Origin of the sequence: Tenacibaculum sp. TC6 (assembly GCF_050606265.1) — a bacterium.
In the GTDB taxonomy this organism is placed as follows: Bacteria; Bacteroidota; Bacteroidia; order Flavobacteriales; family Flavobacteriaceae; genus Polaribacter.
On sequence record NZ_JBOCUK010000007.1, the window covers coordinates 1 to 57,671 of the forward strand.

Annotated in this window: 50 protein-coding genes (1 of these 50 running past the window's edge); 25 read left to right on the forward strand and 25 right to left on the reverse strand. The window is 31.7% G+C overall.

From position 1 onward, the window contains the following. Positions 1-2,003 (reverse strand): GEVED domain-containing protein (locus tag ACQY1Q_RS05505; RefSeq protein ID WP_431004288.1); only part of this gene is annotated, 2,003 nt, incomplete at its 3' end. A gap of 169 nt (positions 2,004-2,172) precedes the next feature. Here ACQY1Q_RS05505 and ACQY1Q_RS05510 point away from each other — a divergent pair. From ACQY1Q_RS05510 to ACQY1Q_RS05535, 6 genes are read left to right on the forward strand one after another with little or no spacing between them, the layout of a single operon-like run. Beyond that, positions 2,173-3,834, forward strand: a complete 1,662-nt coding sequence (locus ACQY1Q_RS05510) for an ABC transporter ATP-binding protein (protein ID WP_431004289.1) — start codon at positions 2,173-2,175, stop codon at positions 3,832-3,834. A gap of 51 nt (positions 3,835-3,885) precedes the next feature. Further along, positions 3,886-4,902 (forward strand): sugar phosphate nucleotidyltransferase, encoded by a 1,017-nt coding sequence (locus ACQY1Q_RS05515; RefSeq protein ID WP_431004290.1) that lies wholly within the window; start codon positions 3,886-3,888, stop codon positions 4,900-4,902. 16 nt (positions 4,903-4,918) lie between these two features. Beyond that, the gene (locus tag ACQY1Q_RS05520) at positions 4,919-5,878 is read left to right on the forward strand and encodes a tetratricopeptide repeat protein (protein ID WP_431004291.1); all 960 of its coding nucleotides are present in this window, start codon (positions 4,919-4,921) and stop codon (positions 5,876-5,878) included. Between the two features lie 12 nt (positions 5,879-5,890). Continuing rightward, positions 5,891-6,658 (forward strand): DUF4292 domain-containing protein, encoded by a 768-nt coding sequence (locus ACQY1Q_RS05525; protein ID WP_431004292.1) that lies wholly within the window; start codon positions 5,891-5,893, stop codon positions 6,656-6,658. A gap of 3 nt (positions 6,659-6,661) precedes the next feature. After that, positions 6,662-7,864, forward strand: coding sequence for a murein hydrolase activator EnvC family protein (locus ACQY1Q_RS05530; protein WP_431004293.1), 1,203 nt, complete (start codon positions 6,662-6,664; stop codon positions 7,862-7,864). Between the two features lie 12 nt (positions 7,865-7,876). After that, the gene (locus tag ACQY1Q_RS05535; protein ID WP_431004294.1) at positions 7,877-8,911 is read left to right on the forward strand and encodes an AI-2E family transporter; all 1,035 of its coding nucleotides are present in this window, start codon (positions 7,877-7,879) and stop codon (positions 8,909-8,911) included. Positions 8,912-8,916: 5 nt separating this feature from the next. Here ACQY1Q_RS05535 and ACQY1Q_RS05540 read toward each other — a convergent pair whose 3' ends face one another. Both ACQY1Q_RS05540 and ACQY1Q_RS05545 read right to left on the reverse strand, forming a co-directional pair. Beyond that, on the reverse strand, positions 8,917-9,429 hold the full coding sequence (locus ACQY1Q_RS05540) for an acyl-CoA thioesterase (protein ID WP_431004295.1): 513 nt from the start codon (positions 9,427-9,429) through the stop codon (positions 8,917-8,919). A gap of 60 nt (positions 9,430-9,489) precedes the next feature. Beyond that, positions 9,490-10,422, reverse strand: coding sequence for an SPOR domain-containing protein (locus ACQY1Q_RS05545; RefSeq protein WP_431004296.1), 933 nt, complete (start codon positions 10,420-10,422; stop codon positions 9,490-9,492). 69 nt (positions 10,423-10,491) lie between these two features. On the opposite strand from ACQY1Q_RS05545, the gene dprA reads away from it, so the two are divergent. Continuing rightward, complete coding sequence (dprA, locus tag ACQY1Q_RS05550; protein WP_431004297.1) at positions 10,492-11,589, forward strand: DNA-processing protein DprA; 1,098 nt, start codon at positions 10,492-10,494, stop codon at positions 11,587-11,589. A gap of 37 nt (positions 11,590-11,626) precedes the next feature. Further along, on the forward strand, positions 11,627-12,685 hold the full coding sequence (locus tag ACQY1Q_RS05555; RefSeq protein ID WP_431004298.1) for a hypothetical protein: 1,059 nt from the start codon (positions 11,627-11,629) through the stop codon (positions 12,683-12,685). Between the two features lie 33 nt (positions 12,686-12,718). Here ACQY1Q_RS05555 and ACQY1Q_RS05560 read toward each other — a convergent pair whose 3' ends face one another. Both ACQY1Q_RS05560 and ACQY1Q_RS05565 read right to left on the reverse strand, forming a co-directional pair. Continuing rightward, positions 12,719-13,618 carry a transporter gene (locus ACQY1Q_RS05560; protein ID WP_431004299.1) on the reverse strand — a complete coding sequence of 300 codons (900 nt, stop codon included), beginning with the start codon at positions 13,616-13,618 and terminating at the stop codon, positions 12,719-12,721. A 64-nt stretch (positions 13,619-13,682) separates the two neighbouring features. Then, the gene (locus ACQY1Q_RS05565) at positions 13,683-14,543 is read right to left on the reverse strand and encodes a DMT family transporter (protein WP_431004300.1); all 861 of its coding nucleotides are present in this window, start codon (positions 14,541-14,543) and stop codon (positions 13,683-13,685) included. Between the two features lie 262 nt (positions 14,544-14,805). On the opposite strand from ACQY1Q_RS05565, the gene ACQY1Q_RS05570 reads away from it, so the two are divergent. After that, complete coding sequence (locus tag ACQY1Q_RS05570; RefSeq protein ID WP_431004301.1) at positions 14,806-17,538, forward strand: AAA domain-containing protein; 2,733 nt, start codon at positions 14,806-14,808, stop codon at positions 17,536-17,538. Positions 17,539-18,830: 1,292 nt separating this feature from the next. Continuing rightward, entirely contained in the window at positions 18,831-20,324 is a 1,494-nt protein-coding gene (locus ACQY1Q_RS05575) for a P-loop ATPase, Sll1717 family (RefSeq protein ID WP_431004302.1), read from the forward strand. Positions 20,325-20,629: 305 nt separating this feature from the next. Here ACQY1Q_RS05575 and ACQY1Q_RS05580 read toward each other — a convergent pair whose 3' ends face one another. After that, positions 20,630-20,845 (reverse strand): helix-turn-helix domain-containing protein, encoded by a 216-nt coding sequence (locus tag ACQY1Q_RS05580; protein ID WP_431004303.1) that lies wholly within the window; start codon positions 20,843-20,845, stop codon positions 20,630-20,632. Between the two features lie 95 nt (positions 20,846-20,940). Between ACQY1Q_RS05580 and ACQY1Q_RS05585 the strand changes: the two genes are divergently transcribed. Continuing rightward, positions 20,941-21,135 carry a SymE family type I addiction module toxin gene (locus ACQY1Q_RS05585; RefSeq protein WP_431004304.1) on the forward strand — a complete coding sequence of 65 codons (195 nt, stop codon included), beginning with the start codon at positions 20,941-20,943 and terminating at the stop codon, positions 21,133-21,135. 79 nt (positions 21,136-21,214) lie between these two features. On the opposite strand, the gene ACQY1Q_RS05590 is transcribed toward ACQY1Q_RS05585, so the two are convergent. The 11 genes from ACQY1Q_RS05590 to ACQY1Q_RS05640 form a co-directional block, all read right to left on the reverse strand. After that, on the reverse strand, positions 21,215-21,991 hold the full coding sequence (locus tag ACQY1Q_RS05590) for a DUF6261 family protein (protein ID WP_431004305.1): 777 nt from the start codon (positions 21,989-21,991) through the stop codon (positions 21,215-21,217). Between the two features lie 323 nt (positions 21,992-22,314). Beyond that, on the reverse strand, positions 22,315-22,956 hold the full coding sequence (locus ACQY1Q_RS05595) for a metal-dependent hydrolase (protein ID WP_431004306.1): 642 nt from the start codon (positions 22,954-22,956) through the stop codon (positions 22,315-22,317). Between the two features lie 48 nt (positions 22,957-23,004). Beyond that, the gene (gene mfd, locus ACQY1Q_RS05600; protein ID WP_431004307.1) at positions 23,005-26,349 is read right to left on the reverse strand and encodes a transcription-repair coupling factor; all 3,345 of its coding nucleotides are present in this window, start codon (positions 26,347-26,349) and stop codon (positions 23,005-23,007) included. Between the two features lie 105 nt (positions 26,350-26,454). Beyond that, on the reverse strand, positions 26,455-27,102 hold the full coding sequence (locus ACQY1Q_RS05605) for a nucleotidyl transferase AbiEii/AbiGii toxin family protein (protein ID WP_431004308.1): 648 nt from the start codon (positions 27,100-27,102) through the stop codon (positions 26,455-26,457). A 6-nt stretch (positions 27,103-27,108) separates the two neighbouring features. Then, positions 27,109-27,630, reverse strand: coding sequence for a HigA family addiction module antitoxin (locus ACQY1Q_RS05610; protein WP_431004309.1), 522 nt, complete (start codon positions 27,628-27,630; stop codon positions 27,109-27,111). Between the two features lie 175 nt (positions 27,631-27,805). Beyond that, complete coding sequence (locus ACQY1Q_RS05615) at positions 27,806-29,032, reverse strand: RNA methylase (protein WP_431004310.1); 1,227 nt, start codon at positions 29,030-29,032, stop codon at positions 27,806-27,808. Positions 29,033-29,223: 191 nt separating this feature from the next. After that, complete coding sequence (locus ACQY1Q_RS05620; protein WP_431004311.1) at positions 29,224-29,925, reverse strand: DNA alkylation repair protein; 702 nt, start codon at positions 29,923-29,925, stop codon at positions 29,224-29,226. Positions 29,926-29,936: 11 nt separating this feature from the next. After that, complete coding sequence (locus tag ACQY1Q_RS05625) at positions 29,937-30,728, reverse strand: SDR family oxidoreductase (protein ID WP_431004312.1); 792 nt, start codon at positions 30,726-30,728, stop codon at positions 29,937-29,939. A 64-nt stretch (positions 30,729-30,792) separates the two neighbouring features. Beyond that, the gene (locus ACQY1Q_RS05630; RefSeq protein ID WP_431004313.1) at positions 30,793-31,299 is read right to left on the reverse strand and encodes a YybH family protein; all 507 of its coding nucleotides are present in this window, start codon (positions 31,297-31,299) and stop codon (positions 30,793-30,795) included. Positions 31,300-31,364: 65 nt separating this feature from the next. After that, positions 31,365-31,964: a hypothetical protein gene (locus ACQY1Q_RS05635; protein ID WP_431004314.1), complete on the reverse strand. Its 600-nt coding sequence runs from the start codon at positions 31,962-31,964 to the stop codon at positions 31,365-31,367. Between the two features lie 19 nt (positions 31,965-31,983). Beyond that, positions 31,984-32,550: a YceI family protein gene (locus ACQY1Q_RS05640; protein ID WP_431004315.1), complete on the reverse strand. Its 567-nt coding sequence runs from the start codon at positions 32,548-32,550 to the stop codon at positions 31,984-31,986. Between the two features lie 116 nt (positions 32,551-32,666). On the opposite strand from ACQY1Q_RS05640, the gene ACQY1Q_RS05645 reads away from it, so the two are divergent. The 3 genes from ACQY1Q_RS05645 to ACQY1Q_RS05655 all read left to right on the forward strand — a co-directional run bounded on the left by ACQY1Q_RS05645 (position 32,667) and on the right by ACQY1Q_RS05655 (position 35,041). Beyond that, complete coding sequence (locus ACQY1Q_RS05645) at positions 32,667-33,542, forward strand: winged helix-turn-helix domain-containing protein (RefSeq protein WP_431004316.1); 876 nt, start codon at positions 32,667-32,669, stop codon at positions 33,540-33,542. Positions 33,543-33,964: 422 nt separating this feature from the next. Then, positions 33,965-34,399: a TerB family tellurite resistance protein gene (locus ACQY1Q_RS05650; protein ID WP_431004317.1), complete on the forward strand. Its 435-nt coding sequence runs from the start codon at positions 33,965-33,967 to the stop codon at positions 34,397-34,399. A 54-nt stretch (positions 34,400-34,453) separates the two neighbouring features. Further along, positions 34,454-35,041 (forward strand): hypothetical protein, encoded by a 588-nt coding sequence (locus tag ACQY1Q_RS05655; RefSeq protein WP_431004318.1) that lies wholly within the window; start codon positions 34,454-34,456, stop codon positions 35,039-35,041. A 51-nt stretch (positions 35,042-35,092) separates the two neighbouring features. On the opposite strand, the gene gltX is transcribed toward ACQY1Q_RS05655, so the two are convergent. The 3 genes from gltX to ACQY1Q_RS05670 all read right to left on the reverse strand — a co-directional run bounded on the left by gltX (position 35,093) and on the right by ACQY1Q_RS05670 (position 39,648). After that, positions 35,093-36,607 (reverse strand): glutamate--tRNA ligase, encoded by a 1,515-nt coding sequence (gene gltX / locus ACQY1Q_RS05660; protein WP_431004319.1) that lies wholly within the window; start codon positions 36,605-36,607, stop codon positions 35,093-35,095. Positions 36,608-36,732: 125 nt separating this feature from the next. Beyond that, the gene (locus tag ACQY1Q_RS05665; protein ID WP_431004320.1) at positions 36,733-38,658 is read right to left on the reverse strand and encodes a T9SS type A sorting domain-containing protein; all 1,926 of its coding nucleotides are present in this window, start codon (positions 38,656-38,658) and stop codon (positions 36,733-36,735) included. A 150-nt stretch (positions 38,659-38,808) separates the two neighbouring features. Beyond that, entirely contained in the window at positions 38,809-39,648 is an 840-nt protein-coding gene (locus tag ACQY1Q_RS05670; protein WP_431004321.1) for a transporter, read from the reverse strand. 329 nt (positions 39,649-39,977) lie between these two features. Between ACQY1Q_RS05670 and ACQY1Q_RS05675 the strand changes: the two genes are divergently transcribed. The 4 genes from ACQY1Q_RS05675 (at position 39,978) to ACQY1Q_RS05690 (ending at position 47,747) form a co-directional block, all read left to right on the forward strand. After that, the gene (locus ACQY1Q_RS05675) at positions 39,978-43,289 is read left to right on the forward strand and encodes a DUF4175 family protein (protein ID WP_431004322.1); all 3,312 of its coding nucleotides are present in this window, start codon (positions 39,978-39,980) and stop codon (positions 43,287-43,289) included. Positions 43,290-43,360: 71 nt separating this feature from the next. Continuing rightward, positions 43,361-43,777: an rRNA maturation RNase YbeY gene (gene ybeY / locus ACQY1Q_RS05680; RefSeq protein ID WP_431004323.1), complete on the forward strand. Its 417-nt coding sequence runs from the start codon at positions 43,361-43,363 to the stop codon at positions 43,775-43,777. A gap of 34 nt (positions 43,778-43,811) precedes the next feature. After that, complete coding sequence (mnmG, locus tag ACQY1Q_RS05685) at positions 43,812-45,689, forward strand: tRNA uridine-5-carboxymethylaminomethyl(34) synthesis enzyme MnmG (RefSeq protein ID WP_431004324.1); 1,878 nt, start codon at positions 43,812-43,814, stop codon at positions 45,687-45,689. A 1,200-nt stretch (positions 45,690-46,889) separates the two neighbouring features. After that, positions 46,890-47,747, forward strand: coding sequence for a class I SAM-dependent methyltransferase (locus ACQY1Q_RS05690; protein WP_431004325.1), 858 nt, complete (start codon positions 46,890-46,892; stop codon positions 47,745-47,747). A 142-nt stretch (positions 47,748-47,889) separates the two neighbouring features. On the opposite strand, the gene ACQY1Q_RS05695 is transcribed toward ACQY1Q_RS05690, so the two are convergent. After that, complete coding sequence (locus ACQY1Q_RS05695) at positions 47,890-48,288, reverse strand: DoxX family protein (protein ID WP_431004326.1); 399 nt, start codon at positions 48,286-48,288, stop codon at positions 47,890-47,892. Positions 48,289-48,415: 127 nt separating this feature from the next. On the opposite strand from ACQY1Q_RS05695, the gene ACQY1Q_RS05700 reads away from it, so the two are divergent. Together ACQY1Q_RS05700 and ACQY1Q_RS05705 are read left to right on the forward strand one after the other, a co-directional pair. Further along, the gene (locus ACQY1Q_RS05700; protein ID WP_431004327.1) at positions 48,416-49,345 is read left to right on the forward strand and encodes an SPFH domain-containing protein; all 930 of its coding nucleotides are present in this window, start codon (positions 48,416-48,418) and stop codon (positions 49,343-49,345) included. 55 nt (positions 49,346-49,400) lie between these two features. Further along, a complete protein-coding gene (locus ACQY1Q_RS05705) occupies positions 49,401-49,718 on the forward strand; it encodes a YbjQ family protein (protein ID WP_431004328.1) in 318 nt (105 codons plus the stop codon). Between the two features lie 39 nt (positions 49,719-49,757). Here the strand turns inward: ACQY1Q_RS05705 and ACQY1Q_RS05710 are convergent, their stop codons facing one another. From ACQY1Q_RS05710 to rnr, 3 genes are all read right to left on the reverse strand, one after another. Beyond that, entirely contained in the window at positions 49,758-49,952 is a 195-nt protein-coding gene (locus ACQY1Q_RS05710) for a twin-arginine translocase TatA/TatE family subunit (protein ID WP_431004329.1), read from the reverse strand. A gap of 32 nt (positions 49,953-49,984) precedes the next feature. Further along, the gene (locus tag ACQY1Q_RS05715) at positions 49,985-50,662 is read right to left on the reverse strand and encodes a head GIN domain-containing protein (protein WP_431004330.1); all 678 of its coding nucleotides are present in this window, start codon (positions 50,660-50,662) and stop codon (positions 49,985-49,987) included. A gap of 122 nt (positions 50,663-50,784) precedes the next feature. Next, entirely contained in the window at positions 50,785-52,980 is a 2,196-nt protein-coding gene (rnr, locus tag ACQY1Q_RS05720) for a ribonuclease R (protein WP_431004331.1), read from the reverse strand. Positions 52,981-53,099: 119 nt separating this feature from the next. Between rnr and ACQY1Q_RS05725 the strand changes: the two genes are divergently transcribed. The 4 genes from ACQY1Q_RS05725 (at position 53,100) to ACQY1Q_RS05740 (ending at position 55,778) form a co-directional block, all read left to right on the forward strand. After that, entirely contained in the window at positions 53,100-54,014 is a 915-nt protein-coding gene (locus tag ACQY1Q_RS05725) for a diacylglycerol/lipid kinase family protein (protein ID WP_431004332.1), read from the forward strand. An 85-nt stretch (positions 54,015-54,099) separates the two neighbouring features. After that, entirely contained in the window at positions 54,100-54,258 is a 159-nt protein-coding gene (locus ACQY1Q_RS05730) for a hypothetical protein (RefSeq protein WP_431004333.1), read from the forward strand. Positions 54,259-54,900: 642 nt separating this feature from the next. Then, positions 54,901-55,335, forward strand: a complete 435-nt coding sequence (rpiB, locus tag ACQY1Q_RS05735; protein WP_431004334.1) for a ribose 5-phosphate isomerase B — start codon at positions 54,901-54,903, stop codon at positions 55,333-55,335. After that, positions 55,335-55,778 (forward strand): GNAT family N-acetyltransferase, encoded by a 444-nt coding sequence (locus ACQY1Q_RS05740; protein WP_431004335.1) that lies wholly within the window; start codon positions 55,335-55,337, stop codon positions 55,776-55,778. The genes rpiB and ACQY1Q_RS05740 overlap by 1 nt, the downstream gene beginning before the upstream one ends. 56 nt (positions 55,779-55,834) lie before the next feature. Here the strand turns inward: ACQY1Q_RS05740 and ACQY1Q_RS05745 are convergent, their stop codons facing one another. Next, positions 55,835-56,692: an N-acetylglucosamine kinase gene (locus ACQY1Q_RS05745; RefSeq protein WP_431004336.1), complete on the reverse strand. Its 858-nt coding sequence runs from the start codon at positions 56,690-56,692 to the stop codon at positions 55,835-55,837. A gap of 223 nt (positions 56,693-56,915) precedes the next feature. Between ACQY1Q_RS05745 and recA the strand changes: the two genes are divergently transcribed. Next, positions 56,916-57,671: the 5' portion of a recombinase RecA gene (gene recA, locus ACQY1Q_RS05750; protein ID WP_431004337.1), read on the forward strand. 252 nt of this gene lie beyond the right edge of the window; only the first 756 of its 1,008 coding nucleotides appear in the window; the start codon lies at positions 56,916-56,918; its stop codon lies beyond the right edge, outside the window.

Genomic DNA, 57,671 nt, shown 5'->3' on the forward strand with positions numbered 1-57,671 from the left:
TTTCCTTTTGAAGCACAATATGTTACACTATTGCTTAACGTGGTTACACTTACTACATTACTTGAGCCTGACTCATTGCCGGCTGCATCTTTTGCCTTTACTGAGAAACTATATGTAGTATTCGCTGTTAAACCACTTACATTAGATGTAGTTCCTGTTACTGTGCTTATTTTTGTTGATCCTTGGTAAACATCATAACCTGTTACTCCAACATTGTCTGTAGATGCTGTCCAACTTAACGTTAAACTTGTTTGTGCTACATTAGAAGCGGTTAAACCACTTGGCGCTGTAGGAGCTTGAGTATCCGATTGAGATCCGCCAATTACTACTGTGTAATCTTCTGTCTCTCCATAGTTATAAGACCCACATGATGTTGGGATAGTATTGTAACGTAAAATTACACGCATTCTGGTTGACCCTTCTAAAGCTCCTGATGGAACTGTAAATGATCCACTTACCGGAGTGTCTTTTGACGCTGCTTTAGTCCAAACAGTCTCTCCTGAATCTGAAAAATCTCCGTCTTGGTTATAATCTATAAACACTCCATAACCTTCGTTATAAACAGTTCCTGTCCACTTTGGTGTAATGGTAATTGTATGTGAAGTTCCTTTAGCTAAATTGGCAGATAATGATGTGTGATCTGAATATCCGTTTCCGGCTCCTGAAGCATTATCTATACTACCCAACTGAACTCTTTGAATGTACTCATCAGCTACGCTGTCTCCTTTTGAAGCACAATAAGTAATCGTTACTACCGGTGTTGTAAAACTTACTGAGCTACTATATGCTGAGTTAGTTCCACCTGAACACTTGCTACGAACTTGTACTTCATATTGAGTTGATGCTGATAAACCGCTTAATGATGTTGTTGTTCCTGATACAGCATTGGTAGTCCATGTACTGGTTCCTACTTGACGATATCTAACATCATAAGTAGCTCCTGATACTGAACTCCATGAAACAGTAGCTCCTGATGAAGTTACTCCTGATACTGAAACTCCTGTCGGAACAGTAGCTGTACAAGAAGTTCCTCCTCCTGTTTTATCAGATAATGCTAAACTACGTCTTACCCCACCAGTATCTAAAACAGCACGCATTCTGTTTTTTTGACCTAATGTAAATAAGTTCATACACGTGTCATCAGAATAATCCATATAGTTTTCAACCATATCTAATGAACCACAAGAAGAATGTGTAGATGCACAACCATAATTAGCTGCATCAGATTCCGGTGTATCAGACACAAAATCATCAACACCACAACCTCCGTCACCCCAAATGTGACGTAAATTTAAAAAGTGTCCTACCTCGTGTGTTGTTGTTCTTCCTTTATCAAAAGGAGATGATAAATAAAATCCAGAACCTTTATCTGAACTTCCGAAATATTGAGGCCCCATTACTACACCATCTGTAGCAGCACTACCTCCCGGGAATTGTGCATATCCTAAGATTCCTCCTCCGATATTACATACCCACATATTTAAATATTCAGCAGTATTCCATGGATCAACACCACCTTGAGACGATTTTTTCATCGCATCGTTTGTTCCCCATGATGTTTTTGTTGATGATTTTCTGGTAATACCGTTAGTCGGATTTCCGTTTGGATCAACTTTAGCTAAATAAAACTCTATTTCAGTATCTGCAGCCTGTGACCACTTATTCGTTTTATCTGCGTTGGTTCTTCTATAATCCTCATTTAAAACTGTTATTTGCGATTGAATTTGGGCTTCGCTAATGTTTTCTTGTGAGTTACTATAAATTACGTGAACAACTACAGGAATTTGAATGATGTTACCAACTATTTTTCCTTGATAGTTTTTCATTTTTTTTACTCTTTGCTGAGTAAATTCTTCAATTTTTTGCATTCTTAGCTTTAGTGAAGGATCTTTTGATTGTCTGTATTCAAGATTATCCATTGAATGACAATTCCTTTTTTCCTGGGCAAAAGTAGCACCCACAAAAAACAAGCACAAAAGTGCCAGAGTAATTTTTTGTTTCATTTTTAGAAGGGTTTGAGTTAAAAATTTAAAAATAAATTGGTTTTTTTATTAAAATTACAACAAATATATTAATTTATAACAATAAAACAACAAAAATCTCATTAACAACACTTTAAATATAAATTTATAATTTATCTGAAAAGAGTATTTTTACCAAAAACAACAGTAAATGCTTAAGGTTAAGAACTTATCAATCTCTTTTAATAAAAATAATTATGCTCTAAAAAATGTTTCTTTTTCTCTTAAAGAAAATAAAATTTTAGGTATTGTAGGTGAAAGTGGTAGTGGAAAATCTATTAGCTCTTTGGCTATCATGGGTTTATTAACTTCTAAAGCAAAAATTGAAGGTGAAATTATATTTAAAAATCAACCTATTTTAAACTATACAGAGAAAGAACTTCAATCAATACGAGGAAAAGAAATTGCCATGATATTTCAAGAACCTATGAGTTCGTTAAACCCAACATTAACCTGTGGCTACCAAGTTGCTGAAGTTTTAAAACAACACACCTCTCTTTCATCAAAAGAAATAAAAAACGAAGTAATTGATTTATTTAAAAAAGTAAAACTTCCCAGACCTGAGCAACTTTATAATGCTTATCCTCATGAAATTAGCGGAGGACAAAAGCAACGTGTTATGATTGCCATGGCTATCGCTTGTAAACCGGCATTGTTAATTGCTGATGAACCTACCACAGCCCTTGATGTAACCGTTCAAAAAGAAATAATTCTTCTTTTAAAAGAACTTCAAAAAGAACAAGAAATGAGTATTATTTTCATTTCTCATGATCTTTCTTTAGTTTCTGAAATAGCCGATACTATTTTGGTTATGTATAAAGGAAATGTTATTGAGCAAGGAAATGCAAAAGCTGTTTTTTTACATCCTGAACAAAATTATACGAAGGCTTTAATTAACTCAAAACCTGAGCTAAACAAACGTCTAAAAAAATTACCAACCGTTACTGACTTTATCAATGATACCGTAAATAATGCAATCTATACAGATAATGAACGAAACACTTTTCATCAAAAACTATACAATACTTCTCCTTTACTGGAAGTTGTTGATTTGAAAAAAGAGTTTATTTCTAATACATCATGGTTTTCAAAACCTTCAAAAATTACAGCAGTAAATACTGTTTCCTTTAAAATTTATGAAGGAGAAACTGTTGGATTAGTTGGTGAAAGTGGCTGTGGAAAAACCACCTTAGGGCGTACAATTTTACAGTTAGAAAAAGCGACTTCCGGTCATATTTTATATAGAGGGAAAGACCTTACCAACATTTCCTCATCTGAGCTAAAAACATTAAGAAAAGAGATTCAAATTATTTTTCAAGATCCTTTTTCTTCTTTAAACCCTCGAATTCCGGTAGGAAAGACCATAATGGAACCTATGAAAGTGCATACTATACTAGCCAACAATAAAGAACGCAAAGAGTATGTTATGCATCTTTTACAAAAGGTAGGACTAGAACCGGAACATTTTTATAGATATCCTCATGAATTTTCAGGAGGGCAACGACAAAGAATAGGTATTGCCAGAACTATTGCTTTACAACCTAAGCTTATTATTTGTGATGAATCTGTTTCTGCTTTAGATGTATCTGTTCAAGCTCAAGTTCTTAACTTATTAAATCAGTTAAAATCTGAATTTAACTTCACCTATATTTTTATTTCTCATGACTTATCCGTTGTAAAATATATGTCAGATCAACTCATTGTTATGAATCAGGGTAAAATTGAAGAAATAGGTGATGCTGATACCATTTATAAATCACCTAAAACAGCATATACAAAAACACTAATAGAAGCCATTCCTAAAGGCATATAACTTTTTTCAAACATAATTTAGTGGTATATTGCACCGTTAAAAAATAGAAAAATGAAAATTATTGTTCCAATGGCCGGGATAGGTTCAAGGTTAAGACCGCATACGTTAACTGTTCCTAAGCCATTAACTGTTATTGCAGGTAAGTCAATTGTTCATCGTTTAGTAGAAAATATTGCTTCTGTAGTGAAGCAACCTATTGAAGAAATTGCTTTTGTAATTGGTCCGGCAACTAAAGGGTTTCCTTCAAATACAAAAGATACGCTTTTAAAAATAGCTTCAGATTTAGGAGCTAAAGGTAGTGTATATGTTCAGGAAGAAGCTTTAGGTACTGCTCATGCTATCTATTGTGCCAAAGAATCATTAAGTGGTCCTTGCATTGTTGCATATGCTGATACGCTTTTTAAAGCCGATTTTACGTTAGATGTTAATGCAGATGGTGCTATATGGGTAAAACAAGTAGAAGACCCTAGTGCTTTTGGTGTTGTGAAGTTGAATGAAGGAGTAATTACTGATTTTGTTGAAAAGCCAAAAGAATTTGTTTCTGACTTAGCCATTATCGGAATTTATTATTTTAAAGACGGCGATAAATTACTTACTGAAATTCAGTATTTAATTGACAATGATTTAAGAGAAAACGGAGAGTACCAAATTACTAACGTGTTAGAGTCTTTAAAACAACAAGGAGCCAAGTTTGTTCCTGGTAAAGTAGATGCTTGGATGGATTGTGGTAAAAAGGATCCTACTGTTGATACAAATAAACAAATTCTTGTTTTTGAACAAGAAGATGGAAATAATTTAGTTTCTAACGACGTTGTATTAGAGAACTCTGAAATTATACAACCTTGTTACGTAGGTAAAAACGTGGTGTTAAAAAACACAACATTGGGCCCTTATGTTTCAATTGGAGAAAATAGTGTTGTTGAAAATTCTACGATTGTTAATTCGTTGATTCAAACCAATACGCAAATATCTGATGCTTCATTAGATATGGCTATGATTGGAAATCATGTAAAGTATAACGGTAAATATACATCAGTAAGCATAGGTGATTATACAGAACTTATATAAAAAGCGCATTCTAACATTGATAGAAAGTAAAAAGAGCCCTTTATTAGCATTGGCTTTTTTTACTTTCTTCTTGTGCTTTAATGCTACAATGGTGTATGCTCAAGATAGCATTCCTCCTTCTCAAGGGATTGAAGACAAAAAAAATATTGATTTTCAAGAACATTTTTTTAGTGCTATTACCAATAAAGCGATTAACAATTACCAAAAAGCTATTGAAAGTTTAGAAAAGTGTAATCAATTAGAGCCTAACAACAAAGCTGTTCTTTTTGAACTTTCAAAAAACTATTATAAAATTGGACGATTTGTTGAAGCTATTGAATACGGAAATAGCGCTTTACTTATAGAACCTGATAACTTATGGATAGCTGAACACTTAGTTCAGGTTTATAAAAGTAGTTATGCTTTTGATAAAGCCATTAAAACTCAAAAAAACATTGCTAAAAAATACCCGAAAAAGAAACAAAACTTAGTATTTCTATATTTACAAAGCAGTAATGTTGACTCAGCAAAAATAGTGCTTAACGAATTAGAAAACGCAAAACTATTAACTCCCAGACTCAGACAATTACAAGCCAACTTAACCAAACTCAGAAAAACACCAAAAGAAAACACAGAAGTTGCCACAAAATCAACTGAGGCTAATATTGAAGAACAATTTAAAAAAGAGAAATCATTTTTTTCTTTAAAACAATTACTTACCAAACTTGATATTGATAACGACACTAAATTATTGAGCTATAGTGAAGAAGGGCTGGCTCTTTTTCCGGCACAACCTTTAGTGTATTTAATGAATGCTAAAGCCTATAATAAAATCAAAAATTATAAAAAAGCTATAGTTAGCTTACAAAATGGTATTGATTTTGTTATAGATAATCCAATTATGCAAGCCCATTTTTATAATGAGTTTGTTATAAGTTATAAAGGATTGGGTGATGTTAAAAACACCCATAAGTATCAAAAGAAGTTAAAAGAGTAATTTTTCCAATACATGAGATTATTTACATATATTGTTGTTTTTCTGCTTGTCTTTACTTCATGTAAGTCTAACAAATCTGCAGCAACTCATACAGCATTAAAAGAAATGTCTGCCAAAAAGGTGGCAAAAAAGCACGTAGCTCATAATTTTGAGGAAAAAACAATAGACGCTAAACTAAAAGTTGATTATAAAGACAATAGTGAGGGCCTTGGTTTTTCTGTTAGAATGAAAATAAAAAAAGATGAGGTAATTTGGCTTAAAGGCACTAAAATTATTACCATTTTTAAAGCTAAAATTACTCCGGATAAAGTGAGCTTTTACTCTCCTTATAAAAGAAATTATTTTGAAGGAGATTTTTCTATGCTAAAAAAATTATTAGGTACAGATATAACTTTTCAGCAACTACAAAACTTGTTACTTGGTCAAGCTATTTTTGATGTAAAATCAAATCGTCAGAATATAGAAATAAGCCAAAATTCTTATCAGTTATCACCTAAAGAACAATCGGACTTATTTAATGCTTTCTTTTATATTAACCCTAATCATTATAAGTTAGATAAACAATCTTTAGTTAACCCGGTAAAAAATCAACGTTTAGATATTTCTTATCCGGCATATTTAAATAAGAAAAACATTGTTTTTCCAAATAAAATAAACATTTTAGCAAAAGAAAATGCTAAATTTACCAATATAGACCTTACAGTTCGTTCAGTAGATTTTAACACGAATTTAGACCTTAATTTTTCAATTCCTGAAGGATATAAAGAAATACAGTTATAGCCCATGAAAAAGTTCCATTTCTGCTCAATTATAGTATGTGCCTTTTTACTCAGCCTCTCTTCTTTCTCTCAAACCAGAAAAGAGCTTGAGAAAAAGCGTTCTGAGCTTAAAAAAGAAATTGAACAGGTAAATAGCTTATTGTTTAAAACAAAAAAACAAAAAAGTAATGCCTTAGATGATTTGAAAGATTTGAATCAGAAAATAAGCATTAGAGAACGGTTAATTGAAACCATTGAGCTAGAAGCTAAAGAACTGGACAAAGAGATTAAAAAAAACAAAAAGCAACTAGATAACTATAACAAAGAATTAAAAACTCTTAAAGAGAGTTATTCTGATATGGTTGTTAAAACTCATAAAAGTAAATCTTTACAAAGTAAAACAATGTTTTTACTTTCATCTGAAAGTTTTTACCAAGCGTATAAACGTGTAAAATACATGCAACAGTATAACGATTTCAGAAAGCAACAAGGTGAAGAAATTATAGTAAAAACAAAAGAGGTTGAAAAGCTAAACGATTCTTTACTAGATCGAAAAAAAATAAAGATTCGATTGATTAGTGAAGAAAAAAGCAATAAAGAAGAAATTGAAAGTGATAAAAAAGAGCAGGAAAAACTAATTAGCACTATAAAAAACCAAGAAAGTAAGTATAAAAAAACACTTATAGATAAACAGAAAGAAGAGAAAAAAGTTGCCGCTAAAATTGACAAATTAATTAGAGAAGCCATTGCAAAATCTAATAAAGAAAAAGGAGCTAAAAAATCGGCAGAATTCTCTTTAAATGCTGAAGAAAAAGTTTTATTAGCTAATTTTGAACAAAACAAAGGAAACTTACCTTGGCCTGTAAAAGGTATTATAACCCGTAAGTTTGGGGTGCAACCTCATCCAACGTTTCCCGGTATTAACATTAACAGTACCGGACTTCATATAGCCGCTCAAGAAAACTCTGATGCCAGAAGTATTTTTAACGGAAAAGTACTGATTATTCAAAAACATTCAGACGGAAAAAGATCTGTTTACGTACAGCATGGTAACTACATTTCGGTATACAATAGCTTAGAAAATGTATATGTTAAAAAAGGAGATGCTATTAAAACAGGAGAAAAATTAGGAAGAATATTTACCGATAAAGTTACCGGAAAAACAAAACTGAGTTTTGTTTTGTATAAAAATACAACGCGTTTAAATCCTTCTGACTGGATTCAATAAAAATCAACTAAAGTGAAAAACTCAGCTAACATTATTATAACCATTGCTGCACTTATTACCGTGCTGGTTATTGGAAAAGGAATTTTAATTCCTTTTGTTTTTGCTTTAATTTTTTGGTTTTTAACCAGAGAAATACGAAAATCTGTTTACCGTATTCCTTTCGCTAAAAAATTCATTCCAAAATGGTTAAGTAATGTAATTGTATTTAGCTTAATTATTTTGAGTTTTAGCTTTGTTTCTGAAATTATTACGAATAGTATTACCGATTTAACTTCTTCTTATTCAACTTACGAATCAAATGTTGATACCATTATTAAAAAAATAGATAATTACTTTCGTGTAGATGTGGTTAGCTCAGTAAAAGTATTGGTTGGAAAGTTTGATTATGGTTCCTTTTTAGGAGATATAGCTAATGGTATCAGTAGCTTACTTGGAGATACTTTTATGATTATAATTTATGCCTTATTTTTCTTTTTAGAAGAATCGAGTTTTAAAAAGAAACTCACTAAGATGTTTGTTAATAAAGAGCAGAATTACAACAACATACAAAGCTTATTAACAAAAATTGAAAATTCAATTTCTAACTATTTACGCTTAAAAACCTATGTAAGTTTGCTTACCGGTATTTTAAGTTATTTTGTATTGCTATTTGTTGGAGTAGATAGTGCTCCTTTTTGGGCTTTTTTAATTTTCCTGTTAAACTATATTCCAACAATAGGTTCTTTAGTTGCTACTGTTTTTCCGGCAATTTTTTGTTTGTTACAATTTGGAGAGCTTACTCCGTTTTTAATTGTTTTAATTGCCGTAGGAACCATTCAGGTGATTGTTGGTAATGTTGTTGAACCAAAAGTATTTGGAAAATCGTTAAACCTGAGCCCTTTAGTTACAATTTTATCTCTTGCCATTTGGGGAAAAATATGGGGAATCACTGGTATGGTATTGAGTGTCCCCATAACGGTTATTATGATTATTATCTTTTCTCAGTTTGAAAAAACTAAATCTGTTGCTATTCTTTTATCTGAAAATGGTGATATAGACGAAATTTAGCCTTTTTAAGACAAGAATAAAGCTTTTAACTCCGTAGCATCCTTAGGATCCATTTTGCCGGCTAAAACCAAACTTAACTGCTTTCTACGTAAAGCGCCTTCATATCTTTTTTGCTCTAACTCAGTTTCCGGTTTAATTTGAGGTATCGGTACCGGCTTTCCTGTTTCATCAACAGCAACAAACGTATAAATACCTTCATTAACTTTTGTTTTTTCACCAGACTGGCGGTCTTCAATCCAAACATCAACATATACCTCCATTGAAGAAGTAAATGTACGTGATACTTTTGCTTCAATAGTAACCACACTTCCAACAGGTACCGATTTGGTAAAAGCAACATGGTTTACAGATGCTGTTACTACAATTCTACGGGAATGACGACGTGCAGCAATACTACAAGCCCTATCCATACGTGCTAATAATTCTCCTCCAAAAAGATTGTCTAAATAATTAGTTTCTCCCGGTAAAACTAAATCTGTAAGTGTAGTTAACGATTCACTTGGCGTTTTTGCTCTCATCTTAAAAAGTTTGGTGCAAAGATACGCAATGCTTCAAAAATAACTAGGGAATAGGCAAGACTACTTTTCCAGTAACCACGCGTCTTCAGAAATATTTTCTTTAATGCTTTGTAATGCTTTACGCGCTAGCTCTTTAGTTTCATAGCTTCCGTAAACCACTTGGGTAAGTCCCCAAGAATTTTCACCAATAATACGAGCTTCGAATCCTTGATTTTTTAATTCCTTAACTTTTTTATACGCATTTTCTACTTCCTGAAAAGCTCCGGCAACAATATGAAAGTTTCTAGTTTCTTCTTTTGTTACTTTTAAATTAATAGTTGGTAAAGGATTATCTATAACAAATGTTGCAGATTGAATTTTCTTTTCTACCAATTTTTCTTGATCTGCAATAATATCTTGTTGCTTTTGATTTTGAACCGTATTCCAACCCGTATATAAAACTCCGGCTACCGCTGCAGCAACAGCTACTCTTTTTACAGCTATTGGAATTACTCTTTTGGTTGCTTCCTGTTCTTCAGCTATTGGTACAACTTTTACTTCTTCATTAGCTCTTTTTACTTCTGAAGCAGCCGCTTCCGCTAATCCGAAAGACTCTAATAAGAAATTACTTTTCTCATTAGGCTCAAAAATTAACTTATAATCTTCATTTAACGTTAAAGTACCCACTTTAGCTACCGTTAACGATGATGATTCTAACTGTTTTTTCCAGTTAGCAACTTCGTCAGCTATTTTTTCTGTGGCCTCTTCAAATGTTATTTTTTCTGCTGAAGCGATGTAGTTTGCCAACAATCCGTCATTATGCTGTAAATACGCATTAAAAGTAAGTTGTTTTTTAGGCGGATAAATAGCATTGGTGTTTTCATCAACCTTTGCCCCAATTTTATTGGTTACAAATCCCCCAAAATTAGGAACAATTACGCAGTCGTATCTATATAATAAATCGTTAATGTAGTTGGCTAATCTCATAGCAACAAAACTAACAATTTTCAGCAACCATTTCCATTTTTAGGCGCAATACTTATTAACACTTTTTTTGTATATTGAAAATCAATTTTTTGCACTATGAAACAAGAAAAACTACTGGCCATTCTTAGGCTTCAGGCTACAAAAAACATTGGTGATGTACTTGCTAAAAAGCTTATTTCTGCTACCGGAAGTCCGGAACAAATTTTTAAAGAGTCCATAACCAGCTTAACTAAAATTCCGGGAATAGGAACACATACCTTACAACATCTTTTTGATGAAAACACCTATAAAAAAGCAGCAACGGAATTACAATTTATAGAAGACAACAACTATCAATACGCTTATTTCTTAGACTCTGATTATCCTAAAAATTTAAAGCAGTGCCTGGACGCTCCTATATTGATTTTTAGTGACGGAAATATCAACTTAACTACTCCGCGTATTCTCTCAGTGGTAGGTACACGCACCATAACAAACTACGGAAAAGATTTTTGTAATCAACTTATTGAAGAGCTTGCTCCGTATAACCCTATTATTGTAAGCGGATTTGCTTATGGGGTTGATATTTACGCTCATAAAGCAGCCATAAAAAACAAGTTGCAAACAATTGCTGTTCTGGCTCATGGTCTGGAAGAAATATACCCGAAAACTCATAAAAAATATATTCATGAAGTTATGAGTAACGGAGGGTTTATGACCGAGTTTTGGCATCATGAGCAACCGATGCGGGAAAATTTTTTAAAACGAAATCGAATTGTTGCCGGACTTTCACAAGCCACCATAGTAATTGAATCTGCAGAAAAAGGAGGCTCTTTAGTTACTGCTGATATAGCAAATTCTTACAATAGAGATGTTTTTGCTTTAGCCGGAAGAGCCAACGATATTTACAGTACCGGTTGTAATAATTTAATAAAAAACAACGCGGCTCATTTACTAAGTTCTGCTAATGATATTGTGCATATGCTTAATTGGGACATTCCTCAGCCTGCCGTTGTTAAACAAACAGCACTTTTTGTTGACTTAGATGAGCAAGAACAAAACATATACAATTACCTTGTTAAAAACGGAAAACAGCTTTTTGATGTTATTGCTTTAGAATGTACAATTCCTGTATATCAACTCTCTTCAATTTTAATTCAAATGGAATTAAAAGGAGTGATTAAACCTTTACCCGGAAAAATGTTTGAGGTATAACTTTAATCATTTACTTTTGAAATAAAAGTCCCTGTATATGCCCATCGAAGAAAAATTAATGTCGCAAAAGAAGCCCGCTTTTCCTGTTACTGATCAACTAAATGATTATTTAATTGAAAACAGCAGGAATATTAAAATTCCTATATTTTATGATGATTTACTTAGGTTTCAGGGTTCTATTGTTGTCTATGACAAAAATGATGAAGATACCTTATGGGTAAGAACTTATTACTCTGAGTTTGAAAGAGCAGAAATAGATTTAAGCTTAAAAAAAGTATATACCATTTTACATTCTAATGGAAATGAAGACACAATTCCGTACCTGAATGTAGATGCTATTGACTATTGTACTTTTGGAAATTCAAAACCTTTCCGAATCAAAGTCCGTAATATTTTAAACGATAATTACACGTATTTTTATATTAAAAAAACAGATGCTTCTCGTATTTACGGATTAGAGTTAGAGCACATTTTATCTCCTTACAACCTTAACTTTTTAGTATATAAAGATACCTTAATTGAAGAGCATATTGCCGGTATTCCGGGAGATGATTTTATTCGTGATTTTTTACCAAAGTGTACCGAATCTGAAAAAGCTCAAATAGCTAAAGAGTTTGTTAAGTTTAATGAGCGTTGTATGATTCGTTTATTGGGAGACATGCGTTCTTACAATTATGTAATTGTTCCTACCCACGACTTTGATCACGTGGTATATAAAATTCGGGCTATTGATTTTGATCAGCAATCATTTGAGGGCAAGTTTAAAGTATATTATCCTCAGTTTTTCAAAGAAAATTTTCCAATGGTTACCCTTGTCGGGCAAAAGCTTCAGGAGGCTTCTATAAACCAATATAAAATTGAAGAACGCTCTATTGTTGCCAAGCGGATTTTAAGTTCGGAAAGTAGAATAAATCAACTTATTTCTTGTATGAAAAATGATGTTATTTCTACTTCAAAAAATGTTGAATTATTAAAGCATCAAATATTTGATTTTACGAAAGATATTCAATTTAAAAAATGTGCAACTATGGGAGAAATTTTAGAGTGTGCACTAGAATTCGTAAAACGCAATTATGAAAATATGAGAGTTAAATAAAAACGGGATGAAAAAATCATCCCGTTTTTATACCTAGTTTTTGTACACTAATCCTACTGAAAAACCTCTTTCATTACCAAAATTTCGTCCGTCTAAGTTAACTCCGTATCCGGCAGTAACTCCAAAATTTTGCTTATAAACAGGCACATAAACATCAAAAGATAAGTTGGTGTAATCTACTTCAGTTTGCGATAATGCTGTTGGACCTCCGTTAGCTCCAAACGCTGCAGAACCAATATCATATCCGGACGTAGAATCTTGAATTCCTAATTTTGTGTGAGCATAAAACCATTGGTTATAATACCCTAACTTAAAGCTATACAATAAAGCATTAGGGATGTCAAAATCGGCATTACTTCTAATACTGAATCCTGTTTGCGCTTCAATAAACAAATTAAAGTTAGTCGTATACTGTAAAACAGCAATTCCGTCTACCGCTGTGGCTTTGTTACCAATAGATAAAATACCGTTTCCTTCATAATCGCTCATTGGAAAGCTTATACCGGCAGCACCGCCAAGAGAAAACTTAGAACCATCAGTAAAATTTCTTTCAAATGCTCTTGCTTTTAAAAATAAAGATAAGTCCTGAAGTCCGCTTTGTTTGCTTTGTTTATGAACAGGATCTAAATTACCCTCATCACTTTTAACAGAAACATACGGAAACGATACGACAGCAGATAACCAATTGTTAATTCCATAATCTGCATAAACACCAATAATAGAAGAAGAAATTTCACCTAAATTAGCCGGGTTTCCGTCAGATAATGTTTCACCCATATAAAACTTATCGTAACTTTTAGAAACGTAATTTACGGCAACGGTAAATTTATTTTTCTCAGGATAAAAGCCTGTTATGGCTGTTTGTGCAGTTATTAAAGTTGGAAAACAAAATAACATAGCAATTCCTACAAAGGATTTTTTAAGTGTAAGCATAGTCTGTTTAGTTTTTAGTTTACCCGTTTTTAGACGAGCCCTTAACTAACCACTTACAGAAAAGTTATTTATTTTTACTTCGAATGCTTTCTATAACCACCGTTGCTAAAATTAAACTTCCGCCAATAAATGTATGCATGGTAGGTATTTCACTTAAAAATAAAAAAGCTAAAATAATACCGAATATAGGTTGAACACTGCTAAGAATACTTGCTGTTGATGCCGTAAAAAACTGTAAGGAATGTACCATTAAACTATGTCCGATAGCGGTGGTTAGTAACGCTAAAAGCAATAGGTATGGCAACTGACTTTGAAACCCTGAAATGTCCATAAAAAATAGGGTAGGAAACAGGCAAACGGCTATTACTATGGTTTGATATAGCATTAACAACACCCCGTTGTATTGTAGTACGTATTGTTTTAAAATTAAAATTCTAATGGCATAACACAAAGCAGAAAACAACCCGAATAAAATTCCTTGTACGCTTGAGCTTTCTATATTAAAATCAGGAGATAAAATATACAGCCCTAACAAAACGAGAAGTCCTAAAACAATATGAATGGGGTTGAACTTTGTTTTTAAAAAAACAGGCTCTAAAAACGCTATCAGTACAGGAAATGTGTATAACGACAACATCCCTATGGCTACATTAGAAAGTTTTAGTGCATAAAAATAAGTAACCCAATGTGCTGCCATAAAAACACCTCCGATAAAAAACGGAAAGTAATGTTTTGTCGATTTAACACGAAGGTCTATTTTTCGGTATTTACAAAAAAGGTACAGGAATACTGCAGCAAAGGCAGAGCGAAACCAAATGATTATTTCCGAAGGCATTGCAATGTATCTTCCCAAAACTCCTGATGTACTTATAAAAAGAGTGGCAAGTAATAAACCTGCAATGTTTTTTAAATGGTTTTGCTGCATTTATGTTTCTTTTACTCATCAAAAGTAACAAAGTTTTTATGGTTTTGTTATTCATCTGTACAACAAATTTCCGTCTTTAAAAACAAGTCCGTCACTGCAAAGCAAACACTTTTGCTGTGGCAGTCTCTTTTTATCGGGAGATTACTTCACTCGTTGCTACTCCTTCGTAATAACCGAAAAGAAATTTGTAGTACACTCCATTATTTATCCTGTAGTTTTGTTTTTGAAATTTTGCGTAAGTTAGCTACTCTTATAAATTACTATGATTTCAAATTATATTTCGTATTTCCATAAATGTTATCAGGCAGATAATAAGGAAGCCGGAGTTCTTAACTTTTTCTCTTCTAAATACGAGCAACAGTTAATTATTAAAAATGAAGAAGAATTAATAAACAACCTGTATCCTATACAGTTTTTACCTGAAAAACAAGCGGTTTCCTGTTTACAAACATTAGCTCTTTTTGAAAATGATAAAGAGTTATGGTACGGCAGTTTTTTTTGTTTAGGTAAACGAAATAATTTTAAAAAACAGCATGTTTCCATAGCGGCTCCTTTGTTTTTATACAAGGCTGATATTGAAAAAATAGAGGAGGATTATTTTATAAAAATAGATCATGCATCCAGACAGCTTAATATTGCCTTTTGCAAAAGCTTACTATACACAACATCTTTTGATGAATTTTACAGGGCTGTTGAACCTCTTTTAGATAACGAACCGTACACTAATTTTGAGTTTGCCAATCAATTTAAAAGAATCGTAGAGGAGCATATAGAAAATCTAAATTTCGATTCAGATTATCTACTGTACCCAAAACTTAAAAACCAATCCTATTTAAAAAAACAGCTTCAAAACATTGAGCAATCAGAAGTGTTTACACTTGTTACGGCTTCCGGTATCTTTATTTCCAGTAAAGCCAACAATAGCAATTCGGTAGTGAATGAACTGGAATTTTTAAGTGAAAAACAAGAGTATTCAAAAGGATTGCAGGCTTTTTTTTCAATAAAAACGCCCGAAAAATCAATCATAAAAAACCCGGTTAAAATTCCTTTACTACTAAATGCTTCACAAGAGCGTGTGGTACAAAATGCTTCTAAGTATGAAAAATCTGTAATTTTCGGACCACCGGGAACGGGTAAAACCTATACAATTAATGCCATTGCTCAAGACTATGTAAGCAAAGGAAAAAGTGTTTTAATTGTTACCAAAACAGAACAAGCTTTACACGTAATTTCTGATAAGCTAATGAGTTCTAAAATTGGTAATTTTGCCATAAAAGTAGGAGGGAACTACTATAAAAGAACGCTGTTAGCTAAACTTAAAAAAATTAGCAATGGTTATTATTATCGTCATAACCATAAAAATGAAGCGCGTATAGCTACCAAAGAACAAGATACTTTATTTACAATCTTAAAAACCCTTGAAAGAGAGTTTATTGAAAAAACGGAAAAAGAAATTGAGCGTATTGAAAAGCTGTTATCAGATACGTTTATACACAGAACCGTATCTAAGCTAGACATTCATTTTATTCGTGTTTTTGAACAGATTGAATGGAGAATCATAGAAAAATACTTTAAAACCCTAACGTTATTTGAAAAGAAGGCAGATGAGGCTTTGTTAAAAAACCTCATCAGTACACTTATTTCCTATACGCATACCGAGCTACAAAAACTGGTAACTCTTACCAACATTTTTCAAACAACTGAAAAATCACTTATTAATCAGCAATTACAAGCCTTAGATGCAAAACCTTTGACTCATTTTTTACCGGTTTGGTTGGTAAAAATTGATGAAATTGCTACTTGTTTACCCTTGCAAAAAGATTTGTTTGATATTGCCATTGTTGATGAAGCTACGCAATGTGATATTGCTTCTTGTTTGCCTGTTTTTCAAAGAGCTAAAAAAATTGTAGTGGCCGGTGATACCAACCAATTACGTCATATTAGCTTTTTGTCGAAAGCTCAAATGCACCGTTTTCAGCAACAACATCAAATTAAGGATGTTATCCGTTTTGATTTCCGAAAAAAGAGTTTATTAGATTTTACCCTAGAGCATACTGCCGGAGGTAATCAAATTGTGTTATTGGATGAGCATTACCGCTCTTTACCCGATATTATTCGTTTTAGTAATCAGCAATTTTACGGAGAGGCTTTACGTGTAATGACGCAAACTCCGCTTACTGTAGATAAAAAAGCCGTTTTTTTACATAAAATTGAAGGGCATCAAGATGAAAACGGAACAAATACTGAAGAAGCTATTCATATCATAAAACACGTACAACAAATTATTACTAAAGAGCAGTCTCTTCATAAAAGTTTGGCAAGCAGTATTGGTGTTTTATCTCCTTTTAGGCAGCAAACTAACTATTTAACGAAGCTTCTTAAAGAATCTTTTGATTTAGAAACCATTAAAAAACATCGAATTAAATTAGGTACTCCTTACCATTTTCAGGGAGAAGAACGAGATATTATGCTCCTGTCTATGGTTGTTAGTAAACATTCTCATTTTGCCAGTATTAACTATTTGAATAAAGAAGATGTTTTTAATGTGGCTATTACTCGTGCCAGGCATGAACAGCATATTTTTTACGCTATCGATTCTAAATCATTACAAGAAACATCTTTGTTACGAACCTATTTACGTTCTTTTGAATATACCCCGACTCCGTTAAACAATTCATTACCGGAAGAAGATACTTTTAGCAAGGAAATTCAAGCCTTTTTAAAGCCTTTTAAGCTAACTATTCACGTTGGATATACAATTGCCGGGTTAAGCATTGATTTGTTAGTAGAAAACAACCATAACTATTTGGGTATTGACTTAATAGGATATCCGGGAAGTTTTACCGCTGCTTTTGATATTGAACGGTACCGAATTTTACATCGTGTAGGCATTCAAATTGTACCCGTTTCTTTCCTATCATGGGTATATCATAAAGAGGAAGTAAAAAAGCAACTTACAAAAATGATGGCTCCTTTGTTGAAAGAGCCGAAATGACACAGTGGAAAAGCCAAAGAACAAACCCTCAAAAAACGCACAGTCATTTCGAAGGAGTGCTAACGACTGAGAAATATCATGTAGTTTAAAATATACTCTTCGTTAGATGTGAGATTTCTCCCTAAAGCCTGTCTTGAGCGACAGTCGAAAGAGTCGAAATGACTGGGAAAAGCAAAAGAACAAACCCAAAAAAAACGTACAGTCATTTCGAAGGAGTGATAACGACTGAGAAATCTGTAAAAGAGTCCCAAACATCAAAAGAGATTTCTCCCTAAAGCCTGCCTTGAGCAACAGTCGAAAGGGTTGAAATGACTGGGAAAAGCAAAAGAACAAACTCTCAAAAAACGCGCAGTCATTTCGAAGGAGTGATAACGACTGAGAAATCTGTAAAAGAGTACAAAACATCAAAAGAGATTTCTCCCTAAAGCCTGCCTTGAGCGACAGTCGAAAGGGTTGAAATGACTGGGAAAAGCAAAAGAACAAACCCTCAAAAAACGCACAGTCATTTCGAAGGTGTGATAACAACTGAGAAATCTGTAAAAGAGTACTAAATAGCATCAGAACTAACCGAAAGATTTCTCCCTTGAGCCTGTCTTGAGCGACAGTCGAAAGAGTCGAAATGACGCAGTCGAAAAGTCAAAAGAACTTGAAAAGTTTAAAACCAATAACAATAGTCCTGTTAACTAACAACTGTTTATTGATTATTGAAAACCTTCACAGCCTCGCTGGCACGACTTCCAGAAGCCCCGAAACCTTCCCAGCCTCGCTGGCACGACTTCCAGAAACCCCGAAACCTTCCCAGCCGCGCTGGCATGACTTTCAGAAACGCCGAAAGCTTCCCAACCACGCTGGCATGACTTCCAGAAGTGCCGAAACCTTCCCAGCCTCGCTGGCATGACTTCCAGAAACCCCGAAACCTTCCCAGCCTCACTGGCACAACTCCCAGAAACCCCGAAAGCTTCCCAGCCACGCTGGCATGACTTCCAGAAGTGCCGAAAGCTTCCTGACGTCTTCAGTACCATTTCAGGAACTGCCGGATGCTTCTTTATACGAGTTGCTTTAAAGATTATTCAATAAAACCGTGCTTTATATCCCAAAAAACTACCTGTTTACGGATTCCCGTAAGGAAATCTGCATTTTATTGGTTAGGTTCGTCAGCGTTTAATACACGGGAACTAAAAATTGTTAGATATTAACTTCTTTTAGTTTCCTTTTATATAAATAAACAGGTATATAAAGAGCGCAAGGCTTTTATACTGTTGTTGGATCTAAATTAATAAAAACACTGAACTATGAAGAAAATTGAAACAATAAAAACTATTGGTGGTATTGATGCTGATACTGATGATTTGTTAATGCAATGTTTTCAAAATCACACCTCTTATAATGAAATAAAGAAATTAGAAAAGTATATTGTTTTAGGTAGGAAGGGAACAGGAAAGACCGCTATTTTTAAAAGGTTTTTAAATCAAAAAGACTATGACTATTTTTGTTTCGGTCATACTTTTTCTGATTATCCCTGGCATTATCACGATAAGCAAGCTAAAATTGGAGTTCCTGATTTTGACAAGTTTACTCATAGTTGGAAATATTTGATATTATTAAGCCTTTCAAAAATCCTATTAAATCAAGATCAAAGTTTACCTTTTGATAATAATTCCCTCGAAATGTTATCCAAAATTGAAAGCTTTATTATTGACTCTTATGGTTCAAGAGACCCAGATGTAACACAAATATTTACTCCATCAAAAAAACTAAAAGTCAGTAAGAATCTTAAAGTTGATTTAGGAATACTTAAAGGAGGTATAACATCAGAAGGAGTTCCTATGGAACATTTGCCGACTATTATTCAAGAAGTTAATCTAAATCTGACTGAATATGTAATCGGTAGTTTAAATCCAAAAAATCAATATCATATCTTATTTGACCAATTGGATTTAGGATTTGACCCAACAAATTCCGAGTATTATAATCGAGTAATTGGTTTACTACTTGCGGCGAAAGATATAAATCGAATAGCAAAGGAAAAAGGAAAAAAGATGTCTGTAATTGTATTTCTGCGAGATGATATTTATAATTCATTAAAATTTGAGGATAAAAACAAATTGACCCAAGCTTCGGCAACTATCATAGAATGGGACATTCCAGGAAGCCATACCTTAAAAGAATTAATGGAAAGACGCCTAACTCAGGTTTTAAAAGAGAATGATGACGAAGAAGTTAAATGGGAAGATATTTTTGATGAAACCCAATTAATGACAGGAAAACAGTCAAAGTATAACTATATTACAGACAGGACTTTTCTTCGTCCAAGAGACGCAATTCAATTTTGTAATGAGATTATAAAGGCCCATAAATTAAATCAAGAAAAGGAAAATTTAATAAATAATAAAGACATCAATGATGCAAAGGCAGAATACAGCAAATATTTTCTTGATGAGTTAGATGATGAAATCCACAAACACATTCCTAAATATGAAAATATTCTGGAAGTTATTAAAAGCATTGGATATCACCAATTTGATATGGGAGACTTTAATACTGCAATTGAAAAAAAGAAATATCTATTTGCTGGCGATATAAACTCATATGAGTCGCTTAAGAATTTATTTGAGTTTTCAATAATTGGTTATTATAAAGCAGGTGGAAGTGGTTACGGCGGTTCAGAATATATATTTAAATATAAAAATACAAGAAGCCAATTTGAAGAGGGAGCTAAAACATATAGAGTTCATCCCGGATTGATTGATTTTCTAGGATTGAAAAGAGCTACCAAACCAAGGTAATAACTAAGACTAGTTTTTAAACAAAAAATTTAAATTTAATCCCATAACAACAGTTATACAAATACGTTGTGCGTACTTATGACAAGTGCAATTCAGGGCTACACAACGGCTATCTAAAGAAGTTCAAAAAGGAATTAAAAACTATATATCAAAATCTAATACTGCTGATAAAATAATGTTTCAAAATGTAACCTTCGCGCTTATTTAACACTAATAGAAGAATCTTATCAGGAGAATTTATCGGAAATATTATATAATAAATTAGAAAAACTAGAATTGACCAAAAGCTTGGAAACACAACTTTCTTAGAAATCTATAAGGCTTTTTAACGAAGTTTCCAAAGCCTTAGCAATTTCTAAAAGTGAATAAATAGTTGGATTAACTTTTCCGTTTTCTAATTTCTCAATCGCTTGTCTATCCTTATTACAAGCACGAGCCAAATCTGATTGATTCCAACCCTTCTGACTTCTTAATTCAACAATACGCTGACCTATTTTCTTTTTAAGTTGTTCTTTGTTCACAAAACAAATGTCAATTAATTATACGACAATTTTGTCATATTAAAATTTGACAATTGGGTTTTATTTTATAGCTTTGTCATACAACAATATGACGATTGGATAAGCCAAGGAAATTAAAAATCTACAAAAAATTCCAGCCTCGAGAATGGAAATATATTCCTGTTCCTGAAATTCGACTTGAGGGAAAGTGGTTAAAAGAACTTGGATTTGAAATCGGAAAAGAAATTGAAATCAAACAACAAAAGAATAAACTAACTATTACGCTAACCGATAAAAAAACACCACTATAAAAAGTGGTGTTTGTCTTGAAAAATGGTTAACTAAATTTTTATAACTCAGTATTTGAGTTCTTATAATGTTACTAAATAATTAATTTGTGTCTGTGTTTGTATCGGTATCAGAATCTGCGGTTGGCGTTTCTGTACTGCTATTGGTGTTTCTTAAAACTGCTGCATTGTACTGGTCTGTTAAGGTATTCCATTCATTAGCAACTGTTGTAAAAAGAGCGGCATTGGCTTGCTCATCTTCCATAGCAATGGTACCGCGAGCTATAAACAGCTCTTTTAAAACTTTAAATTCGGTTATAGCACGCAAACGCATTTCTGCTATTAAGCCTTCTTGTTCTGTAGATAGGTCTTGCGCTCGTAATACATACTTTTCATTAAAACTATTGTTAAGCTCTTTTAAATGGGCTACCCATTCGGTTAAACCCAGTAGGGCTACCTCAGCGGCTAAATCGGTTTCTAAATCATTAATAATAGCGTATAGCGTAGCGGTTTCTTCTTGATAACGCAATAGCTGAACATCTGAACCGTAGGTTGCTATTTTATCGGCAATTAAAAAGGCGGCATTTTTTAAGGCTTCGTTGTAATGATTGCTTGCCCATGCGGTTACCGTTAGTTTTAACCCTACAAAACTGGCATCGCGTTGTGCGTCTAGCTCAGCTATTTGAGGGGTTAATTCACTTCCTTTGCTTTGTTGCCAATTGGGCGTAAATCCTGCCATGGTAGTAGCTAAAGCAGCACGATGGCTTTGTACTTGTAAGGTGGTGGCTCTTTCTTCTGTGAGTACTTCAAGTACATTGTTTATGTATTGAACTAAATCTCCTTTACGGTATTTTTCAAAAATAGGTGTGGTAATTTTCATAGAATATAATTTTACTTTTTCAAGACACCGTAAAGTACTTATTATTGTTTGAATAACAGTGCTTTATTTTTTGTGATCTTTGCAAATAGGTGATAGTTGAATGTTAGATGTTAGATGTTAGATGTTAGAAAGATAAAGGCGAAAAATTCAAAGTCAAAAGAACAAACCTTCAAAAAAAAACACGGTCATTTCGAAGGAGTGATAACGACTGAGAAATCTCATGTAGTTTAAAATATACTCTTCGCTAGATGTGAGATTTCTCCCTAAGGGTCGAAATGACGCAGTGGAAAAGCCAAAAGAATAAACGTTCAAAAAACGTATAACTATTCCTGTTTTTTTGAAAAAATCTTTTTTAGTGTAAAGGTACTTAGCATGTATAAACCTGCCGGAATTCCTATCCAAATAAGCTCGCTAAAAATAACCTTAAGCCCCCAATGACTAAAAAATTTACTGGCGCCAATAGGAGAGACCTGTATAGGACGCCACGGAAAGAAATATCGTGTAGTATCAAAAGGAGCAAAAAAAGCAACTCCCAAGCCTCCGTTGGTTAACGCATCTAAAACTCCGTGAGAGATAGTACACAACGTAAAAAAGAAAATATACAACCATCCTTCACGGGTACCGAAACTTTTTCTGTAAAAGAGTAGGGTAACGGCTATTCCTAACAGTAATGCAAATACTATGGAGTGTGAAAATCCTCTATGCCCCCAAAGGCTATGGTATTTAATTCCAAACTGAAAACCAATTACATCTGCATCAGGTAACATGGCACAAATAGCACCTAAAATCCAAAACTTTTTACTCACTAAGCGAGATTTAAATGTTTTGGATTTTACTTTAATTGTTTTTAAATCGCTTTCTTTGATTACCTCATCGGTTTGCCTAGGTGATTGACCTTGCATGTTTTTTTTAAAACTGGTTCCTAAGGCTATTGCCGCCAATGCATGTCCGAATATTGATGCCATGTTTTATGCTTTATAAATTCTTAATTACCAACCGTAACTAATGGTATTTTAAACGGCTTGTAAGGTTGTTAATGCCTTATGTACACTGTCTATTTTAATAAATGTAATGAGTAAACGTAATCCGTTTTTGGTTTGTTTTTCTTTCATTACACAGCTTTTCGGGTTTTTCTGAACGTATTGTAGCATTTTGGTAAAGGCTTCTGTTTGGTAAAAATTACTTTGCTGATCCGATACAAAATAACCAATCATTCGTTTTTGTTTTAACACTACTTTTTCTAAACCTAAGGCTTTTGCTAACCACTTAATACGAACGCTATCTAACAAATCAGCTACTTGGGTAGGGTATTCACCAAAACGGTCTATAATTTCACTTTCAAAAACCTGCAATTCTTCTTCTGTAGCCACTTCTGAAAGTTTGTTATATAATACCAAACGTTCACTTACCGAGTTTACATAATCGTCCGGAAATAAGATTTCAAAATCGGTATCTATTTGTACTTCTTTTACATACTCTTTCGGTCCTTTTTCTTCTGAATTGTATAAGTCTTTAAACTCATTTTCTTTCAGTTCTTCAATGGCTTCCTGTAGTATTTTTTGGTAGGCATCAAACCCAATATCATTAATAAATCCGCTTTGTTCACCCCCTAATAAATCACCGGCTCCACGAATCTCCAAATCTTTCATGGCAATATTTAAACCGCTTCCTAAATCTGAGAACATTTCTAAAGCTTGAATTCGTTTACGGGCATCATCTGTCATGTGATGATACGGTGGTGTAATAAAATAACAGAAAGCTTTTTTGTTAGAACGTCCTACACGCCCTCGCATTTGGTGCAGGTCAGACAATCCGAAGTTATTTGCATTGTTGATAAAAATGGTATTGGCATTCGGCACATCCAATCCGCTTTCAATAATGGTAGTTGAAACTAATACGTCGAACTCATTATTCATAAAGCCTAACATAAGATCTTCTAACTTTTTTCCTTCCATTTGCCCGTGTCCGATTCCTATTTTAGCATCAGGTACCAGACGTTGTACCAATCCGGCAACTTCTTTTATATTTTCTATACGGTTATGAATAAAGAATACTTGTCCTCCTCTGGAAATTTCATACGAAATCGCATCGCGAATGGTTTCTTCATTAAAACGAATTACGTTGGTTTCTATAGGATGGCGGTTAGGTGGCGGTGTTTTAATTACCGATAGGTCTCTTGCCGCCATTAAACTGAATTGCAAAGTTCTTGGAATAGGTGTAGCAGTTAAGGTTAAGGTATCTACATTTTCTTTAATGGTTTTCAGTTTGTCTTTAGCTGCTACCCCAAACTTTTGCTCTTCATCAATAACTAGCAAGCCTAAATCTTTAAAAGAAATATTCTTATTAGTCAGCTGATGGGTTCCGATAATAATATCTACGCTTCCGTTTGCTACGCCTTCTAATATCTCTTTTCGCTGTTTTGCGCTTCTAAAACGGTTTAAATAGTCTATGGTAACCGGAAAGTCTTTTAAGCGCTTAGAAAAGGTTTTAAAGTGCTGAAACGCCAAAATAGTAGTTGGCACCAACACGGCTACTTGTTTTCCGTTATCTACTGCTTTAAATGCGGCTCTGATGGCTACCTCCGTTTTTCCGAAACCAACATCTCCACAAACCAATCGGTCCATGGGCTGTTCTTTTTCCATATCGGTTTTTACGTCTTGAGTAGCCGTAAACTGATCTGGGGTGTCTTCATATAAAAAGCTGGCTTCTAATTCATGTTGCATGTGTGTATCATGACCAAAGGCGAATCCTCTTTCCAGTTTTCTTTTAGCGTATAGCTGAATTAAGTTAAAGGCAATTTCTTTAACACGTGTTTTGGTTTTCTGCTTAATCTTTTTCCAAGCATTAGAACCCAGTTTGTATATTTTGGGTACTTTACCATCACGTCCGTTAAACTTTGATATTTTGTGTAGTGAGTGTATGCTTACATACAGTATATCTCTGTCGCCATAAATAAGTTTAATGGCTTCTTGCTTTTTTCCTTCTACATCAATCTTTTGCAATCCGCCAAACTTTCCAACTCCGTGATCTATATGGGTAACATAGTCACCTACTTCTAACTTGGTAAGTTCTTGAAGGGTAATAGATTGTTTTTTGGCATAGCCGTTTTTTAGTCGGAATTTATGATAGCGTTCAAAAATCTGATGGTCTGTATAACACACTATTTTTTCATCTTCATCAATAAATCCTTGATGTAAGGAAAATACTATGGTTTCATAATGCACCTCTGTTTCAGCATCATCAAAAATATCTTTAAAACGCTGGGCTTGCTTGTCGTTTGCACAGAATATATAGTTGGTAAAGCCTTTTTTGTGGTTTTCGTTTAGGTTTTCAATTAACAAATTGAATTGTTTGTTAAACGATGGTTGTGGTTTTACGTGAAACAATACATCTTTTTCCGGATTTTCATCTTTTAATTCAGAACGAAAGGTGAGTTCTGCAAGCGTAAATTCCTGTAATTGTTGGTGTATTTCTGCTCCGTTACAAAACAGTTGTTGAGGTTCTGAATGTTTGACTTCTTTAGATAGTTGACTAAAAGCGATTTCTGCTTTTTCGTACAGTTGATCTAATTGCGCACTTATATGAGCGGTATTAGTAGCAAATACTACTGTGTTGGACGCTATGTATTTTAAAAAACTTTCGCGGGTTTCTTGCAATGCCTTATTTTCTACATTAGGCATAATGCTTATTTTTTTCAGTTTTTCTTTTGATAACTGCGTTTCTACGTCAAAGGTTCTAATACTGTCTACCTCATCACCAAAAAACTCAATACGATAGGGTTCATCATTAGAAAAAGAAAATACGTCAATGATTCCTCCACGTACAGAAAATTCCCCTGGCTCCGTTACAAAATCTACCCGTTTAAAATGGTATTCAAACAGTACTTCATTGACAAAATCGGGCGATACTTGCTCGTTTACCGATACTTTAAGCGTGTTTTTTTCCAGCTCTTTTTTGGTTACTACTTTTTCAAAAAGGGCCGTAGGGTAGGTAACAATTACTGCCGGTTTTTTACGTGAATTAATACGGTTAAGTACTTCCGATCTTAGTAATACGTTGGCATTGTCGGTTTCTTCCAATTGGTAAGGGCGACGGTAGGAACCGGGATAAAACAACACATTTTTATCGCTTAACAGTTGTTCTAAATCGTTTAAATAATAGGCCGCTTCTTCTTTATCGTTACAGATAATCAAATAGGGCTTATGAGCCTGTTTAAAAGTTTCAGACACCACAAAAGACAACGAAGAACCCACCAAATTCGTAATTTGAAATTGGTTGCGTTCTTGTTGTAGCTGCTCAACAATCTTCGTTACCTTACCTGATTGTTGGTAATGATTTACAATGGTTTGCTTGCTCAACGTATTAAATTTTACGCAAATATAAGAGTATTGTTTTTTGTAGGAGTGTTTATCTAGAACTAGATTGTTTTCTAAAACCGAAATAGTAAAGTATACAGAAAATGACTATTTAATTTCATCAACTTTTTCTTCGATATCTAACTTAATGAGTTCCCATGTTTTTTTTCTATAGCAGTTGGGTAAAAAATCACTTTCAGCCATAGAAAAATCAATGCACTTATCTAACAATTCTTGTTTTGATGCCCCAAAAGGATTTCTGGTTTTATAAAATTCAATCATCTCTTCTAAAGTAAATCTATCAAATAACTCATGTATATCCCAAAAATCCTTTTTTCTACCACCATTAATTATCACTTCAAATTTCATTGCAGTTATTTCTTCACATGGAGCTAAACGTATATCATGAGCATTTATAAGTGGATAAGCAAATGGTTCCTGACTGTAAAAAAGATCCAACTTAATAGCATTGTCTTTATTTTCTCCTATTAGAAAAGATTTACCAAATACAACTTCATATTCATTTGAATCAACATAAGGAAATGTATTATTTAAGATTTCTTCTAATAAATTAAAATCTAAACTACCATATTCTGCATCAGTAAATAAATCAATATCTATAGATTCTCTATGCCCACATTGAAGACTTAATGAAGTTCCTCCAACCAATCTAAAACTGTTAAACTCTTTTATGGTCATTAATGTGTTTAAAGATTTCCAAAGTAAATCTGAAACAGTTTTTCTATATAGTTTCATTGTTCATTAAATAAGCTGGTAAAAATCGTATTGTTTAAGTTTTTTATGAAACCTTGAAGTATAATTTTTATTTATAAAATTCAGCGTTTCCTTTACTGTTTCTTTTCCATAAAAATTTATAATTTCTAAAATTTCTTCTTTGTTTCCTCTTTCTAATATTCTTTGAATAACAGCCCGTTTATTCTTATTCCAGTCTATTTTATCAAAAGAAGTATCCCAAAATAACCCTGCTCTTATTTTATGTAAGTCAGGAGTATTATTAATATCTATTTTTTTTCTTTCTATCTCAACTTCATAACTTGCTTGTAAAAGCATAAAATAATCTTTTTCAACATTAAAAAACTCAGCTAGTTTTATAGATATTTCTGGGTTAATACCTCTTCTTTGATTTATTATATTACTAATTGTCTGTTTATGTATTTTTAGAGTATTAGCTATTTCAGAACTTTTAATGTTGTTACGATTGATTTCTCGTTTCAAAATTAAGCCTGGATGTATTCCTTTTATTTTATCAATTGGAGGTAGCATAATTAAAAATTATTTACAAATATACATTTTTACGACAATAAGTAAACAAAAATGTTTACTATGGATTAAATATCAAATTTCATTCCATAATAAAATTATTTCTTCCTTTTACTGTTTGTGTGACAACATTGGATGCTTGTATAACTCACACCATCCTAATAGTATCAAAAACTTACTACTCAACAATATTAATAGCCTCAGCTCTCCATAATTGGCTTACAAAATCAAACATATCTATTAAATCCCAATCCGGTGCTAAATGGTTTTGTAGCTCCTGAAAACTTAAGCTTTTTCCTGTATTTAGTTTATTTAATAAACTCGTAAGTTTCGGGTTGTTTTTAACTTGTATTTCGTTTCCTCTTGCCATAACACAGGTTTTACTACTTTCTTCTGTATGTTCTAACAACGGAAAAATAGCTTTTCTACTTATTGTAAACGGGGGATTGGGTAATCCTCCTTTGTTTTGAGATACGGACGGATTTAAAACTCCGGCATTGCTTTTTAACTTAGTAATGTATTTTTCAAGTGTATTTTTATACTTGTTTTCCCACGTATCAGAGTTTAAAAGTGCGCTCCAGTTTAAGGTTTGAGTTCTTGTGTTTACAGGGGATAAATAGCTTCCTCTGATTTTGGGAGGTTCTTCACTTATAGCTATTTGTGAGGCTATCTTTTTTTCTAAATAGTCTCTTGACGGATTGATATAGTCCATAACCACGCTTAACGAAAATGCTTCCGTATTGGCTATATGGTATACGTAATGGGGGATAAACATGGCCGACTTTGCTTGTAACGGATATTTTTCAGCTTTAGGCAACATAGCATCTATTTCATGAAATACTTCAGTATTGTGTTCTATTTGGTTATATTCTTCAATATTCCAAGTATAGAAATCTTTGTTATTAGGACCTAAATGAAATAAAAATCCTTCTTCTCCCTTAGCTTCTTTATGAATTCCGAAAGGAGTGAAACCATAATTTCCCATAAAAAACAAAAACGACAATCCGCCTAAAGGCATTCCTGCTTTTTGAAGTAGGGGAGCTACTATGGTACACATGCGTTCTGTAAGTTCATTATTGAAGGTTTCCAAGCTATTCACTACCATCCCAAACTTTTGATTTCCAAACAATCGCATACTCCATTGTTCAATAGTTTCCTCACTTCCGGGTCTATCACTTGCCATTTCTTCTACTTTGGCATTGTTGAGCTCATGATTTATATATACTTTGATTCCTTTATGAAGTTCTCCTTTGTCAAGAAACTTATTAATGACCGTTTTTAATTGTTGTTGTAATTCTGTAACATCTTCATCAGAAAGTACATCATTGATTGCTGTTGGTTTGGTAAGTTGTGCCGATTTTGTATAGAATTCTTCCCAGATTTCTGTATTTCTGTAGTGATTCATTAGTCTGTTTTTTTACTGTTGGTTAGCTTGGTGCTTCTGTAAAAGAACACTTTTTTTTGACATTTCTATGTTTTTTTAACCTTTTTATAGCTGTTTTATACGGCAAGTAAAGAATGTTTGTTTGTTTTCACTACAAAAGCTTCAGGAAACTCGCAGAAAGAGTTTATATTAAATAATTATAAACTAAATATTTAAGACCTACGGTAAATTGACCGTGGATAATCTGACATTCTTTTGTTTTCCTTTTCTAATTCATTCAGTGCATTTTTAGCTATCCATTTTGCTGAAGTACTTTTAAAGTTCAATAGTTCCTTTGCTACTTCAATAGCTCTTTTATTTAAGTCAACGTTTCGTTTACCTATATTTCTTAATGCCCAGTTTACTGCTTTTTTTACATACAACCTATCGTCATGAGCTTCTCTTTTTATAATTGGAAAAAATTGTTCAAACAAATCATTTTCAGCTTTTTTATCTGCCATACAATAGGTGGCCATAATGGTAAAACCGGCTCTCTTTTCAAATTCACTACTGCGTTCTGTCCATTCTAACATTTTAAGTAAAGCTAATTCACTTTTTGCAAAGATAGCCATGCAAAAGCTGTCGCATATTTCCCAGTTTTCAAAGGTTTTTACCCATTTTTCCATTAAATCTTCAGTAATGTTTTTGGGGTTAAATAGTTTACTACATAAAAGTCGGGCTTCATAAATACCACTCTCAAAAAGTTGAATAGCCAGTTTATTATCAGTTCCTATTTCTTTGGCTAGTTCTTTTAATTCTTTGTGGTAAATTCCTAAAGAGTTATTGGCTATAATACCGAATCTTTTTTCTTTTAAAATTACTTTATCAGCATCTTGTAGCTCATACAAACGCTCAATAATTTCGTGATATGTCATTTAGTATATAATTATGTAACACTCCATTTACGAACCATACGATAGTAGAGTGCAGGAAAATATCGTTTTGCATATACTCCGGCACGTTCTTTAAAACCACCAATATATACTTCCGGTTTTTTCTTTTGTATGGCTTTCAACATTCGTTTTGCAAAGATATCCGGATGCATTCCGCCAGCAGTAGCTTCATCCATTGTTCCTTGTTGGGAACCGTTGCCTACCAGAGCATTCTTGGATACTTCTGTAGCTACAAACCCAGGGCATACCAGTGTTACCGAAATATTATCTTTAAAATGCTCAGCTCTTAAAGCGTCATAAAATCCGTGTAAAGCATGTTTACTAGCCGAATAACTTGAGCGTAGCGGTGTTCCGAATTTACCTACCACACTGGAAGTGACTACAAAATGTCCGTTTTGATGTGCTATAAAATGGGGGAGCAACGCCTTAGTTAAAGCGATATTACCTAAATAATTAATGGTTAAAATACGTTTATCTACTTCTAAAGTAGTGTCTTTGATAAGTGAGCGTTGACTAATTCCTCCATTGTTTACCAATACATCTATACGACCGAATAGGGCAATAGCTTCTTCTGTTTTGGCAGCCAGAGTTTCGTATGCTTCTAAATTTAAAGGAAGTACTTTTACATTTTCAGGTGTTTTACATAGCAGGCGTACCTCTTCTAAAGCGGTCCTATTACGGGATGATAAAATTAAACGAACGTTGTTTTGTGAGTAAGCAACTGCCAATGATTTTCCTATTCCGGAAGAAGCTCCTGTAATCCAAACTACTTGATAATCTACCATTTGGTCGTGTTTTACAGGCAATATACAAATTAATTGTTTGCTTAATGATTTCCCTTATTTGCCATTATTGATCTGTTAACAGCTCGCCACTATTAAACTGTTTTTGAGTAATTGGGCTTCCGTTGATTTTTCCGGTATCCCAATCTTGGGCAATTAACCATTGTCCGTTTTGTTTTTTAAGCACCACATGAAATTTGCCGTAAGTTGCTCGGGGTTCTTTATTTTTTTGAGTATAGATAATTCGATAATAACCCACTTCATATCCTATGGTATCAGTATATATTCGTTGTTCAAAACTAAAGTCTATTTGTCGTTTTGTAGTGGAAGGTTTTTTATAGGCTTCTTTTATAGCATTTTTATAAGCCTCACCCACACGTATACCATAGCTGTTTATTCTTACTACATCTTGCGTATGTAGGGCGTTATAGGTTTTCCAATCTCTTGTATTGAAAGAATGTTTAAAGGGTATCCACACTTCTTTATTAATTTCATTTGCAGGAGTATTGTTCGTTTGTGAATATCCTTGTGTAACCAAAAGAATAAAAATCAGCACCTTAAATACTGTTCTCATAATAGATTGTTTTTTACTGTTAACAAGGTACTGATTTTTTATGTATATACTTTATAGTCTTAGAGTTATTGAGTAGGCTGACAGTTGTTTTCTTTTAATTTTACTACATACAACTCTTTCCAAACCGGGTGCTCAAAAGATTGAGGTGAAAATCTGAATACCGGTAAATATGTTTTGGTTTTACTACAATACTTACTTTCTATAACCAATTGTAATGTAAGTTGCTTTTGGGTTTTAAAGGCATCATACAGAGTAACCGATCCGGAAAAAAACGTACGTTCATCAGCCTCTTCTTTTTGTTGTAAAAGTACCTTTGTTTTAGGAACTGTTACGTTGTTGTTTTTGTTTACTGCTGTCATTAATCCATCAAAATACAGTTGTAAATTCGTGGTAAAAAATGTTGCATCGGGCTTTTCATACAGGTTAATGTTCCACACAAAAGCATAGGTCCAAAACTCAATACTTTCAACATTACCCCAGCCTTTTGCAAAGCGAATGTCTTCAAAACCTTGATAGTTAATTTGCGGAGCAAAGCCAAAGGGGATTCCTAATACTTCTTTTGTCCAACCGTTTGGAGTAGTTAACAAACTTTTTTCTTCATGTTGGCTCCATAGTGCCAAGGGTACATATAACAAAGTAATTAACAGGTATATTTTTTTCATCATATATTAAATATTGAATTGTTTATTCTATATAAATAGTTACTTCAAATCCTATAGCATCAGAAATAGCACCATCTCTTAATTTACTGGTATAATTAACATTCCAACGTCTGCGGTCAATTTTAAATTTTGTGGTTAACATTTTACGTTCATAATCAAAACTGCCTCTGAAATTAACAGATTTCGTAATGCCTTTAATAGTAAAATCGGCTTCCATTCTAAACTTATTATTTTCAAAATACTCTACTTTTGTAATGGTTAAACTAGCTGTGGGGTATTTTTGAACATCAAAAAAATCAGAGGCTTTTAAGTGGTTTTCTAAATCAAGTTTTGCATCTTTATTTTTTACATCGGTACTTACCAAAGTATTCATGTCTATTGTAAAAGTTCCTCCGGTAATTTTAGCTCCTGTTTTATTAAAATATCCGGCAGTAAAATTTACCGTTCCTTCATGTCCGCCAAAATAAAATGTATGTTCTCCCATCCATTTTATTTTACTTTTAGTTACATTAACAGGTAATTTTTCTTGGGCCATACTACTTGTTAACAATCCCAAAACACAGATAAGTGTGCTACTTATTTTTCTCATGATATAAATGTTTTGGGTAAAACTATACGGGCAATCAGCTAAAAGTGTCAAAAAAGTGTAAAAGAAGTGTCAACGCGTGTAAAATGTTATAAAATTGTATGTTATTTGCCAGCTTTATGAAGTACAAAAGTATTTATGTATATCGTAGTTTAGCCGTTATTCTTTTATTAGGGTGGGTGTTTTTAGGAGTTACTTCTAAAGAAGATGACTTTTCTGAACGGGTAAAAGTGTCTTTACGTGATGTAGGAAATCAATTGTTGTTATTGCATAAAGATTCTACTTCATTGGTATTACCTATTCGCTCTATAACACCGTATAAATTTGAGTTGTCTTTTGAAAAATCATTGTCTTTTGATCCTTCTTCTTTAATTGTTGCCGTTAAAAATAGTTTTAAAAAAGCCGATTTACCAACGTATTACAGGGTAGAGGTCGTACAGTGTACTGACAAGGAAGTAGCTTACAGTTATGAAATAAAAAATGAAAGTGAAAAAGATATTATTCCTTGTAGAGGTAGGTATTTACCTGATGCTTGTTATACTATAGAGGTTGTATTTACCCGAAAATCATCCATTATACATAAAAACAGTGTACTTATAGTTGGGGTGTTTTTATTGGTTGTTCTTTTTTTACTGGACTTTTTCTTATTCAGAAGAAAGAAAAGGATAGAGAATCCCTCCATTTCAAATACAGAAAGACATATATCTCTTGGTCGCTTTTTATTTTTTCCTGAACAAAACAAATTAATGCTTGATACCTCTGAAATTAATTTATCTAAAAAAGAGTGCGAACTGCTTTTTGTTTTATCACAACATATTAATCAAATTGTAAAGCGTGATGAGTTGTCTAAAAAAATCTGGGAAGATAACGGAGTATTTGTGGGCAGAAGTTTAGACACCTATATTTCTAAGTTACGTAAAAAATTAAAAGATGATGTTGCTATTAAAATAACCAATGTGCATGGTGTTGGATATAAATTGGAAATTGATCGTTAATTTTTTTCACGAATGATTCCTTTTTATCGCATTTTGTTTGTGTATTACAAATTCTTATTTAAAACCACTTCTTTTCAATGTTTTTATCAGGGGTGGTATCATTAAGCATTTACTTTTAAAAACAAGCTTAAAACGCCTTTTAAAAAAGCTGGTTTTATTTACATTTCTTATACTTCACAAGCATAGCATAAGAAAAAATAATCATAGGTTTTTACGTTGGTTTTTGTAAATTTAAGAGGAAACCATACCCGAAATTTATAGGAGTTCTTTTTTTTAAAAATCGTGGAACATTTTGTTTTCGATTTTTTTGCAAAAAATAAAAAAGGTTATTTTTAATTACACCTAATTTCGTGACTTTTTATCTTACTTTGGCTTCTAAGAAATAGAAACAATTATTTACCAATTAAAAAATAAAAAAACTTATGTCTATATCAGATTTATATTCAAGCGGAAAACATTTACAAGAAATTGGTCATTTTGCCAGTATTGTTAAAATAGCCAAAATAGATAATGTTATTACAGATAGTGAACAAAAGTTATTAGATGTTATGGCAAAAAGGCTTCACATTAGTAGTGAAGAGTACACCAACATTTTAAAGAATCCTGAAAAGTTTCCGGTAAATCCTCCGGTTAGTTATGATGAGCGTATTGAGCGTTTGTATCGTTTAACAAAAATGATTTTTGCCGATGAAATTGTAGATTTACAAGAGGTTGGTATTTTACGTAAAATTGCTGTGGCTTTACAGTTTCCTGTTGATAATGTTGAGAAAGTATGCGATGAAGCTATTCATCTGGTAATGAACGATAATGATTTAGATAATTTTACGGCTGCTATAAAAAAAGTGAATTTAGTGTAAAATTATACTAAATTTACAACTTTTAAGTTAGAATAGAATAAAACCCCCTATTTAATGAGAGCAACGTTTTTTATAGCCGTATTTTGTTTAGTATCATCATCTATTATTTCTCAAAACTTAAATGAGTCTTGGCAAATAGGTATTGGTGGTGCTATTACCAAATTTAATGAAAGTGATGCAGCCTATATTGGTGATCAGTATCTTTTTCAAATACCTCGTTTTAATTTAACTATGCCTATTGGTGAACGTTTGGCTTTAGACGGAGCTATTTCTTTTAATACTTTGGATAATGCCGGTTTTATAAAAAACTCTGCTAAGTATTTTTCTTTAGACGGATCTTTACGTTATAATTTTGATGCTATTATTGATAACTTCAGTCCTTATGTTTTTGTAGGGGGAAGTGTGGTAGATTCTGAACGTAAAATGACACCTACTTTTAACATTGGTGCCGGTGGTATTTACTGGGTATCTAATAGAATAGGTATTAACCCGCAGGTATATTATAAGCATTCTTTAGATAGTTTTGAAAGTATGCGCTCTCACATTCAGGGTACTTTAAGCTTAATTATAAAGCTGGATTGGAACAATTTATTTGAAGGTGGTAATTATGCTACTAAGAGTTCCGGATCTTGTTTACAATAGTATAAAATATGGAGTATAAAAAAAGCGGTTTAAAAACCGCTTTTTTTGTGCTTATAAATTGCTTACAGCATGTTGTATTCGTTGAATGGTAGCTTCTTTACCAATCATTTCAATAATATCAAATAAGTGAGGTCCTTTTAACGCACCTACTAAACTTAATCGTAACGGTTGCATTACTTTACCCATACCTATTTCTTTAGCAGCAATCCACTCTTTTACAAGTGCTTCAATATTTTTAGAGCTAAAGTCTTCAATATTTTCAATTACCGTTGCTAGTTCTTCCATAATGGCCGGTGTATCTTCTTTCCATTGTTTTTTCACCGCTTTTTCATCAAACTCTGTTGGGTTTTCAAAGAAAAATCCTCCTAATTCCCAAAAATCAGCCACAAATGTAGCACGTTCTTTTATTAAAGAAACTACTTTTTCTATATAGCCAATTTCTCTTTCAATTCCTTTTTCTGCTAACATTGGAACAAATAAATTAGCTAACAGGGTGTTTGATTTTAATTGTAAATACTGTTGGTTAAACCATTTTGTTTTTTCAGGACTGAATTTAGCACCGGATTTACTTACTCTTTTTAAACCAAACGCTTTGGTAAGTTCATTTAATGAGAACATTTCTCTTTCCGTTCCCGGATTCCAACCTAATAAGGCCAACATATTTATAAAGGCATCAGCAAAGTAACCATCTTCTTTATATCCACGTGAAACTTCACCGGTTTCTTCATTTTTGTATTCTAAAGGAAATACCGGAAAGCCTAATTTATCACCGTCTCTCTTACTTAATTTTCCTTTTCCTACCGGTTTTAAAATTAACGGTAAGTGAGCAAATTTAGGTGCTTTCCATTCAAATGCTTTGTATAACAGTGTATGGAGCGGGAGAGAAGGTAACCATTCTTCACCACGAATTACATGAGTAATTTCCATTAGGTGATCATCTACAATATTGGCTAAATGATAGGTAGGCATACCATCTGATTTAAACAACACTTTATCATCTAAGGTATTGGTATTTACAGATATAGTTCCTCGTATTTCATCTTGCATAACCAATGTTTCATCCTGTGGTGTTTTAAAACGTACCACATATTTTTCTCCGGCAGCTATTTTAGCTTGTACTTCTTCTTCTGATAATGCTAAAGAGTTTTGTAACTTTTCACGGTTATGCCAGTTATAAATAAAGGTTTTTCCTTTTTCTTCATGGTCTTTTCTATGTGCATCCAGTTCTTCAGCAGTATCAAAAGCATAATATGCCCAACCTTTGGTTAATAATTCATCTGCGTACTGTTTGTACAATTCTTTACGCTCTGACTGGCGGTAAGGTCCGAATTTTTCATTTTTACCGGGTCCTTCATCAAATGGAATATTACACCATTCTAACGAATCTATAATATATTGTTCGGCATTAGCAACATAACGGGTTTGATCAGTATCTTCAATACGCAATACAAACGTTCCATTGTGTTTTTTTGCATATAAATAGTTAAATAATGCAGTTCTTACTCCTCCCATATGTAATGGTCCGGTAGGGCTAGGGGCAAATCGTACTCTTACGTTATCAGTCATTGTTATAAATTTCTTTTTTAAAACCAGTATATAACTGTTGAAAGCGCAAAGATACTTAACCTAATGAAAGTTTGAAATTATCCATAAAAAATAACCCTCAAAAATTTGAGGGTTAGGTACTGTTTTTATTTCTTAATAAATTTACTTTTCTGTTCTACACCGTCTTTATTTACGGTTTTTAGTATATACATGCCTGTTTTTAGCGCAGCAACGTGTATTTTATTCGTGTTTTCTATTCCTGATAGTACTGTTTTACCGCTAAGATCTAAAACTTTGTAAGAAGATACCTTTTTACTTAAATTCAATACTTCTGAACTCGGATTAGGATATATCTTCATTTTTTCTTCTTTTACATCCTCTTCTTGCTCTGTACTTTTAGTTTCTCCTTTAAAAGCTCTGAACATAGCTTTAATTTCTTCTTTCATTTTTGTGCTTAATCCACCGGTTTCTGTTCCTCTGGCTCCTGTTGAATTTAATGTTAATTGATATGCCCATCCTTCATCATAACAGCTTTCACAACACGATGGCACAAACATTCCGATAATATATAATTTGTTATCGTCAAAAACATAATCGGGGAAAGTAGTGGTTAATGTCCATGCAGAAGAAAGAGCTCCGGTAGCTTGACTAAAACCTCCTTGGTTACTTGACCAAGCAAATGTTCCTGGTACCATATTGTTTCCTAGTGTAGTAAACGGATAACTACTTAACTCAAATACAAACCAGTAATATTGATTTCCTTGGTTATCTTCTTTACATTCATCATTTACCAGTAATACATCATCAGTAGTACTTATGGTATTTATTGATCCGGTTATTTGTTTAGGTGTTCCTTGATGTTGTACTGTTAAACTCAGGTTTTGGCTTAATTTTTCTTGTACAGCTATATCATCAATGGCTAAATCGTTACCGTCTCCTAAACCATCTTCTTTTAAATGAATTTTTATAGTGGCTATAGCTCCTTTTGCAGTAAAACATTCTGTAATATTCAACCAATCACAAGCATCACTTGAGGTATTTACCGTTTGCCAAGGGTATAATGTTCCATTTATTTCTATTTGTACTTCTGGTAAAATATCAAATCTACACTGAGGTAAATTTTTAAAGTTAGCGCAAAATTTATAATTTTTATCTGCTTCTACATTTATATTTTGTTCCCAAATAACACTGGTAGTTCCAGCAGGTTGCGTTGTTTTTCCGTTGATTAATAAGAACTGATTGTTTGTTGCATATTGTTTCGGATCTACGCAATATGAGTGGTCTTTTATTTGAGTTCCGAAAGCACTTGAATCGTTATCTACATTATAAGCTCCGGGATATAAAGCTGTATCTTGAACATAATCACTGTTAAAGCTTGTATTACCATGCTCAAAATTTCCGTTTTCAACAAGGTTTTCACCCTCACAGCAATATGCTCCTTCATCAGTAGGTTCTCCAACAATATTACAATCTTGAATACAAATATTATCATATCCATATTCTTCTATCGGATAACTTGTTAAGTCTAAAACAAAGCGTATTCCTGTAATATTTTGTAGTAATGTATTCCAATCTGTAGCTGTTGATCCTGCTGCCATTGACCAAGCTCCATTGGCATTTTGTGGTAATGCTGCTCCTGTACTCAATACTTCCAAAGGAGCACATACATGTACCCAACCTCCTCCTTCTACAGCCTGAACTGTTGCTGTAAAAGTTGCTGCTGCTGTTGGGCTAGATGATGACCCGCTATAAATTATAAGTTTAGGTGAAAGCGGCGCTCCCAAATTACCATCGTTGATTACTTTAAAATCCCAACATAAACATTGACCATCATACTTAGACCAATCTCCTTTATAATCTGTTTCGTTATAGATGTATGAATAGCCCTGATCATCATATGAATGCAAAAAATAATCATTATTTGCTCCTGAAGGTCCAGAAAGCTCTGCAGTATTGGGTTTTGCTTTTACTCCTTTCCAGTTTGATATGTCTTTATCATTAAAGTCTTCGCAAAATTGACTAAACGTAATGGTGCTTACTAAAAAAGTGAGTAGTGTAAAAAGTTTTTTCATAAAAAAATAGTTTTGGTTAAATGATTGGACAAAAATCATGTTAACCAAAACTATTTGAGTTCTGTTAATTCCTTATTTTAGTTTGTAATTTTACCCGTAATAATTAGTGGTAAATTAGTATTAAATCGGGGAAAAACACTCCTATACTTTTTAAAATTTATAGTATAAGCCAGCACTTAATGCTGGTTTTTTAGCTACGTTTCTTCCTCCTACAGCACCTCCAATTCCTGCATTTAGTCCGAAATGTTCATTAATTTCTCCTATTAATTTTAATCCAAAAGCTGCATAACTTTGATTATTTACATATAAACCTGTGTAACTATTAGCTATCGGCATTACTAAATCACCGTTCTTTAATGAAGCAACTCCATCTAAAAATCCTGCAACCCAAAGCCAATCTACTGCTTTATATCCTGCTTCACCTCCTAATTTATAAGCACTACTATATTGATTTGTTCTGATATCAAATCCTGTAAATGCTTGAATATACCATTTATCAAAACCTCTTCCGGCTAAAAATAACGGAGTAAAAGTCCAAGCATCATAACCTGTTCGTAATCCTGATGCTTCACTGTACTCTGCTGTATTGGCTTCAATTCCTAATTGAGCAGATAACACCCATTTTTTATTATAAAAATTGTGTTTTACACCTAACTGAACATTTCCTAAAGCTGTTTTTGATTCCGGCGTTGTAAAGGGTAATGCTAAAACAGATTGAGAAACTAAATCACCAGATTTTACCATTTTTAAAGGCACTGAAGCAAATAATGTTGTTTTATCTAACAACCCAAATTCACCATAGAGCTGTAAAGTATTGTCTGTTATTTTTCTTTCTGTAGAGTAGTCCGGATTTCCAAAAAGCTCCGTATAATTAGCAATGGTTGAGTAGGATACTTGTACGTATCCTTCATTTTTTTTCTTGGTCCACGGACTCTGTGCAAATAAAACTCCGGTACATAGCAAAGCTGCTATAATGTTTAGTTTTTTCATATGTTTTATTGGTTTCTATTTTTATAGTTAATCAACACCTTAAAAATTAATATTCTGGTTTTTAGTAGTTGTTACCTCATTTTTCTTACAAAAAATTCTTATGAAAGTTTTATTCTAAAAATAGTATTTTTATAAGTTATAATTTAACTATACTTCTTATAACTTTAATTATAAGGGTTTAGTATGAAAATAGTCGTTTAAAATTAGCTTTTAAACTGAATAATTTAAAGAGAAAAGTATAGAAATTAATATATTCTCTTTCAGAAAAAGATTAAAAAACATAGACAATAAAGGTTTATTAAAAAACCTATTTACCAATAATTTACTTTATGAATGTATTTCAAATCATAGAACAAAAATTACAGCATTTTAGTAGAAAATATTATACAAATGAGTTAATAAAAGGGAGTATTTTATTTTTCTCTTTAGGATTAATTTATTTTTTCTTCACCTTGTTTATAGAGTATTTTTTGTGGTTAAAACCCACTGCCAGAACTTTCCTTTTTTGGCTTTTTATTTTCGTAGAGCTCTTACTGTTATTTCGTTTTATATGCTTTCCTATTTTTAAACTAATAGGTCTTAAAAAAGGAATTTCTGCTGAAGAAGCTTCTAAAATTATAGGAAATCATTTTCCAGAGGTAAAAGATAAATTGCTAAACGTTTTACAATTACAACAACACAATGAACAGTCAGATTTATTATTGGCCAGTATAGAGCAAAAATCTAAAGAATTACAGCCTATACCTTTTACAAAAGCTGTTAATTTTAAATCAAACTTAACTTATGCTAAATATGGTTTAATTCCTATTGCTATTTGGTTGTTAAGTTTGTTAACAGGTATCAATACTAAGTTAACTCAAAGCTTACAAAGGGTTATAGATTATAAAACTGCATATGCACCTCCGGCTCCTTTTTATTTTTCGTTAACTAATTCGCCATTAAATGTTATAAAAGGCAAGTCCATCACTGTATATTTCGAAACTAAAGGTGAAATTGTACCGGAAGAGGCTAAGGTTTTTTATAACAACCAACAATACTATGTACAAAATGAAGGTAATGGTTTATTTTCTTACACTTTTAACGAAGTTCAAGAACCTATTACTTTTTATATAAAAGCAGCAACTATTCAATCGCAAGAGTATCAAATTCATCTTATAAATACCCCTTCAATTCAAAATATTTCATTGCAACTTACTTACCCAAGTTATACTAAAAAGAAGAATGAAATTATTACCAATACAGGAAACTTAAATGTTCCACAAGGAACATTCGTTACATGGAACATCAAAACTTCTGAAACTGATACAGTTGCTTTTGTTTTAGAAAATCAAAAAACTTTTTTTAATGAAAATTCATCCAATGATTTTAGTTTCAAAAAGCAACTAATGAATTCTATTAATTATCAAATAGCTACTTCTAATAAAAATTTGAAGGATTATGAGCAGCTACAATTTTCAATTAATGTTATTAAAGATGAATTGCCAATAATTCATGTAAAATCAAACATTGATAGTATTTCCAGAGGTAATGCCCAGTTTGTTGGTCAAATTTCTGATGATTATGGTTTTAGCAAATTAGAGCTTGTATATCAAGAAGAAAATAATATTCAAAATACTGATTATCAAATAATTAAAATAAATAAAGAAAACGTTCAAACCTTCTATCATGAGTTTCCTAACTCTTTAAAATTAAAAGAAGGAACAAATTATGAGCTCTATTTTCAGGTATATGATAATGATAAGGTAAATGGAAGTAAAAAAGCCATTAGTAAAAAGTTTTACTATCGTCAAAAATCAACTGGCGAAATAGAACAAGAATTAATTCAAGAACAAAAAGAATATATAGATAAACTTGAAAATTCTTTAGAAAAGCAACAAAACAGTAAAAAAGAGCTTGAAAAAATTCAATTTGACTTACAAAATAAGAAAAGCATTAGCTGGAGCGATCAAAAAAACATTGAAAACCTTATTAAGCGTCAAGAGCAATACAAGCAAATGATGCAACGTCAAACAGAAAAGCTTCAGGAAAATTTTGAGGAAAAACAAGAAGAAAATAAAAACTTAGACGATAAAAAAGAAAATTTAAAAAAGCGAATAGAGGAGCTTAAAAAAATTGATAAGCAACAAAAGTTATTAGATGAATTAAAAGAATTAGCTGAAAAGCTTAAAAAAGAAGATTTAATTAAAAAAGCTAAAGAATTAGCTGAACAAAATAAACAACAGGAACGTAGTTTAGAGCGCATTTTAGAAATGACTAAACGTTATTATGTTGAACAAAAAATGAATCAAATTGCTGATAAATTAGATGAAATGGCTAAAAAGCAAGAAGAGCTTTCTAAAAAAGAAGCCAACACTGAAGAACAGCAAAAAGAACAAAAAGAACTAAATGAAAAGTTTAATGAAATTAAAAAGGAATTGGATGATGTTGAAAAAGACAATCAAAAATTAAAAGAACCAATGAAAATGCCTTCTACAGAGCAATTACAAAAAGATACGCAGAAGGAAATGAATAAATCTTTAGAAAATTTACAACAAAATAAATCATCGGATGCTAAAAAGAATCAGAAAAAGGCTTCTGAAAAAATGAAAGAGATGAGCAATCAAATGAAACAATCAATGCAATCTATGAGTTCTGAAATGCAAGAGGAAAACATGGAAAGTCTCCGTCAAGTTTTAGAAAACTTAGTTACATTCTCTTTCAATCAGGAAGCTTTGATGAATAAATTTTCAGAAATTAACTCTTCGCATCCGGATTTTGGTATTAACATAAAAAAACAGCATCAGTTAAAAACATACTTTGAACATATAGACGATAGTTTATTCACTTTATCTATCCGCGTTCCTAGTATAAGTACAAAAGTTCAGGAAGAATTAGCAAATGCACATTATAATTTAGATCAATCTTTAGAAAATTTAGCAGATAATAATATTAGAAATGGTGTTTCTAATCAACAGTACGTTATGACTTCTGCCAATACTTTAGCTGATATGTTAAGTAATACGTTAGATGCCATGAAAAATCCTAAAGATGGAATGGGACAGGGTAAAGGCAAAGGCAAATCTTTTAGTTTACCGGACATTATTCAAAAGCAAAATGAATTAATGGAGAAAATGAAAGAAGGTTCAAAAAAAGGTGATAAAGGTGAGCCTAAAGAAGGTAATGGTAAACAAAAAGATAAAAAAGGACAAAGCTCAGGCAATGAAGGCGGAGAAAATGAAGATATGAATGGTGAGCTCTATCAAATTTTCAAAGAACAATCAGAATTAAGACAACAATTAGAAAATGCTTTAAAAGAAGGTAAAGATGGAAATGGTAGTGGTAAAAAAGCATTACAGCAAATGGAAGAATTAGAAAATAAAATTTTAGAAAAAGGTTTTAATAAAGAAACTATTGAAAAAATGCAACAACTCAACTACGAACTTTTAAAGCTTGAAAAAGCAAGTTTTGAACAAGGACGTAAAAAAGAGCGTAAATCAAACACCAATACGCAGGAGTATCAAAACACCAATAAAAAAGAATTACAATTTAAAAAGTTGTTTTACAATCAAACAGAAATATTAAATAGACAATCATTACCTTTGCAGCAGAATTACAAAACAAAGGTTAAAAAATATTTTACAACTACAGAGAAACAAGATTAACCTCAATTACAAACAGAATTTATCAACTATTATTTATTATAAATTAATTTGTTTTACGACAACTAAAAACAATGATACAATTTAACTACGAAACAAATTTTAAATTATCGGATGAAGACAACACCGGTAATTGGATTAAAAAATGCATTGAAAAAGAAGAAGGAGAGCTAGGAGAAATTAACTATATTTTTTGTAATGATGATTATTTACATAAAATAAATGTTGAGTTTCTTCAACATGATACTTTAACTGATATTATAAGTTTTGATTACAGTTTAGGAAAAGAAGTAGGAGGAGATATTTTTATTTCTATTGAAAGAGTTAAAGAGAATGCTGAAGAGTTTAATGTTTCTTTTGAAAACGAATTACATCGTGTTATGATACACGGAATTTTACACTACTTAGGTTTTAAAGATAAAACTCCAGAAGAAAAAGAAGTAATGCGTACAAAAGAAAATGAGTGTTTAGAAATTTTAAAGACAAAGTAAAAAGCGAGTTCCACGTGGAACTGAATTTTAAACTATGAGTTTATTTAATACAACATACGACGTAATTGTAGTAGGAGGAGGACATGCCGGAAGTGAGGCTGCCGCAGCAAGTGCCAACATGGGAGCAAAAACATTGTTAATTACAATGAACTTACAAAACATTGCTCAAATGAGTTGTAACCCTGCGATGGGAGGAATAGCTAAGGGGCAAATTGTTCGTGAAATTGATGCTTTAGGTGGTTATAGTGGTATAGTAACCGATAAAACAGCTATCCAATTTAAAATGCTTAATAAATCAAAGGGTCCTGCAATGTGGAGTCCGAGAGCACAATCAGACAGAATGCAATTTGCTGAGTGTTGGAGGAATTTATTAGAGCAAACTGAGAATTTAGATTTTTATCAAGATTCCGTCAATGGTTTATTGTTTGAAGGAAATACAATAACCGGAGTAAAAACCGCTTTAGGATTACATATAAAAGCTAAAACAGTTATTTTAACTGCCGGTACTTTTTTAAACGGTTTAATACATATTGGTGAAAAAACTTTTGGTGGAGGAAGAGCAGGAGAAGGTGCTTCAACAGGAATAACAGAAGATTTAGTTGTTAAAGGTTTTGAAGCGGGAAGAATGAAAACCGGAACGCCTCCAAGAGTGGATGGAAGATCATTAGATTATTCTAAAATGACTGAACAACCTGGAGATGATTCACCGGAAAAATTTTCTTATTTACCAATTACAAAGCCTTTACAGCAACAACGTTCTTGTTATTTAACCTATACAAATACAACAGTACACGAATTACTAAGAGAAGGTTTTGACAGATCTCCTATGTTTAATGGTAGAATAAAATCTACCGGCCCTCGTTATTGCCCGTCTGTAGAAGATAAAATTAATCGTTTTGCTGAAAAAGATCGTCATCAAGTATTTGTTGAACCGGAAGGATGGAATACTGTTGAAATCTATGTAAACGGTTTTTCAACATCTTTACCGGAAGATATTCAAGACAAAGCTATACGTGCAATTCCAGGGTTTGAGAACGTAAAATTCTTTAGATATGGATACGCTATTGAGTATGATTATTTTCCACCTACACAATTAAAACATAGTTTAGAAACTAAATTAATCGATAATTTATTCTTTGCAGGTCAAATTAACGGCACTACAGGTTACGAAGAAGCAGCTGCCCAAGGATTAATGGCAGGTATTAACGCAGCTTTAAAAGTTCAAAACAGAGAGCCTTTTATTTTAAAAAGAAGTGAAGCTTATATAGGTGTTTTAATAGATGATTTAATTACCAAAGGAACCGAAGAACCTTATAGAATGTTTACTTCAAGAGCTGAATACAGAACCTTATTAAGACAAGATAATGCAGATTTACGTTTAACTGAAAAATCTTATAAAATAGGTTTAGCATCTGAAGAGCGTATGCAGCGCGTTTTAGAAAAGCAACATAAAACTGAACAGCTAATAGAGTTCTTAAAAGATTTAAGTGTTTCTCAGGAAGAAATAAACCCTGTTTTAGAAGAAAAAAATCTTGCTCCGGTTAATCAATCAATGAAATTATATAAAATTGCAGCAAGACCTCAATTAGTTTTTAACGATTTAAGAACAGTTAAAAAATTGGAAGATTTTATAGTAGAAAACGCTATTGATCATGAAATTATTGAGCAGGTTGAAATTCATTTAAAGTATTCAGGTTATATAGAAAAGGAAAAGAATAATGCTGATAAATTAAACCGATTAGAAAATGTTCCTATTCCTTCAAGTTTTGATTATAACAAAGTAAAATCTTTATCATTTGAAGCCAGAGAAAAATTATCTAAAATACAACCTACCTCAATTTCTCAAGCGAGCAGAATAAGTGGGGTATCACCAAGTGATATTTCAGTTTTACTCGTATATATGGGTAGATAATTCTTTTCTCATAAAATATTTTTAAAAACGTTCCACATGGAACGTTTTTTTTATTTACTCTAAACTCAACCTTTATAAAGGCAAAGTTGAAATATATAGTTGTCTTTACTTTTTATATTTCATGAATTAAATAGTTAATTAAAAGTATTTGAAGTACTCAATTTATTAAACATTGTATTCATAATTCATTTTTTTACAAATCATATCTTTACATAAATAGCTCTACAATATATAAACTTGTAAAAGGGAGTTTAAAAAACGAATATTTTTTAAATGTTCCATGTGGAACTAAATAAAAATAGTTACCAAAAATAAAATACGTTCTTCGGCTAATACAAAAACCTTATCAAGTAAAAATAGGAGTGACTCAGATAAACTATAAAAGAATCAAAATATAGCATGACATTTCATTTCATATATTGCTTGAATTAAATTATTAATAAAACATATTTTAATTACTCAGTTTATTAAACATACTATTACTTATCACCATAAACATCCATCAGAAATAAAACGTTTATTTCTTTCATTTTTTAAACAAATTATTTATTCTCAAAAACAACTCTACAATATAAAATCTTGTAAAAGGAAGTTTAAAAACGAATATTTTTTAAATGTTCCATGTGGAACTAAATAAAAATAGTTATCAAAAATAAAATACGTTCTTCGGCTAACATTAAAACCTTATCAAGTAAAAATAGGAGTGACTCTAATAAACTAAAAAAGAACCAAAACATAGCATCACATTTCATTTCATATATTGCTTGAATTAAATTATTAATAAAGCATATTTTAATTACTAATTTATTAAACATACTATTCTTAACTCAATTCTATGAACATATTTTAAGAATAAAACTTTTATTCATTCAGTAGTTTTAACAAATTATATCTTCTCAAAAATAACTCTACAATATATAAACTTGTAAAATGAAATTTTAAAAATGTTCCATGTGGAACTAAATAAAAAATAGTTAACAGAAAAATATATACTTATACCAACATCTAAAAAATTATATAACCAAATAGGAGTAGTCTTTCACAAACAATAAAAAAATAGAAGCAAAAAACAACCCTTTGAAATATCTGGTTATTTTTGCAAAAAATAGAAAAAGTTCCATGTGGAACCTTCTGATTTTTTTATGTATTATTGTTTAGTCAAAAAACTTTGTTCCCCGTGGAACATATAAATTTAAAACATTGAATAAAGAAATAAATTTATATAAAAAACTAACTCCATATCTTAATTGTATAGATTATACAGTATCAAATGAAAGCTACGAGGTAATGTATAATGAAGAATATGATATGCTTGTTACATCTCCCTTACCAAAAGATTTACACAACTATTATAAAAGCGAAAATTACATTTCTCATACAGATGGTTCAAAAGGATTATTTGAAAAGCTTTACCAAGCTGTTAAAAAATATACTTTACAAAAAAAGGTTAATCTTCTAAACTCATTAAAAACTTCGGAAAAAAGTATTTTAGATATAGGTGCTGGCACCGGAGACTTTTTAAAAGCATGTAAAAATAATGGCTGGTTGGTAAGTGGAGTAGAACCTTCAGAAAATGCCAGAAACCTTGCAACAACAAAAGATATTTCTTTGTATAAAGATATAACTGAAATAAAGAATCAACAATTTGATGTTATTACACTTTGGCATGTTTTAGAACATGTTCCAAATCTTCAAGAATATATACATGTAATAAAAAGTTCATTAAAACCTAATGGGGTACTAATTGTTGCTGTTCCTAATCATAAAAGTTTTGATGCAAATTATTATAAAGAATATTGGGCTGCTTATGATGTACCAAGACATGTATGGCATTTTTCAAAAAATTCAATTCAAAAACTATTTAGTGAATTTCAAATGGGTATTGTAAAAATACTGCCTATGAAATTTGATTCGTTTTATGTTTCATTATTAAGTGAAAAATATAAAACAGGTAAAATGAACTTTATAAAGGCATTTTTTATAGGTCTTAAATCAAATTTAGCTGCCAAAAAAGAAAACAACTATTCATCACTTATCTATTTACTAAAAAATAGCTAAAATTAATTTTAAATAGGATTTATAATACTTTTATTTAAAAAACAAGGAAACACCTTAATAAAAAATAAAAACCTCTTAAAACGTAAATTTTAAGAGGTTTTTTAATAAATATTAAAAATACTTATTAATAAAATAATAAGTTTTATTTATTAAGTAAAAACATACCAAAAATGGTAATAATAAAGTAAACTGCCAAGGTCATAGCTCCGGCATAATCTTTTGCTAAACGTTGACCAATTAATAAAAATATTAATGTTAAGGCTGAAAGTTGCACTCCTAATAAAGCTAATTCTTTTGAACCAGTTGTAACAATATTAAAAATACCTATAAACATAAAAGCACCTGCAATAAGTTCTATCACTAAAATAACAGCCAATAATAAAGGCACCATATTTTTTAAAGGAGAATTTTTTAAATGATCCTTAATAAAAGATAAATTACCGTTCCAATCAGTTACTTTATCAATACCCGATTGTAAAAAGGTTACTACTAAAAAAAGTAGAATTAAAATTTCTGTAGCGTTGTTTTTAATGAGTTCCATATAATTGATTTTTAGCAAATATAAGTTATATTGAAAAAAATGTAACATTTATTAAAAATATCGACTTATAGGTATTAAATGTTATCTTTAACAAAAAAATTCAATCAAACTTAAAATCTTATTTGTTATGCCAATTTATTTTTATCCACTGCTATTTTTAGCTATTATAGTATTTTTTTCAGCTTTCTTTACTATTAAACAACAAACTGCAGGTATTATAGAGCGTTTTGGTAAGTTTCAAAGCATTCGTCATTCCGGATTACAATTGAAAATTCCGTTAGTTGATAGAATAGCCGGAAAATTAAGTCTTAAAATTCAACAATTAGATGTAATCGTAGAAACTAAAACTTTAGATGATGTTTTTGTTAAGTTAAAAGTATCAGTTCAGTATAAAGTAATTCGTGAAAAAGTTTATGATGCCTTCTATAAACTAGATTATCCACATGATCAGATAACTTCATATGTTTTTGATGTTGTGAGAGCAGAGGTTCCAAAAATGCGCTTAGATGACGTTTTTGTTAAGAAAGATGACATAGCAATTGCAGTAAAATCAGAATTAAATGATGCTATGATGGAATATGGATATGATATTATAAAAACATTAGTAACAGATATAGATCCGGATGCACAAGTTAAAGCAGCAATGAACAGAATTAATGCTGCTGAACGTGAAAAAGTAGCTGCTCAATATGAAGGAGATGCTCAACGTATTTTAATTGTTGAAAAAGCTAAAGCAGAGGCTGAAAGTAAACGTTTACAAGGACAAGGTATAGCAGACCAGCGAAGAGAAATTGCCAGAGGTTTAGAAGAATCTGTAGAAGTATTAAATAAAGTAGGTATTAACAGCCAGGAAGCTTCTGCTCTAATAGTTGTAACTCAGCATTACGACACTTTACAAGCCATTGGTGCAGATACCAACAGTAACTTAATATTATTACCAAACTCACCACAGGCAGGTAGTGATATGCTAAACAATATGGTTGCCAGTTTTACGGCCAGTAATCAAATAGGTGAGGCCATGAAAAACGCCAAAAAGAAAAATAACGAAGAAGACTAAAAACACCTAACGCTGAAATTACTTTCAGCGTTTTTAATTTAAAAAAATTACAAATATGTTAAAAACAACCACAAATACCGTAGAAGGAAGACCTGTTAAAGAATATTTAGGTATTGTTACAGGTGAAACAATTATAGGAGCTAACTTTATTAAGGATTTCTTTGCAGGAATAAGAGATATTGTAGGAGGAAGGTCCGGATCTTATGAAAAGGTCCTTAGAGAGGCTAAAAATAGTGCTATGGAAGAAATGGAACAACGTGCAAAACAAATGGGTGCAAATGCAATTGTTGGAATAGATTTAGATTACGAAACAGTGGGTCCAAATGGAGGGATGCTTATGGTTACAGCCTCAGGAACGGCAGTAACTATTTAAACTAAAAAAACCGTATCAAATTGATACGGTTTTTTTTTATTATTTATTTTCGTCTAATTTATCTTTTTCTTCATCGTCAGACTTCGTTGCATCTTTAAACTCTTTAATACCAGTTCCAAGTCCTCTCATTAATTCAGGTATTTTACGACCTCCAAACATTAATAAAACTAAGGCAACAATAATGGCAACTTGCCAAGGTCCTACGAATCCTAAAAAAATAGTAAGTAAATTCATTTTAAACTTAATTTATTGACAAAGATACAAAATTAACTTCTGTGTTCTATAACTCCACCTATTACTTTTTTATCTTTTAATACTTCAGGTTTTCCTTTATAAAAAATAGAACCTCCAAAAGATACTTTAGCATCTAACGTTTCACCAGCCTGCACCTCTGCTTTAGCTCCCGAGCCTGCTCTAACAATATTCATAGCTTCAACTTTTACATTGTAACCATGGTAATTAGCGCCTAAATCTACATCAACCGTTTGGTTTTTAGTAGTACCGGATAACTTAATAACAGCTCCTGATGTACTTTTAACTTTTAAATGTTTTACATCAACAACCATGTTAATAAAAGCACCCTCTTGGCCTTTAATTTCAACTGTCTGTTGGTTTAATTCTTTAGCTGTAATAACAGCACCTTCATTTGCATCAATAACCTCAAGGTCATTTGCATAAAATAAAGTAACTTTTGCTTTACCATCTGCAGTTGTTTCAGGAAAATTAAGAACTATTTTTAGTTTATCATTTTCTGATTTAAAACTTACTTTTTCAGATTTCTCTCCGGTAACAATGGCTTTAAATTCGTTAGATTTAACTAACTCAACATCAATTCCATTATATACTTTAAGTATTTTAAAACTTCCTAAATCTTTAGTTATTTTATTTTGAGAAAGTACGGCTGCACTCACAAAAAATAAACTTACAATAATTGATTTTTTCATTTTATTCATAATTTCAACTATTTTATAACTTACTATAAAATGTTAATTACACCACAGTAAGTCAATAATTGTACCATTACTATAAAGACAAATATTAAATTTTATTGTTACAATTTTAAAATTTAATGTGTAATTAACTCAAAATCTAGGTGTTTACGTTCTAAATCTGTATGTTTTACCTTAACAACAACTTCATCACCTAATTGTATTTTATTTTGAGTTGCTTGTCCTATGACAGCATATTGTTTTTCGTCAAAAATATAATAATCGTCTTTAATATCTTTAATACGAACCATACCTTCACATTTATTAGATACTATTTCAACATAAATTCCCCATTCGGTAACTCCCGAAACCACTCCGTCAAACTCTTCATTTTTATGATCTTGCATATACTTTACCTGCATATACTTTATAGAATCTCTTTCTGCTTTTGAAGCTAATTCTTCCATTTTAGAAGAATGTTTACAACGTTCTTCATAAACTTCGGCTTTAGGTGAAGTACCGCCATCTAAATAATGTTGTAACAAACGATGTGTCATTACGTCAGGATAACGACGAATAGGAGAAGTAAAATGTGAATAATAATCAAATGCTAATCCGTAGTGTCCAATATTCTGTGTGGTATATTCAGCTTTGCTCATAGATCTGATAGCTAATGTTTCAACCATATTAGCTTCGCCTTTTCCATGAACATCACTTAATAGCTTATTTAAACTTTGTGATATTTTTTCTCTGGTATCTGTATTAATTTTATATCCAAACTTACTCACAATGTTTTGTAAAGAAGCTAATTTTTCAGTGTCCGGTTCATCATGCACACGGTACACAAATGTTTTATTAGTAGGTCTTCCTTTAGAAAATCCTATAAATTCAGCAACTTTTCTGTTAGCTAACAACATAAACTCTTCAATAAGTTTGTTAGCATCTTTTGCTTCTTTAAAGAATACACCTATTGGATTGGCATTTTCATCTAAATTAAACTTAACTTCAACTTTATCAAATGAAATAGCTCCGTCTTTCATGCGTTTTTTACGAAGAATTTTAGCTAATTCATCTAATTTTAAAACGGCTTCAACAATAGCTTCATCAACCGTATAAGTTTCACCTGTTAACGAAATGTCAGCCGGTATTATACCTTCTTTTGTTTCAATAATAACTTGGGCTTCTTCATACGCAAATCGTTTATCAGAATACGTTACAGTTCTTCCGTACCATTGGTTAACAATTTGAGCTTTATTGTTAATTTCAAAAATAACTGAAAAAGTTAATTTTTCTTCATTGGGTCGTAATGAACATACTCCGTTAGATAACATTTCCGGAAGCATAGGTACTACTCTGTCTACTAAATAAACAGAAGTTGCTCTGTCATAAGCTTCATCATCTAACTTTGTTTTTGGTTGCACATAATGAGATACATCCGCAATGTGAATTCCTATTTCGTAATTACCATTTTCAAGTTTAGTAAAAGATAAAGCATCATCAAAATCTTTAGCGTCTTTAGGATCAATCGTAAAGGTTAAATCACCTCTCATATCTCTTCGATTGGCTATCTCTTCTTTTGTAATTTCTACCGGTAACTCACTAGCTTCCTCTTCTATTTCTTTAGGAAATTCATAGGGTAAACCATATTCTAATAAAATAGAGTGAATTTCAGTATCGTGTTCCCCTGGTTTCCCAAGAACTTGAGTAATTTTTCCAAACGGATTTTTTGAGTTTTCAGGCCAGTCTGTTATTTGAGCCAATACCTTATCACCATGTTCCGCACCGTTAATTTTACTTTTTGGAATAAAAATATCTGCATACATTTTATTGCTGTCAGGCAATACAAACCCAAAGTTTTTATTCATTTGTAAAACACCTACAAACTCTTTCTTGGCTCTTTCAATAACTTCAACAACATCTGCTTCAATTTTATTACTGCGGCGTTTTTTATACACATATGCCCTAACAGTATCATCATGTAATGCCTGCCCTAGATTAACAGATGGTACAAAAATGTCTTCATCAAAATCGTCACAAATAAAATACGCATTCCCATTAGTAGTAGCATCTAATTTACCTATGTGATATTTTCTATCTTCATTAATCTGATATTTTCCTCTATCAACTTCAACAATTTTTTGAGCAGCAGTTAACTCAACTAACCTCTGAATTATTTGAGTTTTTCCATCTGTATCGTTAATGTCTAATTTTGAAGCAATTTGTTTATAGTTGTAATGCTTACTACTATCTTGATTAAGAATTTTAAAAATTTTTCGGGTTAAGTCTTTAACAACTCTTCCCTTTTTTTTATAGATTTTTTTCTTTCTAGTCATTCATCTAACTTCTTATAAAATTTTCAGCAAAGTACAAATAAATTTATTGTATAAACTATTAAATAAGCGTTATCAATGCATTTTTGTATTTTACGCTTCTATTTATCATAAACTTATATATGGATAAAAACTGGTTTGTTATAGTGAATCCTAAGGCCGGAAATGGAAATTTTAATAAACAATGGGAAAAAATAAAACAACTTTTAAACACTTATGATCTTAACTACTTATATGCGTTAACTACACATCATAAACATGAAATAACCTTAGTACATAATGCTATTCAACAAGGTTATTCACATTTTATCTCGGTTGGTGGTGATGGTACATTGCATCATATAGTAAATGGTATTATGACTCAAAAAATAATACCCACACATCAAATTACCGTAGGTGTTATTCCTTTAGGAACCGGTAATGATTGGATTAAAACCTATAGTATAGAACAAAATATAGAGTTAGCAATTCAATTAATTAAAAATCAAAATACTATTTATCAAGATATTGGCTATTTAGAGCTAGAAAATACAACTACATATTTTAATAATGTTGCCGGTATTGGTTATGATGGCTACGTTGTTAACAAACTAAATAAATTAAAACGTTTTGGATCGATAGCCTATTTATTGAGTGGTATTTCAGGGCTTATTATGTATAAAAAATCAGAGTTTACTATTAAAGTTAACAATAAAACCATTAAAACAAAATGTTTAATGACATTGTTTGGTATATGTAAGTATTCTGCAGGAGGTATGCAACTTACTGATTATAAAAGCTCTGAAGATGGTTTATTTGACATTACTATTGCCAAAAACCTAAGTTTCAAAGATTTAATTTTTAATTTAAAAAAACTATATAACGGTTTAATAGTCAATCATAAAAAGGTAGAGACACTATTAGCTGACACATTGTTAATAACTCCGGAATTAAGTTCAGATAAAGTTTACATACAAGCTGATGGCGAATTAATAGGCCACGGGTCAGTAAAAGCAAGCATTCATAAAAGAGCTATTCAATTTATAATCAATACTTAATCTCTCTTAAAAATAGTTAAAAAAATCTTAATAAAACTGTAACGTTTCTTAAAATGCCTCGTCTATACTATATAAGGACGGCAAAATGAAAAACTTACGAAAAATAATAGCTCTTTTTCTATTAATATTTATTACAGGTATTATAGTTACCGTAGTAAGTATTAACGCTACCTTAAAAAAGCCTACTACTCAAAAAACATTACACTCTAAAGACAGTATTTACCTTCTTAAAAAGAGTATTTAATTACTATTAACTTTCTATTTTTAAAATATACCTTTTAGTAAAGGTGAGTTCTGCTTTATTCAAGTTAGTAAGCAAGTATTATCATACATTACCATTAAATAATAATTAAAAATAGTTGTTATTAACACTAGATATTATAATACTAATAGTTTTAAAAAATTTTAAAAAAGATATATATGTTATTATAGCTTGTGAATATGTGGAGTAAAAATGAGATTGAATGTTTGTTTTTATCACTTATTAAAAACAATTAACAAGTTATTATGTATTTAAAATCTTTAAAATCAAATCTAAAATGAGGTTATCAACAAAAGTTATAAACAGTAATTCACTTATTTTTATGAAATAAATTTTAGTTTCTAAGTGTAAATAAATTGTAAATTTTATGTTGATAAATGTTCATTAAAAACTCAAAAAAAAAGTTGCATAATTAAAGTCAAGTGTTGTATTGTAAAATTTTCGTAAAAAATCAAATATTTTTTTAAAAACATACTATGAGTTCTTAACAATTAAATAACAGTATGTAACTCTTTAAAAATTAATACTTTATTAAGTATTCAAAAAAAAGCATTGTTAATTACTGTTGATAACCGTTAATAACGCTATTTTTGTTGCTCACAACTAAATTAAAATCAACAAATTATGACAATAGCTATTGGTAACGATCATGCCGGAACTGAATACAAGTTTGAAATTATTAAACTTTTAGAAGAATTAGGGCATAAAGTGATCAATTTTGGTACAAATACTAATGATAGTATGGATTATCCGGATACCATTCATCCAACAGCAGAGGCTGTAGAAACAGGACAAGCAGATATGGGAATTATTTTATGTGGTAGTGGTAACGGTGCTCAAATGACAGCAAACAAACATCAAGGAATAAGAGCTGCTTTATGTTGGAATAATGAATTGGTGGAATTAACACGTCAACATAACGATGCTAATATTTTAACCATTCCTGCTCGATTTGTGTCTTTACAACAAGCTTTAGGTTTTGTAAAGATCTTTTTATCAACTGAGTTTGAAGGTGGGCGCCATCAAAATAGAGTACATAAAATAGCATGTGATTGTTAATGATATTTCAAGTAAAAAAATTTAATGAATTAGCTACTTCTGAATTATATGATATTCTTCAATTACGTTCAGAGGTTTTTGTTGTTGAACAAGATTGTGTTTACCAAGATTTAGATGGAAAAGATCAAAAGGCACTTCATGTAATAGGAAGTAAAGAAGGTAAAATAATTGCTTACACTCGTCTATTTGATGGGGGTCAATATTTTGATACTCCTAGTATTGGTAGAGTAGTTGTTGATGCAAATGAACGTAAATATGGGTATGGCCATGATTTAATAAAGGCGTCTATCAAAGCTATTTATGATGCTTATGAGAATAGAACCATTACTATATCGGCACAAACTTATTTAATAAAATTCTATAGTTCTCACGGTTTTGTAATCACCGGAGAAGAATATTTAGAGGATGGAATTCCTCATATAAGAATGATAAAACAACCGTAAAAAAAAAAAATGCTTACTGATTTCAGTAAGCATTTTTTTTAAAAGTATACTTTTAACTAAGATAATACTACCTCTTTATGATATTCAATAAGGTTATCTATAGGTTTTGCAATTATTCCGGTAACAGTTACTCCATTTTCCTGGGCCACTTCTTTTAATAAATCACCAAAATAATAAGCAATAGATCCAATAAAGTAAATTGGGGTATCTTTTGGTTTACCATAGTTTAAAACATGGTAGGTAAAAAAGGTATTAAATCCTTTTTTTACTAATTTCTTTATATAGCTGTTACTTTGATGATTAAACATAAATTTAGCATAAGAAGCTAAGTATTTATTAGGATTATCAACCTTATACAAATTATGTTTAATAACATCAGGAGTTAAATCAAATTCATCATTAAAAGCAGCTGCAATATCTGCGGGCATTTTGTTATAAAAATAATCTCTTAGTAAACGTTTACCAAAATAATTTCCGCTGGCTTCATCCATAATAATGTAACCTAAAGAGGGTGCAATACACTCAATAGTTTTACCATCATAAAAACAACTGTTAGCACCGGTACCTAAAATACACACAATAGCTTCTTGGTTTTTAGCAGAAGCATATACGGCACCTAAAATATCTTCTTCAACCACTATTTTAGTAGCGTTTGAAAAAAATGCCTGAAGAATACCTTTTAAAATTTTTATAGGAGTTGACGTACCTAAACCGGCACCGTAAAAATAGATTTCAGAAATAGAATCTTTATAAGTTTTTAATTCTTTAGAACTTTCCATTCTCGACTGTAGTTCCAAAGATGAAACAACATTTGGATTTAAGCCTAAAGTATTAGCTCTAAAAATTTCATTTTTATTATTATCTATAGCAACCCAATCTACTTTTGTTGAGCCACCGTCTGCTACTAAAATCATTGTTTAAATTTTTTCAAATATAAAAATATGTTTAGAAAAAAGTTAATTTTTTATATACAGATACTAATATAGTTAGTTGTAAATAAAGCAATTTTTAATGATTGTAAATTTATTGATTTTCATTTTAGTAAATAGTATAAAACTTAATAGGTAATATTTAAAAAACTACTAATAATTTTATAACTTAGCAGTTCTTATTTTTTAAAATTTTTTAGCAGATTTTATGGCAGTAGATAAAGATAAAGAAGCGAAACTAAAAGCGCTACAACTTACACTAGATAAATTAGATAAAACCTATGGAAAAGGAACTGTAATGAAATTAGGTGATAGTCAAGTAGAAGATATTGACGCTATATCATCAGGTTCATTAGGGTTAGATTTAGCTTTAGGAGTTGGAGGATACCCAAGAGGTAGAATTATAGAAATATACGGACCGGAATCATCAGGTAAAACCACCTTAACTATACATGCAATTGCTGAGGCTCAAAAAGCCGGAGGTATTGCTGCGTTTATTGATGCAGAACACGCTTTTGATCGTTTTTATGCTGAAAGTTTAGGAGTTGATGTTGATAATTTAATTATCTCTCAACCGGATCACGGAGAGCAAGCATTAGAAATTGCAGATAACTTAATTCGTTCAGGTGCTATTGATATTGTAGTAATTGACTCGGTTGCGGCATTAACACCAAAATCAGAAATTGAAGGTGAAATGGGAGACTCTAAAATGGGACTTCACGCACGTTTAATGTCACAAGCACTACGTAAATTAACTGCTACCATAAGTAAAACCAATTGTACGGTTATTTTTATTAACCAGTTACGTGAAAAAATTGGAGTTATGTTTGGAAACCCTGAAACAACTACCGGGGGTAATGCATTAAAATTCTATGCATCTGTACGTTTAGACATTCGTAGAAAATCGCAAATAAAAGATGGGGAGCGTGTTGTTGGTAACAGTACTAAAGTAAAGATTGTTAAA

Excerpts from the sequence above, each read along its gene's own strand:
- ACQY1Q_RS05605 (WP_431004308.1), bottom strand. The coding sequence starts at position 27,102 with ATGAAACTATATAGAAAAACTGTTTCAGATTTACTTTGGAAATCTTTA.
- ACQY1Q_RS05655 (WP_431004318.1), top strand. The coding sequence starts at position 34,454 with ATGAGAGCAACGTTTTTTATAGCCGTATTTTGTTTAGTATCATCATCT.
- ACQY1Q_RS05615 (WP_431004310.1), bottom strand. The coding sequence starts at position 29,032 with ATGAATCACTACAGAAATACAGAAATCTGGGAAGAATTCTATACAAAA.
- mnmG (WP_431004324.1), top strand. The coding sequence starts at position 43,812 with ATGAGTTTATTTAATACAACATACGACGTAATTGTAGTAGGAGGAGGA.
- ACQY1Q_RS05725 (WP_431004332.1), top strand. The coding sequence starts at position 53,100 with ATGGATAAAAACTGGTTTGTTATAGTGAATCCTAAGGCCGGAAATGGA.
- ACQY1Q_RS05715 (WP_431004330.1), bottom strand. The coding sequence starts at position 50,662 with ATGAAAAAATCAATTATTGTAAGTTTATTTTTTGTGAGTGCAGCCGTA.
- dprA (WP_431004297.1), top strand. The coding sequence starts at position 10,492 with ATGAAACAAGAAAAACTACTGGCCATTCTTAGGCTTCAGGCTACAAAA.
- ACQY1Q_RS05540 (WP_431004295.1), bottom strand. The coding sequence starts at position 9,429 with ATGAGAGCAAAAACGCCAAGTGAATCGTTAACTACACTTACAGATTTA.
- ACQY1Q_RS05730 (WP_431004333.1), top strand. The coding sequence starts at position 54,100 with ATGAAAAACTTACGAAAAATAATAGCTCTTTTTCTATTAATATTTATT.
- gltX (WP_431004319.1), bottom strand. The coding sequence starts at position 36,607 with ATGACTGATAACGTAAGAGTACGATTTGCCCCTAGCCCTACCGGACCA.
- ACQY1Q_RS05700 (WP_431004327.1), top strand. The coding sequence starts at position 48,416 with ATGCCAATTTATTTTTATCCACTGCTATTTTTAGCTATTATAGTATTT.
- ACQY1Q_RS05665 (WP_431004320.1), bottom strand. The coding sequence starts at position 38,658 with ATGAAAAAACTTTTTACACTACTCACTTTTTTAGTAAGCACCATTACG.
- ACQY1Q_RS05645 (WP_431004316.1), top strand. The coding sequence starts at position 32,667 with ATGAAGTACAAAAGTATTTATGTATATCGTAGTTTAGCCGTTATTCTT.
- rnr (WP_431004331.1), bottom strand. The coding sequence starts at position 52,980 with ATGACTAGAAAGAAAAAAATCTATAAAAAAAAGGGAAGAGTTGTTAAA.
- ACQY1Q_RS05530 (WP_431004293.1), top strand. The coding sequence starts at position 6,662 with ATGAAAAAGTTCCATTTCTGCTCAATTATAGTATGTGCCTTTTTACTC.
- ACQY1Q_RS05560 (WP_431004299.1), bottom strand. The coding sequence starts at position 13,618 with ATGCTTACACTTAAAAAATCCTTTGTAGGAATTGCTATGTTATTTTGT.
- ACQY1Q_RS05695 (WP_431004326.1), bottom strand. The coding sequence starts at position 48,288 with ATGGAACTCATTAAAAACAACGCTACAGAAATTTTAATTCTACTTTTT.
- ACQY1Q_RS05595 (WP_431004306.1), bottom strand. The coding sequence starts at position 22,956 with ATGGCATCAATATTCGGACATGCATTGGCGGCAATAGCCTTAGGAACC.
- ACQY1Q_RS05705 (WP_431004328.1), top strand. The coding sequence starts at position 49,401 with ATGTTAAAAACAACCACAAATACCGTAGAAGGAAGACCTGTTAAAGAA.
- ACQY1Q_RS05625 (WP_431004312.1), bottom strand. The coding sequence starts at position 30,728 with ATGGTAGATTATCAAGTAGTTTGGATTACAGGAGCTTCTTCCGGAATA.
- ACQY1Q_RS05525 (WP_431004292.1), top strand. The coding sequence starts at position 5,891 with ATGAGATTATTTACATATATTGTTGTTTTTCTGCTTGTCTTTACTTCA.
- rpiB (WP_431004334.1), top strand. The coding sequence starts at position 54,901 with ATGACAATAGCTATTGGTAACGATCATGCCGGAACTGAATACAAGTTT.
- ACQY1Q_RS05650 (WP_431004317.1), top strand. The coding sequence starts at position 33,965 with ATGTCTATATCAGATTTATATTCAAGCGGAAAACATTTACAAGAAATT.
- ACQY1Q_RS05570 (WP_431004301.1), top strand. The coding sequence starts at position 14,806 with ATGATTTCAAATTATATTTCGTATTTCCATAAATGTTATCAGGCAGAT.
- ACQY1Q_RS05675 (WP_431004322.1), top strand. The coding sequence starts at position 39,978 with ATGAATGTATTTCAAATCATAGAACAAAAATTACAGCATTTTAGTAGA.
- ACQY1Q_RS05610 (WP_431004309.1), bottom strand. The coding sequence starts at position 27,630 with ATGCTACCTCCAATTGATAAAATAAAAGGAATACATCCAGGCTTAATT.
- ACQY1Q_RS05740 (WP_431004335.1), top strand. The coding sequence starts at position 55,335 with ATGATATTTCAAGTAAAAAAATTTAATGAATTAGCTACTTCTGAATTA.
- ACQY1Q_RS05510 (WP_431004289.1), top strand. The coding sequence starts at position 2,173 with ATGCTTAAGGTTAAGAACTTATCAATCTCTTTTAATAAAAATAATTAT.
- ACQY1Q_RS05745 (WP_431004336.1), bottom strand. The coding sequence starts at position 56,692 with ATGATTTTAGTAGCAGACGGTGGCTCAACAAAAGTAGATTGGGTTGCT.
- ACQY1Q_RS05620 (WP_431004311.1), bottom strand. The coding sequence starts at position 29,925 with ATGACATATCACGAAATTATTGAGCGTTTGTATGAGCTACAAGATGCT.
- ACQY1Q_RS05555 (WP_431004298.1), top strand. The coding sequence starts at position 11,627 with ATGCCCATCGAAGAAAAATTAATGTCGCAAAAGAAGCCCGCTTTTCCT.
- ACQY1Q_RS05515 (WP_431004290.1), top strand. The coding sequence starts at position 3,886 with ATGAAAATTATTGTTCCAATGGCCGGGATAGGTTCAAGGTTAAGACCG.
- ACQY1Q_RS05635 (WP_431004314.1), bottom strand. The coding sequence starts at position 31,964 with ATGATGAAAAAAATATACCTGTTAATTACTTTGTTATATGTACCCTTG.
- ACQY1Q_RS05670 (WP_431004321.1), bottom strand. The coding sequence starts at position 39,648 with ATGAAAAAACTAAACATTATAGCAGCTTTGCTATGTACCGGAGTTTTA.
- ACQY1Q_RS05590 (WP_431004305.1), bottom strand. The coding sequence starts at position 21,991 with ATGAAAATTACCACACCTATTTTTGAAAAATACCGTAAAGGAGATTTA.
- ACQY1Q_RS05575 (WP_431004302.1), top strand. The coding sequence starts at position 18,831 with ATGAAGAAAATTGAAACAATAAAAACTATTGGTGGTATTGATGCTGAT.
- ACQY1Q_RS05630 (WP_431004313.1), bottom strand. The coding sequence starts at position 31,299 with ATGAGAACAGTATTTAAGGTGCTGATTTTTATTCTTTTGGTTACACAA.
- ACQY1Q_RS05710 (WP_431004329.1), bottom strand. The coding sequence starts at position 49,952 with ATGAATTTACTTACTATTTTTTTAGGATTCGTAGGACCTTGGCAAGTT.
- ybeY (WP_431004323.1), top strand. The coding sequence starts at position 43,361 with ATGATACAATTTAACTACGAAACAAATTTTAAATTATCGGATGAAGAC.
- ACQY1Q_RS05565 (WP_431004300.1), bottom strand. The coding sequence starts at position 14,543 with ATGCAGCAAAACCATTTAAAAAACATTGCAGGTTTATTACTTGCCACT.
- ACQY1Q_RS05640 (WP_431004315.1), bottom strand. The coding sequence starts at position 32,550 with ATGAGAAAAATAAGTAGCACACTTATCTGTGTTTTGGGATTGTTAACA.